Below are 55,095 nucleotides of genomic sequence, written 5' to 3' on the forward strand. Positions count from 1 at the left end.
GCGTTTTTCGCTTTGACGGGACCAATGTCACGCGTGAGTGGTTGCGCGGCGATTGATCAGACCATCCCTAACGGTTTAGCGTGATGGCTTAGATTGCTGGCGGCCAGTCAACCTAGCAGCGCCGTTCCCCTAAGTTCAATAACTTACGCGCCAAAGTGCCGGTTTTTGTATGAATCCCGGCCGACCCTCAATAACCAGCCTTCCCGCGGTCTGACCTGCCACGTGCTGCGTAGCGATTAGGGCCGGTTATCGGGGGTAGGCGCGTCCGCTCTCGACCCGAAGCGGACATCCTCGTCGCCCGACGTTGGTCGGCTGAGTCAGGCTGATGTCACTACCGTATAGCGTGACGCAGCAAGCTAGGTTCGAAGGAGCAACATATTGCGTCGCCCTTGGCGTTAGCAGTTCGCGAGTGTATAACCGGACCGCATGTGCCCGTACATTCAATAGCAAATTTGCAATCTCTCGCCACTCCATGAAGGAGCAATGCCGTGAGCAAAGCTAAAGACCGCACCGTTTACAAGCGCGACGACGGCACGTGGGTCAACAAGCGGAACGATTCTCATCGAGCATCATCGACCCACACCACCCAAAGAGCTGCGGAGGCTGCAGCGCGCGAGATGCTGAAAAACCAAGGTGGTGGTGAGCTCACTACCAAGGGTGTCAACGGGCAAATCCGTAGCAAGGACACGATTGCGCGGCCCGACCCAAATCCGCCCAAGGATAAAGAGCATTAAACCAGCAGATCGTCCTAGCCGGACGCCGCCCTGCGGCATGCCTTAACTTAGTTGTCAGCTGTCCAGATGGGGCTCCATGGATATCCGAATTCGCGCTGCAGATCCAAGTGATGTCCAAGAGGCCTCGAAGCTGCAGCGTGCTGTAATACCAGGGGACCACCCATACGAATATGCACGAAACATTCTTTGCTCGGGCACCGTGAATCTAGTCGCGATTCACAAAGGTACTACCATCGCGGGTTATATCTCCGTCTTGGTCGGTGGGCTAAACCCGAACGGGCAGCACCTGTGGGAGCGACTACGGCCTTACCTTGCCTTTGTTGGCGTGCTACCCGATCTGCAAGGGCAGCATGTAGGAGCCGAACTGATTCGGCGCGCACTACAAGCCAGCGATCCGCGCGGTGCTTCGGGCATGTGGCTCGAATGCCCCGAGAGCGCTGCAGGCTTTTACGAAAAGGTAGGTTTCGTTCGAGTAACGTCGGAAGCCATCGAACAATACACGGGCCTAACTCCAAGAGGCCCGGCCTACCGGCTCGCAAGCAAGCCCTTGCCAGGTTAGGCAGCTAATTTTTAGGTTCATGGCGACGGCTAGTCGCCGCTTAACTCCAGAACTGGAAATCGGAAGCGAAGCACTACCTCTCATGGACGAAGAGATCTTTCGGCGGATGCTCGCGATGCACAGCAGTCCTGAGATACAGGCTTGCTTGGCTGCTGTCGAGTCCATTGCTGGTTACAAGCTGTCGGCAGTGGACCGGCAGCCTTTTCTGTACTTCCACAACTATCTGACCAACCCTGAGCCGAAGTTCATTACCGAATGGCGGTCAAGCCCGACCACCGAAGCACGGTACACAGCCTTCGCTAACGGCATCTTGCACGACGTCCAGAACACCTTTGCGTGTGTTCTATACCATTACGGCCGACTCAAGAGCATAGAAACTTCAGTAGTCGAAGGCCTTGAACGCCACGACTATCGCAGAGCACTAGGAACTTCGACATTAGCGCTCGGAAATACCTTGATTCTCGACTTCGAATACCAGGCATTCATTCTTGCTTTGCGTAGATGCTTGGACTATTTGGCTCGCGCGGTATGCACCTACTTCAAGAACGACTTTCACTCTTTTCGCCGTCTCTCAAAGTTTCTTGAGAAGCTCACGCCGATCGAGGTGTCTGCGCCGCTGATCGAGGTCCATCAGCGGTATGTGCCGAACTTCGAATTCGTCTTGTCAGATGGAGAGAGGAAATCGTTAAGGGACCGAATTTCGCACTATGGCTACGTGCAAGCAGGAACCGTCAATTTGAGCAGGCGCGGATTTCTCTTGGCAGGAGGTGGGGAGAACTTAGGGTCCGGCGGTGCGCATGGGTCTGCCACCCTATCCGAAGTGCTAGATGCCCACGTTAAAAACCTTCGCGGCTGCCTGAGAGATATGATCCTTTGCTACGTCGACTCCATTGGCAGGCATGAGGCGCCAACTGCCTAAGCCTGCCCACATTGGCCGAGCGACTTACCGCCGGTATACATCACCCGCTAGCCGCCGCTCATAGCCAACATTGATGTCCGCTGGCCGGAAGCCGCCCTCGCCTTCCTCCATGGCACGAGTATAAAAAAACCCGCAGGAGCCTGCGGGGTCATATGGCGAAGGCGCTCGCGCTACTTCTTTGCTGGCTTTTTGGCGGGGGCCTTCTTGGTGGCCTTCGGAGCAACCTTCTTGGCATGCGAGGGCTTCGTTGCTGCACCGCCAATGAGCATGCTGTCTGCTGTTACTCCCTTCTTCTTCAGAGCCTCCGAGAACCATAGCGGGCGCTTGCCCCGTCCCGACCACGTTTGGGCGGGGCGACGTCCCCCCGCCTTTGAGTAGCACACCGGTTTGGAGTCCAATCCCCCATCCGAAGGAGATTGGACGTGAAGAAACGCTTTTCCGAAGAGCAGATCATCGGCTTCCTGCGTGAGGCGGAAGCCGGCATGGCGGTCAAGGACCTGTGCCGCAAGCACGGCTTTAGCGAGGCCTCCTACTACCTGTGGCGCAGCAAGTTCGGCGGCATGAGCGTGCCCGACGCCAAGCGCCTGAAGGAGCTGGAGACCGAGAACGGTCGGCTGAAGAAGCTCTTGGCCGAGCAGGTCCTCGAGAACGAGGTCATCAAGGACGCCCTGCGAAAAAAGTGGTGACCGCGCCAGCCCGGCGTGGGCTGGTGCGGCACATGATCGATTGGGGCTTAAGCGAGCGGCGCTCGCTGGCCGTCATGCGCATGAGCGCCAGCGCCTTGCGCTATGCACCGCGCCCGGACCGCAACGTCGCCCTGCGCGAGCGCATCCTGGCCCTGGCACACCGGCACAAGCGCTACGGCGTCGGAATGATCTACCTCAAGCTCAGGCAGGAAGGGATGCTCGTGAACTACAAGCGGGTGGAGCGGCTGTACCAGGAAGCGAAGCTGCAGGTGCGGCGGCGCAAGCGCAAGAAGGTGCCGGTGGGCGAACGTCAGCCGCTGTTGCGGCCCTTGGCGGCCAACGAGGTCTGGTCCATGGACTTCGTCTTCGACCGCACGGCCGAGGGGCGGGTGATCAAGTGCCTGACCATCGTCGATGACGCCACCCACGAAGCGGTCGCCATCGAGGTCGAGCGAGCGATCTCCGGCCACATGCTCACGCGGGTGCTCGATCGCCTAGCGCTCAGCCGTGGCCTGCCCAACGTCATCCGCACAGACAACGGCAAGGAGTTCTGTGGCCGGGCAATGGTCACATGGGCGCACGAGCGCGGCGTGCAGCTGCGCCTGATCCAACCAGGCAAGCCCAACCAGAACGCGTACGTGGAGTCCTTCAACGGCCGCCTACGCGATGAGTGCCTCAACGAGCACTGGTTCACCCACCTGCTGCACGCCCGGGCTGTCATCGAGACCTGGCGGCGGGAGTACAACGAAGAGAGACCTAAGGCGGCCCTCAGCGGGATGACGCCAGCGGCCTATGCCCAGCACCTGGCAAACACAGCTACGATCAACCCCGGACTCTAAACCCGACCGCTACTGAAAGCGGGGGGACGTCGGGGGTTCTCTAGGTTCCGGTACTTCGGTGCAACAGCAGCCTTCGGGCCTTTGCTGCTTGGCCCGCCGCGACGGGGGTTAACCTCGTCGATGGTCAGGCCTGCGCTCTTGAGTAGCCCCGGCGCCAATGCCTCGATGGCTACGCTCGATCGCGTCCACGCGCTTTTCGGCCGCACGGAAGTGGGCGTGGGTTACGCGGCGTCCGGGGGCCGGATGGGGCGCAGATGGCTTGCGCCACTTAAATGCCGCCTCTTCAAGAACGTCTACGTCATCAGACAGTGGCGGTAGCGCCTCCCGTCTCAGAAGGTACTGTGCACGTTGAGCAATGAGCCACTAAGCTTTGCGAAAGCGACACTATTTCTGGCCACAAGGCCGTAAACCCAATTGAGCGGGGCCGCATGAGCTGGAACGTTACGCTGCAGAAACTACTCACTCACGTGGTGCACTGGCTCACTCGGCCCCGCCACCGCAGTCGGATTCTGCTGGTTGCTGCTACCACAGTGATGGTTGCAATTGTGGGAGGCGGCTGGTCGTTCGGAGTGACTGGCTCGGCCGGTGCCCTGCACTTTCGCGGTTACTTTTCTACCGGCAACGAGCTACCTTTGTGGGTTGTGTACTTAGCATGTGCAATTGCGGTGATGCTTTTTTTCGCTGGTGCCGTAATGCTCATTCACGACTTTGTAGCCGACGTACGTCGGACCCGTAGATGCGCCGTTATCGCATTGGAACTCAGGGGCTTAGTTGATACCTCTGATCGACCACTGCTCCAATCGGTGCCTCGCCGCTTGTCAGGTCAGCCACTAGATGCGCAGATTGACATCCGCCCTGAGATGGGCGCCGGTGCCGTGGAACTGGCCTTCAACAAGCTTTCGGGAATACCCGACGTCGTAAGGAGGCTGCGTGGAACCCGGGAAAAGCGCGACGTGCAACTTCTTGTCGCAGGCGTCCTGCAGGTACCCTTTCTCTTCTATGCCGGTGTGCTGCTAGACGACGAGGGCGCAGTCACGGCGATGGATTGGGACAGAAAAGCAGGGCGCTGGAAGGAACTGGATAGCCCGGACGACGGAGAGCGCTTCTTGTCTGACGGGCTGGACCGATTGGCGCCGAACACCGGAAAAGTCGTGCTGGCCGTGTCAGCCTCGTATCGCACCGATACACAGGCGATCGCTGCGACATTTGGCACTACGCCCATCGTCTCGCTTGCGCTGCCCATGCCGCTTCCGGATTCACTATGGTCTGAAGCCAAGCAAGTCGCGCTTGCAGCTCAATTTCTCGAGGCGCTCGCGGAACTAGGAAACAGGGGCGTACGAGGCATAGCGCTGATTCTTGCGGCTCCGAGCAGCCTTGTATTAAGGCTAGGCCGCGCTTACGACCGACGCAATTTGCCGGAGATTGCCTGCTATCAGTACCAACGCGATGTCAATCCGCCATACCCATGGTCAGTGGTTATCGGTCCTACAGACGCTCGACTTGTCGAGGCGCCTAAGGGCAGCGTTCGGGTGGAGGTGAATGCGGTGCCCGGTATTTAGCCCTAGACTATCGTTCAGTCTGTCACGCGCGCCGTTCCTTTTCCGTGCGAGCATCGCTAGGCAGTACTTACTACCGCAAACACTTTTGGCTAGGCGATGGTTACTTCGTTGAGTTCACCAGCGGGCCGCGAACTTGGCGAGCGTCGTCCCGCTTGTCATTCCGCGGATGTACCCCGCCTCCCAGCCATGTGTCGGTTGACAACCATATCTCGAAGTGGAAAAGCCACTCGATCGACCAGGGTACGATCGTGGCGGCGAGCGCCATGTCAGCCATCCACTCCCCTGCGCCAGGTAGATACAAGCAGAGACGAGCCGGGTGCACGCTGCTGTAGACGTGTGGAAGCGTACGGTCCCCGGAAAGCTCGGCTAGGTCGGGCGAAAGCACGCGAACCTCTGGCGATTTACCAAGCCGATAATTGAGGCGCAGCCGATATTCCCGGCTGAGCGGGGTGGGGCGTGCGTTGTATAAAAAAGAAAGCTCTTGCCGGCCTAGCTTTAGTGACGCTCCAGCTAACTTCAAGGCGTCAAGCCGGAAGCATTGCCTAGCAATGCTTAGGCGGTGCAGCCGGCCATCACCGCACCTACTCACCGAAAAAGGTGTGCCGTGGAACGCTGACGCCAGGAGAAGCGTGCGCGGCGGCCACTATCAAGCCGCCCTCCGAGTACTTGAGCTGACCTCGGTCGCGAGCTTCCCGGAGAGCCGTGCCGTATTCCTCAACTACTTTGTCGGCAACGCCCTCGCCGAAGCCTTCGGCCAAAACGCGTTTCCCGCTGTCGAGCCCGTGCGCGCTAACCAGGGAGTGCAATGTCCGAAGTGCATCCCTGTGCCAAAGGTCAAATGCGCGGGCCCACCGCTGGTCCTGGTTCCAGCGATTGGCGAAATTTTCGTTGGCCACCGGGCTCTGAATCAGCCACTCTCCGCATTCAAGAGGCCCCTTGATTCCGTCCTTGAGTCCAGTCAGCACCTGGTTTACCACCGCGTAAGGGCTGCTGGTCGATGAAGCCAAGGAAGGGTTCTGCTCAACAACACGGGCGGCAAGGGTTGTCAGGATGATGGAAATGGGAGCGAACTCCTTCATTTCGGGGGAAGCCCTCATACGCCACTGGTCACGATGTCGCTTCAGTAGCTGAACCACGCGCCGAAGCCAGCCCTTGTCTGAGTTGGATTCTGGAAAGGGGTCAACTTGGGCTTCCAACGCAATATTGCTACGGCGTAGAGGTCGAACCCTATCGGCCAGCCCGTTGAACCAGGCTGCGTACTTCTCAGGAGAGGTCAGGATCCAACTAGCGAGCTCCTTATCGGGAACCGCGTCGGATGCGGGACCCCGAACCAGCGGGCAGATGTCTAAGTGAAAGGAGCCGGCATAGTTGATACGCCAGCATCGGCTCTTTTCTTCCAGCTTCTCGCGATAGTGGCCGTCTTTGCGCAGGCACTGCCCAAGAATTCTCTTAGCTTCGGTGGGCGACACTAACTCCGTGTTTGCATCGAGGCGGCATGCGAGGTCGACATCGAATTCGCCGTCTCTCCGATCGATCGGTTGGATAATTGTGCCTAGTGCAAAGGAGCCTTGTGGAAACACAGACGCACTGGCAAGCATCGGGTGAAGGTCGAGCTCCACTAATTCGCCAATGCTCTCGTATGCCTTTTTTGCCCGCTCATACTGTGTAGGACTGATGTCCAGATCATCCGCTAGTCGCCCTAAAAGGCTGGCAGCCTCAATCTGCCTCGCCTCCAAGGCTGGCGTCGGCGTTACCCCTTGGCCATCCATACGCATTCCCTCCCATGTGCGAATGCACGTCGTGGTCGCCCGTCTCTGGGCGGACGCATCCGTGGTCTGCGTCGCAATATTGGGGGTCGTCACGCGAACTTCAAGGGCAATGCGCGTTTTGTTCACAAAGCCGTCCGGGGCAGCCCGTTGCGCGCCTGGCCTTTTACGTTGGGTGTTAGGAGGACTCCCGGAGGGATACCGCTACCGCCGCCCGCCGAGCACCGGTCAGAAAGCGGAGGAACTCGGCTAAGGCTGCCTTTTTGTTTACAGTTTTGCCGAAAGTGTTTAGAAATGCTGCCTCTGAACGCGCCGTTTTTGGTGCTACACGGCGATCGTTGCCGTAGGCGCCTGGTAGTTGCTGACGAGGTAAGTGTGCACAACCGTTCTGAGGAACACCTGATCGGGAGAGTCGATAAAGATCCAGAAAAAGGCCCGCAGCAATGCGGGCCTTTTCTTTGCTGTTTGCTCAGTCAGTCAGTTGTGACAACAGTGCCTCGACATCCTCGTGCGTGTACGCGCGAAGCAGGCGTGGCGCCTGGCGACGCAGGGCGGCGTGGTCGAGGGTGGCCAGACGATCGCGTACGTGCAGGATCTGGCTCGGATGCATGCTGTATTCGCACAGGCCCAGCGCCAGCAGCAGGGCGGTAAAGCCGACGTCGCCACCGATCTCGCCGCACAGGCTGACCGGCTTGCGGGCACGGCGGCCGGCCGCGATGACGTAGGCGATCAGGCGCAGCAGCGCCGGCTGCAGCGGGTTGTAGATGTTTTCCAGGCCATCGTTGCCGCGGTCGGCGGCGAGCACGTACTGCGCCAGGTCGTTGGTGCCGATGGCGAGGAAGTCGGCGTGTTCGAGCAGCGCGCGCACGTTGAGTGCGGCGGCAGGAACTTCGACCATGGCGCCGAGCGGCAATTTTTCCGGCAGGTCGACGTTTTCGTGCTTGAGGTCCTGGCGCGCGAGCTTGAACAGCGTGCGCACGGCGATCAGTTCGTCCGGCTGGGTCACCATCGGCACCAGCACACGCACCGGGCCGTAGCAGGCGGCGCGCAGGATCGCGCGGATCTGCGTGGTGAACACGGCCGGGTAGCGCAGCGACAGGCGCACACCACGCACGCCCAGCGCCGGGTTGTCCTCGCCGCGCAGGGCCAGGCCGGCGGCGTCGGCCTTGTCGGCGCCCAGGTCCAGCGTGCGGATGGTGACCGGCAGGCCACCCATGCCCAGTACCAGATCGCGGTAGGCGTTGAACTGCTCGTCTTCCGACGGCAGGCCCTTATGCTTGAGGAACAGGAATTCGGTGCGGTACAGGCCCACGCCGTCGGCGCCGCGGGCGCGCGCCATGGCGATGTCGGTAGCGGTTTCGGCGTTGGCGAACAGCTGCACCGGCACGCCGTCGCGCGTGCGCGTGGGCGCGTTGGCGAGCTTGGCCAGGCGCCGTCCTTCGGCCGCGGCCTCGCGCTGCCAGGCCCGGTAGCGGGCCAGGTCCTGCGCGGTGGGATGGACGATGGTCTCGCCGCGCTCGGCGTCGAGCAGGATCAGGTCGTCGTCGTGAATGGTGGCCAGCGCGTCGCGCGTGCCGACCAGCATGGGCAGATCCAGGCTGCGGGCCAGGATTGCGCTGTGCGAATACGGGCTGCCCGAGCTCGCCACCACGCCCAGCAGCCCGTTGCCGACCAGATGCGCCATGTCGGCGGGCGCGATGGTGTCGGCGACCAGGATCTCGCCCACGCGCGCGGCAAGCTTGCGTTCCTCGCGACTGGTCTGGCGCTGCAGTGCGGAGATCACCCGGTTGATCACCTGGTCGACATCCTCGCGGCGGCTGCGCAGATAGGGGTCGTCCATGGCTTCGAACACCTTGGCCAGGCGGTCGCGCTGCTTCTTCAGGGCCACGCCGGCACGGTAGTGGCCGATACGGATCAGGTCGTCCAGGCCGCGCAGCAGTTCGTTGTCGTCGAGCAGGAGGCTGTGCGCATCGATGAACTCGTTCACTTCCCGCGCCAGCGCGCCGTGCAGGCGACCGCGCAGTTCATGCAGTTCCTGCCGCGCGGTGTCCAGCGCACGGTGCAGGTTTTCCAGCTCGCCCTCGACTTCGTCCTCGGCCAGCGGGCGGGTGTCGACCAGGTAGCGGCTAGGTTGCACCAGGCGCGCGCGGCCCAGGGCCATGCCCTTGGAGGCGGCGGTGCCTGGCAGCAGCTGTCTCATGGAGTGGCGTCCTTGGAGCCGGGATTGGGGATGGGGGATTGGAGACTTGCAAGAGCGCCCTGCGCGAGCTGGCGGCCCCGCGCTTTTTCGAATCCCCAAGCACCCATCCCCGATGCTGGCACCTCACGCCCCCTCGTCGAACTTGCGCTCGAACAGCGCCACGACGCCGGCGATCGCCTCGGCCTCGTCGGGCCCGTCCGCGCGCACGGTGAGCGGCGTGCCGATACCGGCCGAAAGCATCATCACGCCCATGATGCTCTGCGCGTTGACCTCGCGGCCCTTGCTGACCAGCCACACGGTGGATTTGAAGCCCTGCACCAGTTGCACCAGCTTGGCCGAGGCGCGGGCGTGCAGTCCGAGCTTGTTCGAGACGGTGATTTCCTGCTCAAGCATGGTCGATGAAAATTCCCCCGCGGCCACCATGGGCGGCCACCTGTGCCAGTTCGTCCAGCGGTTTCTCGGCGTAGTTGAGCACGCGCAGCAGCATCGGGAGGTTGAGCCCGGACACACAACGCAACCGTACCCCCAGCGCCGTGAGCGAAAGGCCGATGTTGCACGGTGTCGCGCCATACAGATCGGCCAGCACCAACACACCGTCGCCCTGGTCGAGTTCGCGGGCATGGTGGGCGGTGAGCGTGCGCATGACGTCCGGGTCGGCGTGTGCCGGAACCTCGACCGCGTCGACCCTGAGCGGCAGCTTGGGCATGACGTGGTGCGCGGCGGAGATCAGCGCCTTGCCGACCGCCTCGTGAGTCATCAGGAGAACGCCGACGCTCATGGGTGCGCTCCCGCGGGATAGCCGTTGCGCGTTGTGCCACAGCTGCCCGTCCGGCCATCCTTCAGGAGCGCACCGGGGCACGGCCGGGATGTGGCGGCGTGCCGGGACGCTGACGCGGGGCCAGCATGGCGGTCGCGTACCGGTGCGCTCGCGCAGGCGTGCGAGAAGGCGGACATGGTCATTCGAGCTCACGGTGGAAGGTCAGCACGCCTTCGCGCCTGGCGCGATAGTGCGCGGCCAGGCGCTCGACCAGGTAGACCGAGCGGTGCCGTCCGCCGGTGCAGCCGACGGAGATGGTGACGTAGCTGCGGTCGTCCTGCTCGAAGCGCGGCAGCCAGGCATCGAGCCAGCGGGCGGTGTCGGCAAAGTATTCGCTGACCACGGGATCGGCTTCCAGGAACTCGCGCACCGGCGCATCCTTGCCCGAGAGCGGGCGCAGCTTCGGCTGCCAGTGCGGGTTGGGCAGGCACCGTGCATCGAACACGAAGTCCGAGTCCAGCGGCAGGCCGCGACGGAAGGCGAAGGACTGGAACATCAACGTGAGACCTTCAGTCGCCGCCGCATAGCCGGTGGCGATCAGTCGGCGTAACTGGTGCACGTTGAGGTCGCTCGAATCGATGACCTTTTCGGCGATGCCGATCAGCGGGCGCAGCAGGCGGCGCTCTTCGGCGATCGCATCGGCCAGCGAAACACCGCGAATCGCCAGTGGGTGGCGACGGCGGGTTTCCGAATAGCGCTTGATCAATACCTCATCGCTGCAATCGATGAACACCAAGTGCACATGCACCCCCGCCGCGGCGAGCTCGGAGAGCACCAGCGGCATGTGCTCGAAATCCTCGCCGCGGTTGCGTACGTCCACGCCCACGGCGATGCGCCGACGGCGCCCGCCGCCATCGCGACGCACTGACTGCACCAGCTGCGGCAACAAGCCGCTGGGCAGGTTGTCGACACAGTAGAACTCCAGGTCTTCCAGCGCGCGCAGCGCGACCGTCTTGCCGCCGCCGGACATGCCGGTCAGTACCACCAGGTGCACGGCGTTGGGGTCGTTGAGGCCGGTCGTCGGCGCGGTTTCGTTCGAGGTCATGGCAGAGCTCACCAGGGCGGAAGCCGGCGCATCTGGTGCGCCTGGCGATCGATGAAGGTTTGCGCGGGATCGATGCCCTTGCTCTTGAGCATATGGTGGCGCACCGCCGCTTCCACCAGTACCGCCAGGTTGCGGCCGGGAGCGACAGGGATGGTGATCATCGGCACGGAGACTTCAAGAATCTCGCGGTGGCTGGTGTCGCCGGTCAGGCGGGTCAGTGCATCGATGTCCTCGCCTTCGCGCAGGGGTTTCAAGTGCACGACCAGACGCAGGTACTTGGAATGCTTGACCGCGGTGTGGCCGAACATCTCGCGCACGTTGAGCACGCCCAGGCCGCGCACTTCGAGCAGGTCCTGGAGCAGTTCGGGGCAGGTGCCATCGATCACGTCGGGCGCGATCAGGGTGAACTCGGTGGCGTCGTCGGCCACCAGGCGATGGCCGCGGCTGATCAGTTCGAGCGCCAGCTCGCTCTTGCCTGAACCGGACTCGCCGGTGATCAGCACACCGATTGAGAACACTTCGAGGAACACGCCGTGTAGCGTGATCCTGGGCGCCAGCAGGCGCGCCAGGTGGTATTGCATCCAGGTCAGCAGCTCGTGGCCGCGCTTGGCGCTGATCCAAAGCGGGGTGTGGGTCTCCTCGGCCACCTCGCGCAGGTCCGACGGGATCGTCTGGTCCTTGGTGACGATCAGCGCCACCGGCTGATAGGCGGCAATCTTGTGCATCGCCTCCCAGCGCTGGCGGGAGTCCAGGCTGTCGAGCCAGTTGAGCTCCTCCGTACCGATGATCTGCACCTTGTTGGGATAGATCACGTTGAGGTAGCCGATCAGCGACGGGCGACGCGTGGCAGTGGCGCCGGGTTCGAGCACGCGCCCCTCGCCACGCATGCCCGACACCCAGCGCAGGCCCATGCGCTCGTGGACACCGTCGAAGAGTTGTCGTGCAGTCAGACGTTCCAAGAGGTTTCCCTGCCGGGTGGCAACGGGCGCCATTGTGCCAGTTTGGGCCGCCGGCTTGCCTGGGTTTCGGACAGGCTCGCTTGTGGGCGATGCTCCGGGAAGGCGTGCGGAAGGGCATCGCCCGCAAGCGGGCTCCTGCGAGGGGCGGCGCGGCAAAAAAAACGACCCGCCTTGGGCGGGTCGTTTCGGGGAGCGCGGAAGGATCAGCCGATCTGACGCGCGTCCCGCGCCTCCTGCTGGTGCTTGTCGGTGACCTTGTCGCGATGGCGGCGCAGCTGCGCGGCGAGCTTGTCGAACACCATGTCGATGGAGGCGTACATGTCGGCGCCACACGCGGCCGCATGCAGCGCGGCCCCGGTGGTGCTGAGAGTGGCGTCGGCACAGTGCTGCAACTTGTCCAGCGACAGCACCATGGTCAGGCCCAGGCACTTCTCGTCGAGGCGGGTCAGGCGATCGAGCCGGGATTCGGCATGCGCACGCAGGGCAGGGGTGACTTCGATCTGCTGGCCGGTGAGTTGGAACTGCATGGGGCGCCTCCTCTGTTACGGCCGCCGGGGGGGCGGCGGGTTCGCATGCCGGCTAGGGTGCCGGCATGCCGGTCTATCACTCGTATGGGATCGTTCGGGCCGGTTCCAAGTGTCGGGTTTCAGCACAGGGTCAGCTGGCGCGCTGGCGCTCGCTGGAACTGGGAATGCGCAGGGCCTCGCGGTACTTGGCCACGGTGCGGCGTGCCACCTGGATGCCTTTGCGGTTGAGCTCCTCGGCCAGGGCCTGGTCGGACAGCGGCTTGCGCGTGTCCTCAGCGTCGATGAGCTTTTTGATCATGGCCTGGATGGCAGTGGCCGATGCACCGCCACCATCTTCGGTGGAGACGCCGCTGGAGAAGAAATACTTGAGCTCGAAGGTGCCGCGTGGCGTGTGGATGTACTTGCGCGTGGTAACCCGCGAAATGGTCGATTCGTGCATGCCGACCTCCTCGGCGACTTCGCGCAGCACCAGCGGGTGCATCGCCTCCGGACCGTAGTCGAGGAAAGCGCTCTGCCTGCGCACGATCGCATCGGCGACCTTTATCAACGTCTCGGCGCGCGATTCGAGGCTCTTGATCAACCAGCGCGCTTCCTGCAGCTGGCCGCGCATCCAGCTGGCATCCTCGCCACGCGCCTGTGCGATCAGGCTGCAGTAGTGCTGGTTGAGGCCCAGCCTTGGCTGGCAGTCGGGATTGAGGCTCACCTTCCAGCGGCTGCCTTCCTTGTAGGCGTAGACGTCCGGCGCCACGTACTCGACCGGCGTGGCGTCGAGCGCGGCGCCCGGGCGTGGATCGAGGCTGCGGATCAGCAGCGCCGCGGCGGCGACTTCTTCCTCGCTCGCGCGCAGCTTGCGCGCAAGCTTGGCGATGTCGTTGCGTGCGAGCAGTTCGAGTTCGCCGTCGACGATCTGTAGCGCGAGCCCGCGGTGTGGCGTGTCCGCATCGAACTGCTCCAGCTGCACGCGCAGGCAGTCGCGCAGATCGAGGCTGGCGATACCGGTCGGATCGAACCGTTGCAGCTGGCGGCGTACCGCCTCCACCTCGTCGGTGGCCGCGTCGAGGTCCGCCGGCAACGCCGCGAGCACGCTATCGATGCCTTCGGTGAGATAGCCGTCGGCATTGAGCGCGTCGATGATGACGGTGGCGATCAGGCGCTGCCGCGTCGTGAACGGCGACAGGTTCAACTGCCACAGCAGGTGTTCCTGCAGGGTCTCGGGCGCGGCGTTCTGCGGCTCGAAGTCCTCGTCACCGCGGCTGCCCGACGGCGCGCTGCTGCCGAGCGAAAAATCGATCGGCGCCTCGGCAGGGGCATCGGTTTCACCCCAGTCGGCGCCGTCGTCCACGTTGTGATCGACGGTGGGCGCCTCGGCCGGAGCGGCGCTGAAGCCTTCTTCCTCGGTCTCGCCGGACTCCGCGGATTCTTCCTCGAACTCCAGCAACGGATTGCCTTCGGCGATCTGGCGCAATTCCGCTTCCAGCTCCAGCTGCGACAGCTGCAACAGCCGGATCGCCTGCTGCAATTGCGGCGTCAGGGTGAGCTGTTGGTTGAGTCGGAACTGGAGCCCGGGTTTCATGCCAGCCGTAGCAAAGGGACTTGGGATCATCCTACCCCGGTGGGTGTGACGCGACCATAGCGATGGCAGGTGCTGGCGGGCCCTGCGTCACATCACCGCGTCAGAGCTTGAACTCGCGTCCGAGGTAGACCTCGCGCACCTTCTCGTCGGCGAGGATGTGCGCCGGCGTGCCGCGCGAGAGCACCTCGCCGTCGTTCAGGATGTAGGCGCGATCGCAGATGCCCAGCGTTTCGCGCACGTTGTGGTCGGTGATCAGCACGCCGATGCCGCGTTCCTTCAGGTGGCGCACGATGCGTTGGATCTCGCCCACCGAAATCGGATCGACGCCGGCGAACGGCTCATCCAGCAGCATGTAGCGCGGCTGGGCGGCCAGCGCGCGGGCGATCTCCACGCGCCGGCGCTCGCCGCCGGAAAGGCTGATGCCTTTCTGGCCGGCGATGTGGGCGATCTTCAACTCGTCCATCAGGCCTTCGAGCTGCTCGTTGCGCTGGCGGGCGGTGAGGCCTTCGCGCAGCTCCAGCACCGCCATGATGTTGTCCGCCACCGAGAGCCGGCGGAACACCGAGGCCTCCTGCGGCAGGTAGCCGATGCCCAGCCGCGCGCGGGCATGCATGGGCAGGCCCGTGATGTCCTGGCGGTCGAGCCGGATGCTGCCGCCGTCGGCTTCGACCAGGCCCACCACCATGTAGAAACAGGTGGTCTTGCCGGCGCCGTTGGGACCGAGCAGGCCGACGACTTCGCCCTGGCGGATCGAAAAACCGAAATCGCGCACGACCTGGCGCGAGCGGTAGCGTTTCTGCAGGCCTTCGGCAGCGAGCATCGGTCAGGGCTGCCCGCTGCTGGTGGCGGGGGCGGGCGCGCTGGCAGCGGGTGCCGGCTTGGCCGCCGGTGCAGCGGCGCCCGCCTTCGGCTGGGGCTTGAAGATCATGTGCACGCGACCGTCGCCACCGCTGTCGCCGGTCATCTCGCTGGTCTGCGTGTTGTAGGTGAGGCGGTCGCCGTGCGCCTCGCCGCGGCCCTGCTGGTTGATCGAGGCGTGGCCCTGCAGCACGGCGAAGTCCTTGGCCACCTGGTAGTCGATGGTGGCGGCCTCGCCCTGCATCAGGTTGCCGTTGTCGTCCAGCTGCTGGATGTGCGCCGGGCTGCCGGTAAGCACCACGCTGTCGATCTCGGCGTTGGCGTCGAAATGCACCCTGGCCAGGTCGCCGGTGGCCTTCAGCGAGCCCTGGGTGATCACGACGTTGCCTTTGAGCGTGGTGATGCTGTTGGGCTTGCGGAACCCATCGAAGTGCGAGGCTTGTACATCCATCGGCTGATCGCGGTCGCTGCGCTTGGCCTGGACCGGCGCCAGCACCAGCAGGCCCAGCAGTACCAGCGCCCAGCGGGCGCTAGTGCGCATGCTGGCGGGGCGGGAACGTGGCGTGGACGTCATCGAGCAGCTCCAGGTGTTTGTCGTTGAGGTCGGCACGCATGCCGACGCCGTGAATTCTAGTGCCGCCCTGCACCAACCGGGCGGGCGCGGCAGTCTGCAAGCGGTTCTGCTTGGGCCAGGCAGTGACGTCGGAGGTGTCGATGGTCGTCCGCGGCGTGTCGTCGAATGCGGCACGCTCCATGTGCACGGGGCCTTGCAGCTTGAGCAGGCTGCCGTCGTGGTTGACCCAGCCGTACAACGAGTGCCCGAGCCAGTCGGGCACCGCCGGCTGGTTGGAGGGCAGACGGAAATCGGGCGTGTTGATGTACAGCGACTCGTCGCCCTCGCGCCGCTCCAACTGCGGCGCCTGGATCAGGAAGCTGGGCAGGCCGTCCGTGCCGTACTGGGTCAGCTTGAAGTCGGTCAGCGTGTAGCCCGAGCGCGGCGGCCCGACGAATTCGTTGGTCTTGGGCGGCGGCCCGATCCACCACAGCAGCAGCTGCGCCGCACCGGCCAGCAGCGCGACCGCGACTATGGCCGCCGCGAGGCGGCGGTCGCGCAACCATTCGCTCACTGCCAGCGTTCCTTTTCATTGCCGGCCTTGCCCTGGGCATGCAGGATCAGGTCGCAAACCTCCCGCGCACCGCCCTGGCCGCCGGCGCGGCCGGTGGTCCAGTGCGCCTGTTCGACCACCCACGGGTGGGCGTTGGCCACGGCCACGGCGAGCCCGGCGATGCGCATCGCCGGGAGGTCCGGCAGGTCGTCGCCGACGAAGGCGACCTGTTCGGGCGCCAGCTTCAGTGCGTCGAGCAGTTCCAGCAGGCATACACGCTTGTCGCCCTGGCCCTGGTAAACGTGGGTGATGCCCAGTTCCTCGGCGCGCAGCGCCACCGGATGGCTGATCCGTGCGCTGATGATCGCCACCTGAACCCCATGCACCTGCAGCCGCTTCAGGCCCAGGCCGTCCTGCACGAAGAACACCTTGGTCTCGCGACCGTCCTCGCCGTAGTACAGGCGCCCGTCAGTCAGCGTGCCATCCACGTCGAACACGGCCAGGCGAATGCCGGCAGCGCGGGCGAGCAGGGCGGCGGGGAGGTTGGCGAGGTAGGGCATTGGGGGAGGTCGGGATTCGGGATTCGGGATTGGAGATTCGGGATTCGGGATTCGGGTGTCGCCGGGTGGGCCGAGGCGGGGTTGCGAATCCCGGAATCCGGCCCTCAGACGACCCTTGCGCGCAGCAGGTCGTGGATGTTCAGCGCGCCGACCACGCGTTGTTGCTCGTCCACCACCAACAACGCATGGATCTGGTGCTTTTCCATCAACTGCGCCGCTTCGATGGCGAGCTTGTCGGAGGTGATGGTTTTCGGGCCGCGGGTCATCAGTGCCTCGACGCTCGCGCCGCGCAGGTCCACGTCTTCGTCGTCCAGCGCGCGGCGCAGGTCGCCGTCGGTGAATACGCCCAGCAGGCAGCGTTCGGCATCGACCACGGCGGTCATGCCCAGGTGCTTGCGGGTCATTTCCATCAACGCTTCGGTGAGGCTGGCGTTCGGCGCGACCGTCGGCACGCCTTCGCCGGTATGCATGATGTCGCTGATGTGCAACAACAGTCGGCGTCCGAGGCTGCCGGCCGGGTGGGAGCGGGCGAAATCCTCGGCGGTGAAGCCGCGCGCTTCCAGTAGCGCGATCGCCAGCGCGTCGCCCATCACCAGCGCCGCGGTGGTGCTGGCGGTCGGGGCCAGGCCCAGCGGGCAGGCTTCGCTGGAGATGCTGGCGTCCAGGTGCGCGTCCGCCTGGTGCGCGAGCGACGACTTCGGGTTGCCGGTGATGGCGATCAGCGGAATGCCCTGGCGCTTGATCACCGGGAGGATGAACAGAAGTTCATCCGTCTCGCCGGAATTGGACAGGGCCAGCACCACGTCGTCCGGCTGGATCATCCCCAGGTCGCCATGGCTGGCCTCGCCCGGGTGTACGAAGAACGACGGCGTGCCGGTGGAGGCCAGGGTGGCGGCGATCTTGCGGCCGACGTGGCCGGACTTGCCCATGCCGGTGACGACCAGCCGCCCGCGACAGGCCAAGATCAACCCGCAGGCATGGACGAAGCTCGCGTCCACCCGGGCTTCAAGCGCGCGGATCGCGGCCGCCTCGGTGGCGATCACCGTGCGCCCGCTGCGGGCGATGGCGTCCGGGTCCAGGCTGGCGACGAGGGGGGCAATGCGTGCGTTCATGGGGTCTCGGCGGGGCGGCGGGGGCCTTTGGCATTTCTGTGCCACGGGAATTCCATTACCATGGCATATCCGCATTTTAACGTCATATGGCCGCGCACTGGATTCACAAGCGCTGAATCCTCGCCCCGCGCGCCGACGATGGACCCTCCGATGGACCCTGCCCGCATCCAGGCACTGATCGAAACCGGCCTGCCCGGCGCGAACGCGCAGGTCAGCGGTGACGACGGCGTGCATTTCGAAGCCACCGTGGTGGCCAGCCAGTTCGCCGGCAAGCTGCCGCTGGCGCGCCACCGCATGGTGTACGCCACGCTGGGCGATCTGATGGGCGGGGCGATCCATGCGCTGGCGCTCAAGACGCTGACGCCTCTGGAGGCAGGGAATCGGGAATCGCCAATCGGGAATGGTTAGAAGCCAGCCCCGCACCTTCCCGGTCGCCGCTTTTGCTTGACGATTCCCGATTCACTATTCCCGATTCCCGGTACACAAATGGCCAAAATCCTGATCAGCGGCGGCGAGCCGCTCCATGGCGAAGTCGCCATTTCCGGCGCCAAGAACGCCGTATTGCCGATTCTCGCCGCCTGCCTCCTGGCCGATGGACCGGTGACTATCTCCAACGTGCCGCACCTGCACGACGTGACCACCTTCATCGAGCTGCTCGGCCGCATGGGCGTGAACCTGGTGCTGGACGACCGCATGAAGATGCACGTCGACCCGCGCACCATCGAAAGCCACGTCGCGCCATATGACCTGGTCCGCACGATGCGCGCCTCGATCCTGGTGCTGGGCCCGCTGGTGGCGCGTTTCGGCGAGGCGGAAGTCTCGTTGCCCGGCGGTTGCGCGATCGGCTCGCGCCCGGTCGACCAGCACATCCGCGGCTTGCAGGCGCTGGGTGCCGAGGTCACGGTGGAAAACGGCTACATCCGCGCCCGCGCCAGGCGCCTGAAGGGCGCGCGCATCGCGATGGACATGGTGACCGTCACTGGTACCGAGAACATCCTGATGGCCGCCACTCTGGCCGAGGGCACCACGATCATCGAGAACGCCGCCCAGGAGCCCGAGGTGGTCGACCTGGCCAATTGCCTGGTGGCGATGGGCGCGCGCATCGAGGGCATCGGCACCGCGACCCTGGTGATCCACGGCGTCGAGCGCCTGGAAGGCGCCGAGTATGAGGTGTTGCCCGACCGCATCGAGACCGGCACGTTCCTGGTTGGCGCCGCGATGACCGGTGGCAAGGTGCGCGCCCGCGGTGCCCGCGCGGGCACGATGGACGCGGTGCTGGCCAAGCTGGAGGAGGCGGGTGCGCACATCTGCACCGGGCCGGACTGGATCGAGCTGGACATGGGCGGCCGCCGCCCCAAGGCAGTCAACATCGTTACCGCGCCGTATCCGGCGTTCCCGACCGACATGCAGGCGCAGTTCACCGCGCTCAACTGCGTGGCCGAAGGGGTGGGCGTGATCACCGAGACGGTGTTCGAGAACCGCTTCATGCACGCGCAGGAACTCAAGCGCCTGGGCGCGGACATCCGCCTGGAAGGCAACACCGCGATCATCCAGGGCGTGGATCACATGAGCGGTGCGCCGATCATGGCCACCGACCTGCGCGCCTCGGCCTGCCTGGTGCTGGCCGGACTGGTGGCGCATGGCGATACGACGGTCGATCGCGTGTATCACATCGATCGCGGCTACGAAAACATCGAGGAGAAGCTCGGCGTGCTCGGCGCGAAGATCCGCCGTTTGCCGAGCTGACATCGGACGCAGCCCGTTGCTGCTCTTGCGGCGTGCGGATGGGGCGCGCGCCGAACGCAGGCCACACCGGAACAGGTGAGCTTCAGCGCACCAGGGAGCCCGGTGTTGGGCTGAAGCCCACCCGCCAAAGGCAGGGATCCCCGCGAGCCCCGGCCCCTCACCCCGACCCTCTCCCCGGCGAGGAGAGGGAGCCAAGTGCGGCGCACGTACGCACACCCTTGTGCGCGCTTCCTGCCTCAGCGACAAGCAACGCAGCGCTCCTGCGGACATCCGAGCGAGCCCCCGGCTCCCTCACACCAGCCAGTCCGAAGAGGAGCAAGAGCAGAGCGGACCTACCGGAAGCTCACCAGCTCCATCGTCAGGTTGCCGCCGTCCTTCTGCGACAGCTTCACTGGCAACGGGTAACGATCCGGCGCATACCACGCACTGAAGCCGCGGTCGGCGTCGGTACGATCCACCCGCACGGTGTCGAAGTCCCCGGCAGGCACGGTCACCTTCTCCTTGCCGGTGACCTTGAACCGCTGTGTCTCGACCGCCTGCCTGACCGCCACCGGCAGTGCGATCTGCTTTTGCCCGTCGCGCAGCGCCATACCGATCGCCAGCGCGGTGGTATTGCGCTCGACCATGCCCGGCTGCGTCGCATACGTGATTGCGCCCTTGCCTTCGTCCACGGTGACCTGGTGCTTGCTCCAGTCGACCGCGACGTGGCGCTGCCTGGACTTTATCGCCGCGTCCAGCCGGTAGTCGTAGCTGAGGGCCTCAGGCACGTCGCCCTTCCAGCGGAAATGGGAAACCTCGTCCAGGTTCGCGCCCAGCAGCGCGGCGAGCCCGGCTGTGCCGCGCATGTGCTTGCTGTACTCCCATTGGCCGTTGCCCAATGCCTTGAGGCTGACGGTGGCCTCGCCCATCGGCGAACCATCGCGCAGCACGCGGTAGGTGGCGGTAAACGCCCTGGGCGGGGTGGCGAAGGCAAGCCCGCTGGCGCTGACCAGCAGCAGCGCGCCGGCGAAGCGCAAGAGGTGGCGGAGGGTCATGCATCCGAGTGTGCCGCCCGCTCGCTGAACATCGGGTTCAGGCCGGCGCGAGCCCGTGTCTGGCAAGCCGCATCGGCGCGGCGAGCGGCGCGCCGTCCAGCCAGGGCGTGCCATCGCGCCAGGCCAGTCGGCCTTCGGCGATCAGCGCGACCACTGCCGGCAGCAGGCGGTGTTCCAGCGGCAGCAGCCGTTGCGCCAGGCGCTGTTCGTCCTCGCCGGGTTCGATCGGCAGCACGGCTTGCGCCACCACCGGGCCGCCGTCCAGTTCCGCGGTGACGAAGTGCACGCTGGCGCCGTGTTCCAGATCGCCCGCTTCCAGCGCGCGCCGGTGCGTGTGCAGGCCACGGTACCTGGGCAGCAGCGACGGGTGGATGTTGAGCATGCGCCCGGCCCAGGGTGCGATCGCCTCGCCATCCAGGATGCGCATGAAACCGGCCAGCACGACCAGTTCCGCGCCGCTGGCGGCGAGCTTGCCGAACAGGTCCAGGTCGAACGCGCGACGGTCCGGGTACGCCTTCGGATCCAGCACCAGCGTGGGGATGCCCGCGTCCTGTGCCAGTCGCAATGCACCGGCGGTGGCCTTGTCGCTGGCGACCAGAACGAACTCGGCCGCCAGCTCGCCGCGCTCGCACGCAGCCAGCAGCGCGGCGAGGTTGCTGCCGCGTCCGGAGGCGAGGACGGCGATGCGAAGAGGGTGGGGCATATTTGTCTCTGCCATTCGTCCGGGGTGGCGCCTCGGACCGAAGTCGGACGGCCCTTCGACTTCAGCGCAGCGTGTCGCCTGCGCACTGGGTGAATGGATGTCCTGTGTCAACCGATATGGACGCGCTCGTCGCCCTGCGCCTTGACGACTTCGCCGATCACGCTACTGGCCAGGCCATGCCTTGCCAGTAGCGCGGCAGCCGCATCGACAGCGTCGCGCGGCACGATCACGGTGAAGCCGACGCCGCAGTTGAACGTGCGCCACATCTCCTCGCGCGCCACCTTGCCTTCGCGCATCAGCCAGTCGAACACCGGCGGCAGCACGATTGCGTCGGCGTGGAGCGCAAGGCCCAGGCCGTCCGGCACGACGCGGATGATGTTTTCCTTCAGGCCGCCGCCAGTGATGTGCGCCATGCCGTGCACGGGCTGGCTCTTGAGCAGTTCCAGCATCGGCTTGACGTAGATCGTGGTCGGCGCCATCAGCGCATCGGCGAGCTTCACGCCGCCCAGGTCGAGATCGAGCGGGCTGCCGGCGCGCTCGACGATCTTGCGGACCAGCGAGTAACCGTTCGAATGCGGACCGGAGGAGGCCACGCCGAGGATCACGTCACCGGCCACGATCGCTTCGCCCGAGAGCAGCTGCGATTTCTCCACCGCGCCAACCGTGAAGCCGGCCAAGTCGTATTCGCCCGGGGGATACATGTCCGGCATCTCGGCCGTCTCGCCGCCGATCAGCGCGCAGCCGGCCAGCTCGCAACCCTTCGCAATGCCGCCCACCACCGCCACGGTGGTCTCGACGTCGAGCTTGCCGGTAGCGAAATAGTCCAGGAAGAACAACGGCTCGGCGCCCTGCACCAGCACGTCGTTGACGCACATGCCGACCAGGTCGATGCCGATCGTGTCGTGGCGTCCCAACTGCTGCGCGAGCTTGAGCTTGGTGCCCACGCCGTCGGTGCCGGAGACAAGGACCGGCTCCCGGTAGCGGCCGGCCAGGTCGAACAGGCCGCCGAAGCCGCCCAGCCCGCCCATCACCTCCGAACGGAAGGTGCGCTTGACCAGCGGCTTGATGCGTTCGACCACGGCATTGCCCGCGTCGATATCGACGCCGGAGGCGCGGTAGGTGAGGGCGTCGGACATGGCGGAGAAGGCCTTGGGGAGAGCGCGCAATTCTACCAGCACGCTCCCGGCGGCGCGGCGCGGCCCGTACGCGGCCGCGCCTGCGCTACGGGAAATCCCCACCGCAACCTTGCGCCGGCCATCGCGGATGGACGCTGGGGGCGGGATTGGGCAGACTCCCCGGTTATCCGAGCTTCCACGGACGAATCTTGCCGATGCGCCTGTCACGCCTGCTTTTCGCCTTCCTCCTGCTGGGTTTTCTTGCGCCGGCGGCGTGGTCGCAGGTGCCTGCGGCCGTACCGGGTTCGCCCTACGCGGTGGTGGTGCCGGTCACCGACACCAGCGAGGCGCAGCGCGATGCGGCGTTCGCCACGGCGCTGGCGCAGGTGCTCGAGCGCGTCGCGGGCGGGCAGGACCTGCGCAGCAAGCCCGGTTACGACGATGCGCTGAAGGGCGCGCCGGGCCTGGTGCAGCAGTTTCAGTACCAGCGCGCGGGCACGGGCATCGTGTTGCAGGTGAACTTCGATCCGGGCGCCGTGCGCCGGCTGGTCGCGCAGATCGGCGTACCGGCCGCGGGGGTCAAGCCGCCGGTGCTGGTCCTCGTGCACGGCAGCGACGGCAGCCTGCTCGGCCAGGACGCGCTGGGCGCGCTGGCGCAGGCGGCCGCGGCGCGCGGCTACCAGCTGGCCTATCCGGACCCGTCCCACGTGCCCGAAGCATCGGCGGTGGCAAACGCCGATCCGACCGCGTTGGCGATGATCACCCAGCGTTACCACACCGGCCTGATCCTGGTCGGCGACCTCAAGGGCGGCAGCGCGAACTGGACCCTGGTCTCGGGGGGCAAACCGCAGCCGTGGAGCGACCAGGCGGTCAGCGCCGACGCCCTGCTGACCGACGCCGGCAACGGCCTGGCCGATCGCCTGGGCAAGCAACTCAACGTGATCGGCGCGGGTATCAGCAGCGGCAAGTTGTGGGTCAGCAGGGTCGAATCGGCGCAGGCCTACGCCAACCTGCTGGCGATGCTGCGCGCCGACCCGTCGGTGCGCGAGGTAAATACGCTCGCCGCCGACAACGATGGGTTCCTGCTCGGCATCAAGGCGAGCACACCGATGACTGCGCTCGCCGCCAGCCTGGCTGCGGGTGGGCGGGTGATCCAGGGCACGCCCCACGCAGGGGCGGACGCCAGCCTGCAATGGCTGCATTGAGAGGACGCCTGGTGTAGGAGCCCGCTTGCGGGCGATGCTATCCCGCGCATCGCGAGGAGCGTCGCCCGCAAGCGGGCATCTACCTCGAGGAAAAGGAAACGCCGTGCATCGCTTGAACGAGGCCCATCCGTGACCCACGACCTTTCCCGCCGCTGGCAACTGCTCGCCATCGTGCTGGTAATCGGCTTCCTGATCTGGTTGCTGGCGCCGGTGCTGATGCCTTTCGCGGTCGCCGGCATGCTCGCCTACCTGGGCGACCCCCTGGCCGACCGGCTGGAGCGGTTGGGGCTTAACCGCACCTGGGCGGTCAGCATCGTGTTCTTCGTGCTGACCCTGCTGTTGATCGGTGCGCTGCTGTTGCTGGTGCCACTGATCTCCGACCAGATCGAGAACCTGGTCCACAACCTGCCGCGCTATGTGGACTGGATCCAGAACACTGCGCTGCCCTGGCTGCAACGCAAGCTCAACCTCGATCCGGACGCGTTCGACACCAGCCGGCTGATGGCAGCGATCCGTGCGCATATCGGTTCGATCGGCGCAGTGGCGACGACGGTGCTCGGTACGGTTTCGCGCTCCAGCATTGGCGCGGTGATGTGGCTGACCAACGTGGTGCTGGTGCCGGTGGTGGCGTTCTACCTGCTGCGCGACTGGGACCGGCTGATCGCCTACATCGACAGCGTGTTGCCGCGGTCGGTGCAGCCGACCGTCGCCCACCTGGCGCGCGAGTCGGACGCGGTGCTGGGCGCGTTCGTGCGCGGCCAGCTGCTGGTGATGCTCGCGCTGGGCATCTTCTACGGCGTGGCACTGACCCTGGTCGGACTGTCGGTCGGCCCGTTGATCGGCATGGTCGCCGGCCTGCTCAGCTTCGTGCCGTACCTTGGCTTCATGGTTGGCTTCGGCGCGGCGATCATCGCCGCGCTGGTGCAGTACGGCGACTGGACCCATCCGCTGATGGTCTGTGGCGTGTTCATCGTCGGCCAGTTGCTGGAAGGCTACGCGCTGGTGCCCAAACTGGTCGGCGACAAGATCGGCCTGCACCCGGTGGCGGTCATCTTCGCCGTGCTCGCCGGCGGTTACCTGTTCGGCTTCCTCGGCGTGTTGCTGGCATTGCCGGCCGCTTCGGTGATCATGGTGCTGTTGCGCTACCTGGTGGAGCGCTATCGCATGAGCGAGCTCTACCAGGAAGCGGGAGCGGACGACCCGGTGATCGCCGAGGTCGACGTCACCGTGAATACCGCGGACGGCACCGCGCAGGGCAGTGCGGCGGTGCCCGCCCCGCCCGGCCCCGCCGGCGGCAGTTCGCCTTGATCCCGCAATTGCCGCTCGCGCTGCGTTGGCCGCGCCGGCAGCGTTTCGAGCACTTCCACGCCGGCGCCAATGCCGCCGCGCTGGCGGCCGTGCGAACGCTGGCCGACGTGCCCGGGGCGCCCTGGGTGTATCTGCATGGCCCGGCCGGCAGCGGACGCAGCCACCTGTTGGTCGCCGCCTGCCAGGCCGCCAGCGCGGCCGGACGGCGCGTGCAATACCTGCCGCTGTCGGCCATGCACGAACACATCGGCGCACTGCGCGGCGTGGGCAGCAGCGAGTTGCTGGCGATCGACGATCTGGGCGTGCTGGCCGGTGAACGCGCCGCCGAGCACGCCCTGTTCGACCTGTACAACCAGGTACGCGCGGAAGGCGGGGCGATGCTGTTTGCCGCCGATGCACCGCCGGCGCAACTGGGCATTGGCCTGCCGGACCTTCGCTCGCGCCTGGGCGCCTGCACGCAGTTCGCGCTCAAGGCCCTGGATGACGCCGAGCGGCGCGCCGTGCTGCGCGAGCAGGCCGCGGCGCGCGGCATCGGGCTGGATGAGGCCGTGCTGGACTGGCTGTTCAGCCATTACGCCCGCGACCTGGCGGCGCTGCTGGACCTGCTCGACCGGCTAGACCAGGCCTCGCTGGCCGCCAAGCGGCGCATTACCGTGCCGTTCCTGCGCGACTTCCTGCGCGAGGACAGCGGGCAGGCTTGAGTGGCATAGGGGTGGGCGCGCCCGCGATGGACGCGTCACGCGTTGCCGCTATTTCCTGTTGTCGCCTTCGGCCTGCTTGCCTTCTTCGATCAGTTCGCGCACGCGCTGGCCGCCTTTGTGGCCGAGCTCGGAGTAGCCCTCGGGCCCGAGCTGTTCCTTGCGGATCTCACCGCCCTTGTGGCCGCCCTTCTGGCCGGCCTCGCGGACGGTCATGTCGCCCTTGTCGTGCTGGTTGTCGCTCTGGTTTGCCATGTCGATGCTCCTCGGTAGGCGGCCCTGACGCCGCCGTGGATCACTTGCGGCTGTCGCCGCGGCCTTCGGCCTGCTTGCCTTCCTCGATCAGCTCGCGCGTGCGCTGGCCGCCCTTGTGACCGCCGATCTCGCCGCCCTTGTGACCGGCTTCGCGCACGGTCATGTCGCCCTTGTCGTGCTGGCTGCCGCCGGCGTGCTTGCCCTGATCGCTCTGGTTTTTCTGTGGTGCCATGGAATTCCTCCTGCTCTCGTGGTGCGCCTTCAGTTCGGGCGCTGTTCGCTCTGGCGTGCCTCGACCTGGCGGCCGCGGTTGATCAACTCACGCACGCGCAGGCCGCCTTTGCGGCCTGCCTCGCGCACGCTGAGCTTGCCGCGCGCCCCGTCGAGGGTGCCGTTGGCGGCGTGCGGGGTCTTGCTGTTGTTGGATTGACTGCCTGGGGACTGTTGCCGGCTCATGAGTTATCTCCGTTGGTACATCCGATCATTCTTTTGCAACGCTCGGCTGGCCGCCCTCCCGGCGTCCAGCGGAAAACAAGCGGGTCCGGCAGGGGTCGACGGCCCGCTTCCGCCCATCGGCACAGGTGTGCCCCGATGGCGACGGACGCTCCCTCGCCCGCAAGGTGTTGCGACGCATCGCGGGCCCTTCGGACGAGCAGGGGCGTTGCAATGCGGATGCCAGCGGGAGGGGCGGTGCGACGGCGAACGTTGCGTTCGCGCGACTGGAAAAAGCGCCCCGGGTGGAAAGTTCTACAGGGGCGCTCGCCTGCTGTCTGGGCAGGCAGTGGCCTGCTTGCGGGCATGATGTCCGGCCGCACGGAAGAGTGCGGTCCGGGCGGTCTCACGCAAAAAAAGAGCGCCACGCGGGCGCTCTTTTTTTCAGGCGAGGGCCTTGCTCAGGCCTTGAGCAGCGCTGGCGTCGCCTGGGCCCCGATGGCGTCGGTCATCGCCTTGGCCACGTTGAGGTTGGCGGCGATCAGGTTGCCGCTGGCGGGCAGGCCGTCGCGGCCGGCAAAGTCGCCATAGCGCCCACCCGCTTCGTGCACCAGCAGGACGCCGGCGGCCATGTCCCAGGGCTTGAGGCCGATCTCGAAATAGCCGTCGTAGCGCGCGGCGGCGGTGTAGGCCAGGTCCAGTGCGGCCGAGCCGGAGCGTCGGATGTCCTCGGCCTGGCCGAGCAGGGCACGGGTCATCGCCAGCTGGGCATCCAGGTGCTCGCGCTGGCGATAGGGGAAGCCGGTGGCGATCATCGCGCCGCCCAGGTTCTCGCGGCGCGACACGCGGATGCGTCGGTCGTTAAGGTAGGCGCCGTCGCCCTTGCTGGCGGTAAACAGCTCGTCGCGCAGCGGATCGAACACCACGCCATAGATCGGCACGCCCTTCTCGACCAACGCGATGGACACGGAGAAGTGCGGGATGCCGCGCAGGTAGTTGTGCGTGCCGTCGAGCGGATCGATCACCCAGGTGAGCGGGCTCTTGCCGGTCGCGCCGCCTTCCTCGGCCAGGATCGCGTGGTCCGGATAGGCGCGGCGCAGTTCCTTGACGATCTCGGCCTCGGCCAGGCGATCGACCTCGGAGGCGAAATCCATGCGGTGCTTCTCGACCACGTGCAGGCCGTCGATGCGGTTCATGTAGCGCAGGATCACGTTACCTGCGGCGCGCGCGGCACGTGCCGCGATGGTGACGGCGGGTCTAGGCATGGCTTCGGCTTTGGAAAAAGAGCACAAATGCGGCCGGCGATTCTAGCAGAGCCGGCGTGGGGGCGTCCGAAGGCGGCTATTCTTGGCGATCCCGCCTGTTGCCTCAGCTCCCATGACCGACCACGCCGATCTCGCCCGACTGTTCCGCTTCGTGCTCGTGCGCACTTCCCACCCGGGCAACATCGGCAGTGCGGCTCGCGCCATCCGCACGATGGGCTTCACGCGGCTGGAGCTGGTGGCGCCGGCCGAGTTTCCCAGTCGCGAGGCCGACGCGCTGGCGGCCAATGCGGTACAGGTGCTGGCCGAGGCGAACGTGCATGCGTCGCTGGTCGACGGCCTGGCGGGCGCGACCTTCGCGTTGGGCCTGTCCGCGCGCCGACGCGGCGTGAACCTGGCCGAACTCACGCCGCGCGAAGGTGCCGCGCAGGCGCTCGCGGCCGCGGCGCGCGGAGAGCAGGTGGCGCTGGTCTTCGGCAACGAACGCACGGGCCTGGAAAACGAGGAGCTGGCCCGCTGCCACGCGATGGTGCGCATCCCCAGCGTGGAGGACTACAGCTCGCTCAACCTGGCCCAGGCGGTGCAGGTGATGGCCTACGAGCAGCGCCTGGCGATGCTCGGCGACATGCCGGTGGCCCCGTCGCCGGAACACGACGAGCCACCGGCCGATGCGGCGCACATGGAGCGCTTCTTCGAGCACCTCGGTCAGACGCTCGACGACATCGAGTTCCACAAGGGCCGTGAACCGACCACGATCATGTTGCGCCTGCGCCGCCTGTTCCAGCGCGCGCAGCCGGACGAGCGCGAGCTGCGCATCCTGCACGGCGTGCTGGCCGACGCGCAGCGCATGGCCATGCTGGCCAGGCGGGAAAAGTAACCGCCACGGGATTGCCGCGAGGTGGGCTGAAGCCCACCCTACGGAGCGACCGGGGCCAGTTCTTCCACGTACACCAGCTCGCAGGCGCCGTTGCCGGTGTCGTCGCGGCGCAGCGAGGTGCGCCAGTGCCAGCCGTCCGGACGGCTGGCGTCGACCAGGAATCCTTCCAGATGCACCAGCTCGCCCGGGCGCACGTGCTTGATCGCGTAGCGCACGCCGTCGTCGGCCGGGATCAGGTGCATGTTGGTCGCCGACGTCTCGATCTCGTGGCGCGGGATCGGGTAGTCACGCACGTGCCAGTAGAAGAACCGGCTGGACTGGCGGATGTCGATGTCGGCCAGCACCGCAGTGTCGGACATGCGTCCCCAACCCAGCGCCAGATCGGTCGGTGCGAGCGAAGCGCCGGCATCCCAGCGGTAGTCCTCGCGCGAAAGTACGCGCGCGGTCAGCGCAATGTGGGCGCGCGTGCGCAGCACGGTGTCGCCGCGCTGGAGCACGGCGCCTTCGTCCAGGTCCACCTGTTCCGGCGCCTGCGCGGCGAGCACGCCCGGCGGCGGGTGCAGCGGGCGTTGTTGCCACCAGCCCAGCGCGCCCCAACCCAGCAGCACGACCAACCCAAGCCACAGCAATCGCTGCATCGGTATTCCCCCCCCCCCTGTGGACGCGCGTCAGGCGCGCTTGCGCCGCGTGGCATGGGCGGGCTCGCCAAGGTCCGGCTTGAGGAGCTCGGACGGCAGGCCACGCACGACGTCGGCGAATCGCTCGAGGAACGGGCCGAGCGATGAACTCTTGCGCCACACCAGCGCGATCCGCCGGCTCGGTGCGTGACCTGAGAATTCCAGCAGCTGCACGTTGTCGGTCCTGGCCACCGGCGGCTTGATCGCCAGCGTCGGCAGCAAGGTGATGCCCACGTTTGCCGCGACCATCTGGCGCAGCGTCTCCAGGCTGGTGGCGCGGAAGCCCACCTTCTCGCCCGCGCCGGCCAATTGGCACAGCTCCAGCGCCTGGTCGCGCAGGCAGTGGCCGTCTTCGAGCAGCAGCAGGCTCTCGTCCTCCAGGTCCGCCAGCTTCAGGCGTGCCTTGCGGTGGGCCAGCGGATGGTCGTTCGGCACCGCCAGCACGAACGGTTCCTCGAACAGGAACTCCGCATGCAGGCTTTCCTCGTGAATCGGCAGGGCGAGGATTCCGACATCGAGCGAACCCTCGCGCAGCATGCGGATCACCTGCTCGGTCTTCTCTTCGATCAGCAGCAGCTCCAGTCGCGGGAAGCGCTGGCGCACCGCGGGCACCAGGTGGGGCAGCAGGTAGGGGCCGAGCGTGGGGAATACGCCCAGGCGCAGCCTGCCGGCCTCGGGGTCGCGCGTGCGCTGGGCGATCGCGCGGATCTCGTCCACCTCGGCCAGTACGCCACGGGCGCGGCGGGCGATCTCGCGGCCGGTCTCGGTAAGCAGCACCTTGCGGGGCGTGCGCTCGACCAGCGCCACACCGAGCTCGTCCTCCAGCTTCCTGATCTGCGTGGAAAGGGTGGGCTGGCTGACGAAACTGGCCTCGGCGGCGCGCCCGAAATGGCGGTGCTCGGCCAGCGATACCAGATAGGCGAGATCGCGCAGGTTCATGGCTCGCTCCGATAGATCATGTCTATGAGTGTGATGGCAACAATCAATTTGAACAATGCCCGGGCGGTGCGTAACCTTGCCCTCATGACGCGCCATCCACGGCGCCCATGATGCTCTCACCGACCGCCTTACCACCCGCACCTTAAGGAGAAGCCCATGCTCACCATCGGCGACAAGTTCCCCCAGTTCAGCGTCCCGGCCACCGTCTCGATCGAGAACCTGGACAAGGCCTTCAGCACGATCGACAACAACACCTACAAGGGCAAGTGGCTGTGCGTGTTCTTCTACCCGAAGGACTTCACCTTCGTCTGCCCGACCGAGATCAAGGGCTTCTCGGACGTCAACGAGCAGTTCGCTGACCGTGACTGCCAGGTCCTGGCCGCCAGCACCGACTCGGAGTTCGTGCACCTGGCCTGGCGCAAGGACCACAAGGACCTGCGCGACCTCAAGTTCCCGATGCTGGCCGACATCAAGAAGGACCTCAGCAATGCGCTGGGCATCCTGACCGCCGACGGCGTAGCGCAGCGCGCGACCTTCCTGGTCGATCCGGAAGGCATCATCCGCTTCGTCTACGTGACCGACGGCTCGGTCGGCCGCAATCCACAGGAAGTGCTGCGCGTGCTCGACGCCCTGCAGACCGACGAGCTGTGCCCGTGCAACTGGCACCAGGGCGAAGAGACCCTCCAGGTCGCCTGATCGCCTCTCGCTTGCAGTAACCGCGCGTCCGGATCCCTCCCCCTCCCCCGCGGACGCGCGGACTCCCCAGCCGGCGGCGAAGCCCGCTTCGCCGCCGGCTTTTTTTGACTTCAAGAAGGTGTCCCCCATGAGTCTTGCCGACCTCAAGAGCCAGCTCCCCGACTACGCCAAGGACCTGCGCCTGAACCTCGATTCGGTTCTGAGCGAGGGCGGTGCGCCCGGGTTGACCCAGAAACAGATCATGGTGGTCGCGCTCGCCGCGGCGATCGCCTCGCGCTACAAGCCGCTGACCAAGGCGGTGGCCGAGGAGGCCGCGCAGCACGCCAGCGCCGAGGAGCTCAACGGCGCCCGCGTGGCCGCGTCCATCATGGGCATGAACACGATCTACTACCGCTTCGTGCACCTGGTCAGCGAGCCGGAGTACGGCACGTTGCGCGCGGGACTTCGCATGAACGCGATGATGAATCCGGGCGGCACCAAGATCGACTTCGAGCTCGCCTCGCTCGCGGTGGCGGCGGTCAACGGTTGCGGCATGTGCGTGGATTCGCATGAGAAGACGCTGCGCAAGCACGGTCTTTCGGCACAACCGATCCAGAGCGCGATCCGCATCGCGGCGGTGGTCCATGCGGTTGCCGTGGCGCTGGAGCAGGCCGACGTGGCCGGCTGAGCCGCCAGATCGAAGGAAAATACGAAGCCCGTCCAGCGATGGTCGGGCTTTTTTCTTGCGCGCGTCGGTAGCCAGGGTCGCGCCTTTCACGTGGCGTCGAGCCCGGCCATGCCTTTTGGCACTGTGTCACAAGTCATGCCCGGCCTAGGTTCGGGAAGTTGCCTTCACAGTCCCTGGGGAAAAACAACCATGCGTCGACTCGTCAAACCGCTCGTACTCACCGCGCTTGCCGCCTGCTGCGGTGCCGCCTTTGCCGCCACCACCGACCCGGTGCCGCACGGCAAGCTGCCGCGCTGGGCGGTGCCCGAATCCTACGCGCTGTCCTTCAAGGTCGACCCGCGCCAGCAGGATTTCTCCGGCACCACCCGGATCAAGGTCGACCTCAAGCAGGCCTCCGACCACATCTGGCTGCACGGTCACGACATCAAGGTCTCGAAGGTCAGCGTGACCGACGCGGCCGGCAAGACGCACGCCGCCAAATACGTCGAGGCGGCGCCGAAGGAAGGTGTAGTGCGGGTCGATTTCGCCGACACGCTCAAGCCGCAGGAACTGACCCTGAGCTTCGACTACACCGCGCCGCTCAACCAGCAGCTGCAGGGCCTGTACAAGGTCAGCCACGAGGGCCAGCCCTACGCGATGACGCAGATGGAGCCGATCAGCGCGCGCTACGCTTTCCCCGGTTTCGACGAGCCGGACTTCAAGACGCCGTTCGACATCAGCCTGACCATCCCCAAGGACGAGAAGGCGGTCGCCAACACCAAGCAGGTCAGGGAAGTGGCCGCGGGTGAGGGCTGGAAGACGCTGACCTTCTCCACCACCAAGCCGCTGCCGACCTATCTGGTCGCCTTCGGCGTCGGTCCGTGGGATATCGTCGCCGGTCCGGACATCTCGCCCAACGCCTACCGCGCTACCCCGCTGCAGCTGCGCGGCATCGCCGCCGAGGGCGAAGGGCACCGCATGAAGCACGTGCTTTCCGAAACGCCGAGCATCATCCACACGCTGGAGGACTACTACGCGTTCGGCTACCCGTGGGACAAGCTCGACCTGCTCGCCGCACCGGACTTCTCGGCCGGCGCGATGGAAAACGCCGGCCTGGTGACCTTCCGCGACTGGTTGCTGCTGCTCGATCCGGACTCCCCGGCGCAGTACGTGCGCGGCTCGTTCAACGTCAACGCGCACGAGCTGGCCCACCAGTGGACCGGCGACACCGTCACCACCGCCTGGTGGAACGACATCTGGCTCAACGAAGCCTTCGCCACCTGGATGCAGCAGAAGGTGACGATGAAGGTGCATCCGGAATACCGCGCGGACCTCGACCGCGTGCGCGGCGCGCAGTACGCGATGGACAACGACAGCCTGGTCACCGCGCGCAAGATCCGCCAGCCGATCACCGGCAATGGTGACATCGAGACCGCGTTCGACTCGATCACCTACCAGAAGGGCGCCAGCGTGCTCGGCATGTTCGAGGGCTACGTTGGCGAGAAGACCTTCCAGCAGGGCATGCGCCAGTACATCCAGGACCACAAGTTCTCCACCGCCACCGCCGACGACCTGGTCGACTCGATCGCCAAGGCCGCCGACAAGGGCGAGGACTTCAAGCAGGCCTTCAAGAGCTTCCTGAACCAGCCCGGCGTGCCGTACGTGCAGACCCAGCTGATGCAGAAGGACGGCCAGACCGTGCTCAAGCTCAGCCAGAGCCGTTACCTGCCGGTCGGCAGCAAGGGCGACGCGAAGCACGTGTGGGGCGTGCCGGTGTGCGTGCGCTACGGCACCGCCGACGGCAGCAAGGTCAACTGCGAACTGCTGGAGAAGGCCACCGGCACGATCGCGCTGCCGGGCGCCAGTGCCAGCACCTGGGTCATGCCCAACGCCAACGCCAGCGGCTACTACCGCTTCGGCATGGACAAGGGCGACCTGGCACGCCTGGGCGACCAGATCAGCCACCTGACCGACGCCGAGCAACTGGCCTATGCCGACGCCGCCGACGCCAGCTTCCACCACGGCGACATCAACGCGGGCGACCTGCTGGCGGCGCTCAAGCCGCTGACGGCCTCGCGCGTGCGAGCGGTGGCGACCGCGCCGATGGCCAGCTTCGAGTGGATCAACCGCTACCTGGCCGGCAACGACGCGCAGCGCAACGCCCTCGATGCCTGGGCCAAGTCCGCCTACCTGCCGCGCATGGAGCTGCTCGGTTACCACCGCAAGGCGAACGAGCCGGACGATGATTCCCTGCTGCGCAGCACGCTGGCCGGCTTCCTCGCGCTGGACGTGAAGCTGCCGCAGGTGCGCGCCGAACTGCTCAAGCAGGGCGATGCGGCGCTCAAGCGCAAGGCGGACGGCCACCTCAACCTCGGCGCGGCCGATCCGGACCTGCTCGACACCGCGCTCGCGGTGGCGGTGCAGGAGCACGGCAAGAGCGCGGTCGACGCACTGATCGCGGAGCTGCCCAAGACTTCCGATCCGGCCCAGCGCAACGCCATGCTGGCCGGCCTGAGCGCGGTCGAGGACCCGGCCCTGGCCGAGCAGGTGCGCAACTTCGCGCTGGACAAGCAGGTCAAGGTCGGCGAAATGGCGGCCCTGCTGCGCGGCAGCCGCGAGACCCGCGCCCAGCGCGACGCGATGTGGAAGTGGGCGGTGGCCAACTACGACCGCATCGTCGAGCGTACCGGCAGCTTCGCCGGCGGTCGCCTGCCCGGCCTGATGGGCGGTGGCGGCTGCTCGCAGGAAGAGGCCGATCGCCTGCAGGCGTTCTTCAAGACCCGCGCCAAGGATGTCACCGGCGCCGAACGCGGCCTGGCGCAGACCACCGAGAACACCCTGCTGTGTACGGCGCTGAAGGCCAAACAGGACCCGCAGGCAATCCTGCACTGAGGCCACGGGCCTCTGGCTTGAACCAGGACGCCGGGCGGCAACGCCCGGCGTCCTGCTTTTGAGCCCTCTTCCCTGTCCCTGGTGAAAGATGGGGAGAGGATGGGTGAGGGGCAGGGGCTCGCGGGAAAGTGGTTGGCGGCTGTGCGCATGAAGCCATGCCCTGATGGGTCATCCACGCCCGCGTGCCCCTCACCCCAACCCTCTCCCAGCAGGAGAGAGGGCGCACTCCCGCCGCGCCTTTGACATTCCCTAAACTGTCCCGCGCCCATCGGGCGACAGGGAGAACCAGGCATGCGTGCTCGATCAGGATGGTTGTTGTTGCTCATGAGTCTGTTACTGGCCGCGCCGGCCGGCGCACAGCAGCTGCCGCCTCCCCTGCGCGACTGGCAGGACTGGGTGCTGCACCAGGTGCCGGCGCATGCCTGCCCACGGCTGGCACACGCACCAGGCCAGGGCGATGCCTGGCAGTGCGCCTGGCCTGGCCGGCTGGCGCTGGCGGCCGATGCGACTGGCGGCCGGTTTACCCTCGACGCCCGTGCCGACGCGCCGGCGTGGATCGCGCTGCCGGGCGACGCACGCCACTGGCCGGAACAGGTTCGGCTGGACGGCCAGCCGGCCGTGGTGCTGACGCGCGACGACCAGCCGATGGTGCACGTATCGCCCGGCGACCATCGCCTGGAGGGCCTGTTGCCCTGGTCGTCGCGACCGGCGCGCCTGCACGTGCCCGAGGCGATCGGCCTGATCGCACTGACGCTGGACGGCAAGCCGGTCGCGCGCCTGCAGCGCGATGGCGACGAACTGACCCTTGGCGAGGCGGCCGCCGCCCAACGTGTGGCCGATGCGTTGTCGCTGCGTGTCGACCGCCGCCTGACCGATGGCCTCCCGGCAACACTGGAAACGCGCTTGAGCTTCGACGTCACCGGCAGCGCGCGCGAGCTGGTAATCGGACCGGCACTTCCCGACGGCTTCGTCGCCACTGCGCTGGACGGCGAACTACCCTCGCGCCTGGAGAGCGACGGCCGCCTGCGCGTGCAAGTGAAACCCGGTCGCTGGACCGTCACCCTCGATGCCCGCGCCAGCGCGCCGCTCGCGCGTGTGGCGATCACCCTGCCGCCCGCACCATGGCCGCGGCGGGAGATCTGGAGCTACGCCGACGCCCCCGACCTGCGTGGCAGCCACGCCGAAGGCCAGGCCACCGACGCGGCGCAGGCCGGTGTGCCGGACGACTGGCGCGAACTCCCCGCCTTCATCATGGATGACCAGGCCACGCTCACCGTGCAGCCGGGCGAACGTGGGGCAGGGCGGCATGATCGCCTGCGGCTGTCGCGTCGCCTGTGGCTGGACTTCGACGGCAAGGGCCTGGCGGTCGACGACCGCCTGCAAGGCGAGCTGCATCGTCAGCGTCTGGAGGTTGGCGCGCCCTGGCAACTGCAGCGCGCCGAACAAAATGGCGAGCCGTTGCTGGTCAGCCGTGGCAAGGACGGCCGCAGCGGCGTGGAGGTGCGCAGCGAACAGCTGGATCTGGGCGCCGGGCTGCGGTTGCCCGCGAGCGGTGCCCAGCCGGTCACCGGCTGGAATGTGCCGCTTGAGCGCATCGACGCCACGCTGCAACTGCCGCCGGGCTTTCGCCTGCTTGGCGCGCCCGGCGCAGACAGTTCGCCCGATTCGTGGGTGGCCCGATGGAGCCTGCTGGACGTGTTCGGCGTGGCGCTGATCGCGCTGTTGGCCGGGCGCCTGCTGGGCTGGCCGTGGGCATTGCTCGCCGCCGGCTTTCTTGCCTTGGCGCAGCACGAACCGGGCGCGCCGCGTTGGACCCTGGCCCTGCTACTCGCGCTGGCGTTGCTATTGCGCGCGCTGCCGGAAGGCCGCCTGCGGCGCGCCGCCAACACAGCCGCGCTGGCGTCGTTCGTGCTCGCGGCGCTCTGGACGCTCCCGTTCGTGGCGGCACAGCTGCAATACGCGCTGCATCCGCAGCTCGAGCCGCAGGCCGTTCGCATCGGGTTCGAGGCGCCGGGGTTGGACCGGAGCGACACCATTGCGCCGCCAGAGCGTGCTCCTCTGCCGGCGCCCCCTGCGGCGGCGCCCTCGGTTTCGGAGCAGGCGCAAACGCTCGGAGCCGTGATGGTGGGCGCGTCGAAGCTGTCCACGCTGGACGTGTCACCAGGCAACCGAAGCCTGGTCCAGGCGGGTCCGGGCACGCCGACCTGGCGCCTGGGCAGCAACTATCGGCTGGCCTGGTCCGGGCCGGTCACGCCGCAGCAGACCCTGCGGCTGGTGGTCGCGCCCGCCTGGCTGGTCAGCTTGCTGCGCGTGTTGATGGTGGCGCTGCTGGCCGCGCTGCTGGCGCGCGTGCTGACGTCCATGCTGGCGCCCTGGCGCGGGCGCTGGCAAAGCGGGCGGGGCGCGGCATCGGCGGCCCTGCTGGCGATGGCACTGCTGCCGTGGCATGCCCACGCGCAGGCGCTGCCAAGTCAGGCACTGCTCGACCAGCTGCGCCAGCGCCTGGTCGAGGCGCCGGCCTGTTCGCCCTCCTGCGCGAACCTGCCACAAGCGCATGTTGCGCTGGCCGGCGATACGCTGGGCCTGACCATGCAGGCGCACGCCGGCGCCACGGTGGCGCTCCCGTTACCGGCCACGACGCTGCCTTTGATCATGGTCGCAGTCGACGGGCGCCCCGCCTCGCTGGCGCGTCGCGACGACGACCAACTCTGGCTGCGGCTCGAACCGGGCGTGCACGAACTGGCTCTGCGCTATCGCCTCGACGGCATCGACAGCGCGCGCCTGCGCTTTGCCCTGGCCCCGCAGCGCGTCACGCTGCAGATGGACGGCTGGACGGCCGACGGACTGGATGCCGATCACTTGCTCGGCGACAGTCTGAGCTTCGATCGCCAGCGGGTTGCCACGGATGGACGGATCGGCGCACCCGCGCAGGACTTCCCGCCCTACGTACGGCTGACCCGCCGTCTCGTGCTCGGCAACGAGTGGACGGTGCGGAACGAGGTCGAACGCGTTGCGCCGCAAGCCGGCGGCTTCACCATCGCCCTGCCGCTGCTTCCGGGCGAACACCCGCTGGGTGCCGACGCCCCGGTGCGTGGCGGGCGCATCCAGCTCGCCTTCAACGCCGGCACGGACAGCGTCGAATGGACCAGTCGCCTGGATCGTACGACGCGACTTCAACTGACCGCGCCGGCGTTGGCCGAACGGGCCGAAGTGTGGGAGATCGACGCTGCCTCCATGTGGCACGTCGACGCCAGCGGCGTGCCGGCGAGCGATGGCGACGTGTTGCGCTTCCAGCCGCTGCCCGGTGAGCAGCTCACCCTGACGCTCGCCCAGCCGGCGGCCGTCGCGGGAGGCACCCTGGCGTTCGACCAGGTGGACTCGCACACCACGATCGGCGAGCGGGCCACCGAAACCACGCTGCAACTGCAGGCGCGCAGCACCCGCGGCGGCGAACACGCGCTGGGCCTGCCGGCCCAGGCCGAGCTGCTGCAGGCCAGCCGCGACGGCCAGCGCCTGCCGCTGGCCGTGCGCAACGGCACGCTGTCGCTGCCCTTGCTGCCGGGCACGCATCGCTACGAGGTGCGCCTGCGCGAATCCGCTGGCTCGGCCCTGCGTACGCGCTCGCCGGCCATCGCCCTGCACGCACCGGCGGCGAACCTCGATACCTTCGTGCAACTGCCACAAGACCGCTGGGTGCTGTGGACCTGGGGCTCGGGCGCCGGCCCGGCGGTGCTCTACTGGGCGCAACTGATCGTGCTGCTGGCCGTGGCCTGGCTGCTCTCGCGCTACGCACCCACGCCGCTGCGTTTCCGCCACTGGCTGCTGCTCGGGCTGGGCTTCTCCGCCTTCGCCTGGAGCGCGTATGCCGTGGTGGTGGCCTGGCTGATCCTGCTGGGCCTGCGCGCGCGTGCCGCGGTCGCCTCGTGGCGAGCCGGCCTGTTCGACCTGACGCAGGTGGCGCTGGCGCTGCTCACCGCGATCGCGCTGGCCGTACTGGTCGCCGCGGTGCCGGGCGGCTTGCTTGGGCAGCCGGACATGCACATCGCCGGCATGGGCTCCAGCGCGCTGCAACTGCATTGGTTTGCCGACCGCAGCACCAACACACTGCCGCAGGTGGGTGTGTTCAGCCTGCCTTTGTGGACCTACAAACTGGCCATGCTGGCCTGGGCGCTGTGGTTGGCCAACGCGCTGATCGGCTGGCTGCGCTGGGGCTTCGACGCCTGGTCGCGTGGCGGCTACTGGCGTCGCGACAAACCACAGCCGGCTATGCCGCCGCTGCCCGCCGCGGAGACGTCGCCCGATGCCTGACGTGCGCCAGCTGCTGGCCGATGCCGCCGCGCGACTGGGCGACCGCGCCGAGGCGTCCATCCTGCTCGCGCACGCGCTGGGCAGGTCGCGCACCTGGCTGGTAGCGCACGCGGACGATCCGGCCGCCGCGAACGACGTGGCGGCCTTCGCTGCGCTGGTGGAACGGCGGGCCGCCGGCGAACCGGTGGCCTACCTTACCGGCCGCCGTGGCTTCTGGACGCTCGAGCTGGAAGTAACGCCCGCCACGCTGATCCCGCGGCCGGAAACCGAACTGCTGGTTGAGCTGGCGCTGGCGAAACTGCCGCGCGCAGGCGCGCCGAGTGTGGCGGACCTGGGTACCGGCAGCGGCGCGATCGCGCTGGCGATCGCACGCGAGTGCCCACACGCACGCGTGCTTGCCACCGACGCGAGCGCCGCAGCGCTGGCGGTGGCGCAGCGCAATGCCGCCGCCAACCGGATCGACAACGTGGCCTTCGTCCAGAGCGACTGGTTCGCGGCGCTGGAGGGCGAGCGCCTCGACCTGGTCGTATCCAATCCGCCCTACATCGCGGCGGACGACCCCCATCTGACGCAGGCTGACCTGCGCTTCGAGCCAGCCAGTGCGCTGGCCGCCGGGCGTGACGGCCTGGATGACATCCGGCGCATCGTCGATGGCGCGCAGGCGCACCTGGTCCCGGGCGGGTGGCTGCTGTTCGAGCACGGTTGGGACCAGGGCAATGCGGCGCGCGATCTGCTCGAAGCGGCAGGTTTCCGCGAAGTGTTCACCGCCCGGGATTTGGAGCAACGCGACCGGGTCAGTGGCGGTCGACGTACGTCGCAGGCCTGACCGCGCGGCGCAGCGTCGCGTATCCGAGCCTTTCCCCGCGGACGGGAAGGTGCCGACAGGCGGAAGGGGGCGTTTTTTGGGCGGGCTTGCCGCAAGGCTTCCCCCATCCGCCCTTCGGGCACCTTCCCCCGTGGACGGGGGAAGGATCGAGGCGCGATGCCCGGGGGCGGTGTTTACCCCGCGTTGGCCGCGACGCTCGCCAGCTGCGGGAAGCGTGCCCGGATCGCGTTGCGGATGCCGGGCAGGTCGAGCCCGGCCATGGACAGGACCTCTTCGCGGCTGCCGTGTTCCAGATAGACGTCCGGAAGGCCAAGGTGAAGGATCGGCTTGACCATGCCGTGCGCGGTCAGGCACTCGGCCACGCCCGAGCCGGCTCCGCCAGCGACCGCGTTGTCCTCCAGTGTGACGAACGCATCGTGCGTCTTCGCCAGCTCCAGGATCATCGCCTCGTCCAGGGGTTTGACGAACCGCATGTTGACCAGCGTGGCATCCAGCTCCGCCGCCACCACCGCGGCCGGCGCCAGCATCGCGCCGAAGGAAAGGATCGCCAGGCCGTGGCCGCGCCGGCGCAGTTCCGCCTTGCCGATCGGCAGGGTGTCGAGCTCCTTGCGCACGGCGGCGCCCGGGCCGGTGCCGCGCGGATAACGGATGGCGGCCGGGCCGGCGTACCCGAAGCCGGTGCTCAGCATCATGCGGCATTCGTTCTCGTCGGCCGGTGCCATGATGACCATGTTCGGCAGGCAGCGCAGGAACGACAGGTCGAAGCTGCCTGCGTGGGTGGCCCCGTCCGGCCCGACTACGCCGGCGCGGTCGATCGCGAAGGTGACGTCCAGGTTCTGCAGCGCCACGTCGTGGATCGCCTGGTCGTAGGCGCGTTGCAGGAAGGTCGAATAGATCGCCACCACCGGCTTGGCGCCTTCGCAGGCCATGCCGGCCGCCAGCGTCACCGCGTGCTGCTCGGCGATCGCCACGTCGAAGTAGCGCTTGGGGTACTCCTTCGAAAAACGCACCAGGCCGGAACCCTCGCGCATCGCCGGCGTGATGCCAAGCAGTCGCTCGTCGGCGGCCGCCATGTCGCAGAGCCAGTCACCGAAGATGTCGGTGTAGGTCGGATTGGCTGGGGCGCTCTTCTTCACCACGCCGGCGACGGGGTCGAACGGACCGACCGCGTGATACTCGATCTGCGCCTGCTCGGCCGGGGCGTAGCCCTTGCCCTTGGTGGTGATCACATGCAGCAGCTGCGGCCCGGGCAGGTTCTTCACCGTGCGCAACGCGCGCAGCAGCGCCGGGATGTCGTGGCCGTCGATCGGACCGGTGTAGTGGAAGCCCAGCTCCTCGAACAGCGTCGAGGGCAGGAACATGCCCTTGGCGTGCTCCTCCCAGTTCTTGAAGAAGCGGCCGAAGAACGACTGCCGCGGGATCGCCTTCTTGGCCCGCTCGCGCACCGCGTTGAGCCGGCGGCTGGCCATCGCGCGCGCCATCATCTTGGTCATCGCGCCGACGTTCTCGCTGATCGACATGCCGTTGTCGTTGAGTACGACCAGCATGTTCGGCTCGACGTCGCCGCCGTGGTTGAGCGCCTCGAAGGCCATGCCGGCGGTCATTGCGCCATCGCCGATCACCGCGACCACCTTGCGGTCGTCGCCCTTGCGCTGGGCGGCGATCGCCATGCCCAGCGCGGCGGAGATCGAGGTGGAGGAGTGACCCACGCCGAAGGTGTCGTACGCGCTCTCTTCGCGGCGCGGGAACGGCGCCAGGCCGTCCTTCTTCTTGATCGTGGTGATGCGGTCGCGCCGCCCGGTGAGGATCTTGTGCGGATAGCACTGGTGGCCCACGTCCCACACCAGGCGGTCGCGCGGCGTGTCGAACACGTGGTGCAGCGCCACGGTCAGCTCGACCACGCCAAGGCCCGCGCCGAAATGGCCACCGGAGCTGGCCACCGATTCGATCAGGTACTGGCGCAGCTCGTCGGCGACGGCTGGCAGCTCGGCATCGGATACGCGGCGCAGGTCGTCCGGGGCCTCGATGCGGGCCAGGTGGGGATAGCGGGATGGGTCGATCATCCGCCTATTGTTGGCCCAGCCGCAGGGCGGGGCAAGGGTGGCGACGTGAACGGAAGCGGGCGCCGTGCACACCGGGCACACAAAACCGCTCGCAAGCTGGACGGGACCCAAGGCCAGAGACGCCCGTCATGTCCAAGCTAGCTACGGCCTTCCGAAGTTTCGCCGAAGCCACCGCACGCTATTCAGGAAAGCCAGCCGCTTTCCTCATCGCCGCCCTGATCGTCGTCATATGGGCCGCCACCGGCCCCTTGTTCGGCTTTGGCGATACCTGGCAGCTGGTGATCAACACCGGCACCACGATCATCACCTTCCTGATGGTGTTCCTGATCCAGAACAGCCAGAACCGCGACAGCGCCGCGGTGCAGATCAAGCTGGATGAACTCATCCGGAGCACGCGGGCGCGTAACAGCCTGCTGGACGTCGACAACCTCGACGAGGATGCGCTCGAACGCATCCGCGAGAACTACCGCAAGCTGGCCCACAACAAGGAGGAAGCGGCCCGGCAGAGCCGTCGTGCCGGCGCGCGTGCGCGGCGCCAAGACGAATCGGAAGAGGCCTGCGAGGAGGTCAAGGAGATCGACCGCGAACTGGCCAAGGCGAGCGCCGACCACGCCGACGCGGGCGATGACGGCGAGGACAAACCGCCGAAGTAGCGTTCAGCTCATCGCCCGCCGCCGGTCGCGCGGCAGGTGGTTGACCAGGAACTCCATCTGGTCGGCCAGGATGTTGCGGTTGGACAGGATCAGGTGTTCCACCCAACTGGGCCGGTAGGGCACGGCCAGCAGCGGCATGTGCGCCTGCTGCGGGGTGCGGTTGGCCTTCTTCAGGTTGCAGGCGAGGCAGGCGCTGACCACGTTCTCCCATTCGTCCTTGCCGCCGTGCGACACCGGTTCGACGTGGTCGCGGGTCAACTCCCCGCGCGAGTACTGGTTGCCGCAATACAGGCACAGGTGGCGATCGCGGGCGAACAGCGCGGTGTTGGTCAGCGCCGGCGCGGGGTCGATCGCGTGGTCGCGGCAGTGGCCGGTACTGGCGATGATCGGGTGAAGGTCCAGCTTGCTGCGTTCGCCGCGGGCGCGGTTGTGCCCGCCGTGGACGGTCAGGCAGGGGTCGCCCAGGGTCCAGGCCACCGCCTCGCGCACGTAGAGGCACACGGCGTCCTGCCAGCTGATCCAGTCGAGGATCCGGCCGGCGGCGTCCAGCGAAAGCACCCGGGTCGCGTTGAGGTCCCGGCGTGGCAGATCCATCAGCATGCGGTTTCCTTCAGCCAGTTCATGAGATGCGGCAGAGGTGGTGCAGCGATGCGCTCGTGTTTCGAGCATAGCCCAATTTTGTCGCCCCGCGCGCGGTAAGCATTTGACGCGCTTGGCAGATCGCCGCCGCGAGGGGCCATTCGCCCGGGCGCGTGGCCGCTGATATAGTCACGGATTCGCGACCCGAGCCGGGTTTGGGAGGGGGAGCCATCGGTGGCGACCCCGGCACGGCGGGGCAGAGGTAAGAAGACGTGGCTGAAGTACTTTTCTACGAGCGCCCGGTGCCGCTCAACCGCACCCAGCACAAGGATCTGCGCCTTAAGAGCATCCCCGGCGTGAAGTTCGCCGCCGCGGCGCATTCGGTGCCGCTGACGGCCGCGGAATTCCCGATGGCCGCGCGCGACGTGCCGATCCTGTTTGCCGGCCAGAGCATGGACGACGCCGGCCCGATGGCGCTGCTGGGCCTGCGCCAGAACGAGAACCTGCTGGTGGACGAGAACGGCCACTGGGCGCAGGGCATCTACGTGCCGGCCTTCGTGCGCCGCTATCCGTTCATCCTGGCCGAGAAGCCGGAAGGCGCCGAGGGCGACGATTTCACCGTGTTCCTGGATGAGTCCTACGAGGGCTTCGGCAGCGAGGAAGGCGAGCGCCTGTTCAAGGAAGACGGCAGCGACAGCGAGATGCTGGCCAACGCCGTCGGCTTCCTGGGCGAGTTCCAGCAGCACGTGGCGCGTACGCATGCGTTCATGGCCCTGCTGCGCAAGCACGACCTGCTCGAGCCGCGCAACATCCGCCTGGAGAAGGACGGCAACGCGATCAACCTCAACGGCCTGTTCGTGGTCAACGAGGAAAAGCTGCGCCAGCTCGACGAGAAGACCTCGCACGAGTTCCTGAAGGAAGGCGTGATGGGCTGGATCTACGCGCACCTGCTGTCGCTGCCCAACATCGACCGCCTGGCCCAGCGCCTGGATCAGCGCGAGCGCGCCAAGGCCTGAAACCGAAAGGCGCCAGGGCAGCCCTCGGGCGGCCTTAGAGAGCGCTAAGCACGTTCTGCAAGGATGGCGCCCATGCGCCATCCTTTTTTTTGCCTGGCCGCCAGCGCCGCGATGGCGATTCAGCTGGTGGGCTGCGCCACCTACCGTGCCGTCCCGGTCGATCCGACCGCCACGCGTGCGCAATGGCAGGCGCGTCGGCTGGACGATCCCGCGCTGGCGGCACGCTTGCGACCGTGGCTGCCCTCGCGTGATCGCGGCCAATGGCCGCCCGAACGCTATGGCCGGGCCGAACTGGTGCTCGCCGCGCTTGCGCTCAACCCGGACGTGGCCGAGGCGCGCGCGCACCTGGCCGAGGCCAGCGCCGCAGTGCAGACGGCGAAGGCGCGCCCCAACCCGACGCTGGGCCTGGCGCTGGAGCGCTATACCCAGGCGCAGGCCGACGGCGCGCCGTGGCTGTGGGGCCTGAGCACCGATTTCCTGCTCGATGGCGGCCTGCGCCGGCGCCTGCGCGTGCAACTGGCCGACCAGGGCGTGCGCGCGGCGCGGCTGGACTACGCCGGCCAGCTTTGGAGCGTGCGCAGTGCCGTGCGCGATGCGTTGGAACAGCGACTGATCGCCCACCGGCAGGCGACCCTGGCCGCCCGCACGATAGCCGCCGCGAGCGCGCTCGAACAGGCCGCCCGCCAGCGCGTGGCGCTGGGCGAGGATGCCCCGCAGATCGCCCTGCAGGCCGTGCAGGCGCTGGCACGGGCGCGCAGCGACCAGGCCGCGGCCGGCCAGCGTGTCGCGGGGGCGCAGGCGCAACTGGCACGTGCGATCGGCCTGCCGGTGGCTGCGCTCCAGGGGGTGGACCTGCGCTGGAACGACTTCGACCGGCCCACCGCGCCGCCGCCCGCGCGACTGGATACGCTGGCCGACCACGCCCTGCTGGCGCGCAGCGACGTGGAACGCGCGCTGGTCGACTACGCCAGCCGCGAGACCGAACTGCACCAGCAGGTGCATGCGCAGTACCCGCAGCTCTCGCTGGGGCCGGGTTACACCTATGACCACGGCATCCGCAAACTGACCTTCAACGCCAGCCTCAGCCTGCCGGTGTTCGACCAGAACCAGGGACCGATCGCCGAGGCGCGCGCGCGGCGCGAGGCGGCCGCGGCGCACGTGCGCACAGTGCAGGCAGACATCGCCAGCGCCATCGACGCGGCGCGCGCTCGGTTGGCTGCGGCGCTGCCGGCGCTGGACGCCGCGCGGGCGGGGGAGCAGGCGGCCGCCCGCGCGCGCGATCAGGCCGAGCATGCGTTCACGCTCGGCGCCATCGACCGCACCGCCTTGCTGGAACAACGCCTTGCCGCACTCGCCGCAGGCCAGTCGACGCTGACCGCGCTCGATGCCGCGTGGCAGGCCGAGGCCGCGCTCGAAGATGCGCTGCGCGCCCCGCTGGATCCGGTCGAGGCCGCGCTCCGGCCCGCCGAGGGAGACCGCCCATGAACCGCCTTGCACCGATCGCCCTGCTGTTGACCCTGTTGGCCGCGAGCGCCACCGCGACCGAACTGGACGCTGCATCCCAGGCCCGGCTCGGCCTGCGCCTGGCGACCCTTGCCCAGGGCGAGATGCCCCCCACGACACGCGCGGTGGCCGATGTGCTCGACCCGGCGCCGCTGGCCAAGGCCATCGACGAACTCGAGGCGGCGCAGGCGGCGGCGCGTGCCTCCCGCGCGGAGCTGGCACGCACGCAGGCCCTGCTCGCCGCGGAGGGCAACGCGTCGCGCAAGGCGCTGGAGGCGGCGCAGGCGCAGGCGGCGGCAGACCAGGCGCGACTGCGCGAGGCGCGCGTGGCGCTGCGCAGCGCCTGGGGCGACGACCTTGCGGACATGGCCCCAGCGCGCCGCGACCGGCTGCTCGACGCGCTGGTGCGCGGCGACCAGGTGCTGCTCCGGGCCGAGCCGCTGGGCCGCCCGGATGCGACCTTGAAGGTGCGTGCCGCCACGCTGCAGATGCCACATGGGGCCGACGCGCCCGCGCAGGTGCTCGGCCGCCTGCCGCGCAGCACCTCCGGCCTGGCCGTCGGCTGGCTGCTGCAGGCCGATGCGGGCCCGCTGGTGCCGGGCATGGTGCTGACCGCGCAACTGCACGGCGAGGGCAGGCCGGTGCGCGGCGTGTTGCTGCCGCGCTCGGCGATCGTGCGCTGGAACGGGCTGGACTGGGCCTACGTCGCCACCGGGGCCACGCGGTTCGAGCGCCGCGCGGTGCACCCGAGCGCGATGACGCCGGCCGGCTGGCTGGTCGGCACGCCGTTCCAGCCAGGCGAGCGCGTGGTGGTACAGGGCGCCGAGGCACTGGTCGCGGTCGATGCCGCGCCCGTGCCCGGCAGCGCCGCCGACGCCTCGGACGACTGACGCCGTGCTCGTCGCGATCGTCCGCAGCGCGTTGCGCGCCGCCGGCTGGGTGGTGCTGCTGGCCGTGCTGCTGCTGGCACTGGGCGTGCAGCGACTGTTCGTCGCGCGCTACGACGTATTTCCCGATTTCGTGCCGGCGCAGGCCACCGTGCAGGTGGAGGCGCCGGGTTTCACCGCGTTGCAGGTCGAGCAGCGCGTCACCCAGCCGATCGAGAATGCGGTCAACGGCACCACCGCGGTGGACACCGTGCGTTCGCAGTCGATCCAGGGCCTGGCGGTGATCGACGTGGTGTTCAAGGACGGCAGCGATCCGTTCCGCGACCGCCAGCTGCTGGCCGAGCGCGTCAGCGAGGCGGCGGCCAACCTGCCCGCCGGCGTGGACGCGCCGTCGCTCAGTCCGATGACTTCCTCGACCATGGACCTGCTCAAGATCGGCTTGGTCAGCGACAAGCTCGATCCGCTGGCCTTGCGCGACCTTGCCGACTGGACCGTCAAGCCGCGCCTGCTGGCCGTGCCCGGCGTGGCCGACGCGATCGTGTTCGGCGGCGGCGTGCGCGAATGGGATGTGCGCGTACACCCCGACCGCCTGGCGGCCTACGGCCTCACGCTGGAGGACGTGCGTGCCGCGGGCGCCGCGGCCAGCGGCGTGCGTGGCGCCGGCTACATCGACACGCCCAGCCAGCGCGTGGTGCTGGAGGCCGACGGGGCCTTGAGCGACCCGGCCCAACTGGGCCGCACCGTGCTGACCCGCCACGCCGGGCGCAACGTCACGCTGGCGGACGTGGCCAGCGTCGGCGTGGCCGCCGCGCCGGCGTTCGGCGACGCGCGCATCGACGCCCGCCCCGGCATCCTGGTCGCGATGACCAGCCAGTACGGCAGCAACACGCTGGAAGTCACCCGTGCGGTGGAAAAGGCGCTCGACGATCTGAAGCCCATGCTCGCCGCCCAGGGCGTGACGCTGGTGCCGGCGCTGCACCGCCCGGCGACTTTCGTCGAGGTCGCGCTGGCCAACATGCGCGACGCGTTGGCCTTCGGCGCCGCGCTGGTGTTGCTGGTGCTGGTGCTGTTCCTGAAGGACTGGCGCACCGCGCTGATCTCCTTCGTCAGCATCCCGCTGTCGCTGGCGTTGGCCGTGCTCGCGCTGCGCTGGTTCGACTGGACCATCAACACGATGACGCTGGGTGGCCTGGCGGTGGCGCTGGGCGTGGTGGTGGACGACGCGATCATCGACGTGGAGAACATCGACCGGCGCCTGCGCACGGCCGTCGAGGGCATGCCGCGCATCGACACCATCCTGGCCGCCTCGCTCGAGGTGCGCCGACCGGTGGTGCTGGCCACCGTGGTGGTCGGGCTGGTGTTCGTGCCGATCCTGCTGCTGCCGGGCCTGCAGGGCAGCTTCTTCGCGCCGCTGGCGGGCGCCTTCCTGCTGGCGACCTTCGCCTCGCTGCTGGTGGCGCTGACGGTGACGCCGGCGTTGTGCCTGTGGCTGCTGCACCCCGGCCGCCGCCATCGCGAACCGCGCTGGCTCAAGCGCATGAAGCTCGCTCAGCACCGCCTGCTCGAGCGCGCGCTGCCGCACGGCCGCGCGCTGCTGGTCGCCGCGCTGGTGGTCGGCGCGCTGGCGGTGGCGGCGCTGCCGTTCTTCGGCGCGGAGCTGCTGCCCGAATTCCGCGAAGGCCACTTCGTACTGCAGATCAGCGGCCCGTCGGGCGCCTCGCTGGCGGAAATGGACCGCATCGGCGAGCGGATCAGCCGCAGCGTGCTGGCGATTCCCGGCGTGGCCAGCGTCTCGCTGCAGATGGGCCGCGCCGAGGCCGTGCAGGACACCTGGCCGCCCAATCGCGGCGAACTGCATGTGGAATTGAAGCCCGGCCTGGCGGCGGATGCCCAGGTGCGCATCGAGAACGCGCTGCGCAGGCTGCTGGACGGCTATCCGGGGCTGGGCTCGGACGTAGTGACCTTCCTGGGCGACCGCATCAGCGAATCGCTCTCGGGCGAAACCGCGCCGGTCACGCTGAGCCTCTACGGAGCCGACCTCGACCGGCTCGATGCGCTGGCCGGCCGGGCGCAGGCGATCGTGCAGGCGCTGCCCGGGGCCGGCAGCGTGCGGCTGGCCGAATCGCCCAGCGTGCCGACCATGCGTATCGCGCCGGATCCGGACCGGCTGTCTGCGCGCGGCCTGCGCATGACCGACGTGCTCGACGCGATTGCCGCCGCGCACCAGGGCGTGATCGTGGGCGAGGTTTACCGGGGCGTGCAGCCGGTGGCGATCCGGCTCACGCTGGACAACGCGACCGCGCGCGATCCGGAGGCGGTGGGCGCGCTGCTGCTGCCGGCGGCCGACGGCCAGAGCGTGCCGCTGTCGGAGGTCGCCGCCGTGGACCTGGTGAAGGGCAGGGCGAGCGTGCAGCACGAGGGCGGCCGGCGCCGGCTGGTGCTGGCGGTGACGCCGTCCCGTCCGGACGTGGTCGGCTTCGTGGCGCAGGCGCGCGCGGCGCTGCACCGGCAACTGCCGCTGCCGGCCGGCTACTACATCGAATTTGGCGGTGCCGCCGGGGGCGCGGTGGCCGCGCAGCACGCGCTGTTGCTGCACAGTGCGCTGGCCGGCGCGGCAATCATCGTGCTGCTGTTGCTGTCCTTCCCCGACCGGCGCAGCGTGGCGCTGATCCTGGCCAACGTGCCCTTTGCGCTGGTCGGCGGCGTGATCGCGGCAGCACTGGCCGGCGGCGTGCTGTCGATCGGCGCGCTGGTCGGGTTCGTCACCCTGTTCGGCATCGCCGCGCGCAACACGATCCTGCTGATCGCCCACTACGAGCACCTGGTCGCCTCCGAAGGCGCGCACTGGAACCGCTACACCGCGCTGCGCGGCGCGCGCGAGCGGCTGACGCCGATCCTGATGACCGCGCTGGTCACCGCGCTGGGCCTGTTGCCGCTGGCGCTCGGCAGCGGTGAACCCGGGCGCGAGGTGGAGGGGCCAATGGCGATCGTGATCCTCGGCGGCCTGCTCAGCTCCACCGTGCTCAACCTGCTTGTGATGCCGGCGCTCGCCGCGCGCTTTCTACGGCCTGTCAGCCGGTCCGATCCTGCGTAGGATGGGGCTGGAGCCCACCCTCGGACATCCATGGTGACCCTACGCCAGCCGGGCATCCGCAAGGCAGGCTGGCGTGCTCCAATAGCACCTCCGCCCATGCCACGGGATCGACCATGCGCTATCACGGCAGCTGCCATTGCGGCCGCATCGCCTTCGACGTCGAAGGCGAGCTCGACCAGCTGATTGACTGCAACTGCTCGCACTGCAGCCGCAAGGGCTACCTGCTGTGGTTCGTGCCGCGCGAGCGGCTGCAACTGGCCACGCCGGACGCCGACATGGCGACCTATACCTTCAACAAGCACGCCATCAAGCACCGCTTCTGCCCCGACTGCGGCTGCGCGCCGCTTGCGCTGGGCACCGCGCCAGACGGCCAGCCGATGGCCGCGATCAACGCACGCTGCCTGGAGGACCTGGACCTGGCCGGGGTCAAGCGCGTGCCGGTGGACGGCCGCAGCTTCTGACGGAAACTCCCCCATGACTCTCGCACTGGCCACCGAGCTGACCATGCTGGCCGCCTCGCTCGGCTTCGGGGCCTACGCCATCGCCCACTGGCGCCGCAGCGGTCGGGCGGTGCTCGATGGCCTCGGTCTGCGCTTCGGTCGCAGTGACGCAGCCGACCTGCTCGCCGGCCTGGTCATCGCGGGTGTCGCGATGGCCGGCATCTTCGTCACTGAGCGTGCAATGGGCGGCATCACGACCGCCACGACATCGGTTCAACCCGGGCTGTTGCCGCGTGCCGCGGTCATGGCGCTACATGCGTTCAAGGAAGAGCTGCTGATGCGCAGCCTTCTGCTGTCGGGTCTGCTGCTGGCGCTGGGCAACCGCCGTGTGCCTGCCGTCGGCCTGAGCGCGCTGGCCTTCGGGCTGATCCACCTGAGCAATCCCGGTGCCTCCGCATTGTCGGTGCTGGGCAATGCGCTCGGTGGGGTGATCTACGGCACGGCGTTCGTGCTGACCGGGCGAATCTGGCTTTCGCTCGGTTTGCACTTCGCCTGGAACTTCGTCCAGGGGCCGCTGCTGGGCCTGCCCGTGAGCGGACTGGCCTCCGGCGGCATGTTCGCGGTGACGCACCAGGGGCCGGACGTGATGACCGGCGGCAGCTACGGGCCGGAAGGCGGCCTCGTCGGGATCGGCTTCCGCTTTGTGGTGATCGGCGGGTTGCTTGGCTGGGTCGCCTTTGGCCGTGCGCGACGGTCAGCGGCTGGCGGGGCGCCGGTTGCCGCCGAGGCAGGCTGATCCCGCGCCGTTGGCCTCGTCAGCGGACCGGCTTGACCATCCGCAGCAGGTCCACGCCGTAGCCGGCCGCCTCGTAGACCGCGCGGGCGCGTTCGTTGCCCGGGAACACCGCCAGCGTGATCAGCGCGCAGCGATGCTCGCGTGCCCAGTTCTCGGCGTGGGTCATCAGCGCCTTGCCCACGCCGCGGCCTTCGTGGGCGGGGGCCACCGCCACGTTGTTGATGTGGCAGTTGGTGCGGCCGGTGAAGAAATCCTGCGTCTTCTGCAGCTCGATGAAGCCGACCACCGTGCCATCGCCGTCCTCGGCGACGAACAGGAAGTCATTGGCGGTGCCGTCTTCCAGGTGCCGCAGCAGATCGCTGCGGATGCCCTCGATGCATTCGTGACGCTTGCGCCAGGGTGGCAGCGGGAAGTCCACGAAACGCGGGACCAGTCCCAGGATGAAATCGTCGTCGTCTTCGGCCAGGCGGATCAGCAAGCTCGTGTCGCTCATGCGGCAGTCGTTCGGTTGGCAACGATGGATGCGGTTCTACCACCGAGCAGGTGTGGCGGGGAAGTCCCACCGCGTGCCCGGTCGGGCTTTGCTAGGGTGGGAAGCCCCTCCGCCCCGAATGGAACATCGATGAACGGACGTCCATCCGCTCCACGCGCCTTCCTGGCCTGCGCAGGGCTGGCCCTTGCGACCGCCGCACCAGCCCAGGAAGCGCCGCAGGCGATCAGTTCCCCCGCGCTGCCGCCCGCACACGGCTATTCACACGTCATCGTCGCGCCCCCGGGGCGAATGGTGTCGATCTCCGGCCAGGTCGCGATGGACCGCGACGGCAAGCTGGTCGGCGAGGGCGACTTCCGCGCCTAGTGCGTGCAGGTGTTCGAGAACCTGCGTTTGCGCTGGAGAGTGCGGGCCCGGATTTCCGGGACGTAATGCGCACCGACATGTACGTTTTCATCTCGACCTGCTGCGCGAGGTGCGGGCGCATTACCTGCCTGCCGACGCAGCGGCCACCAGGACGCTGGTGAAGGTCGATGCACTGTTCCGACCCAAACTGATGATCGAGGTGACCGCCGAGCCGTTCCTGCCGCAAGGACGAAAGCCGCAACGCTGATCCCGGTCGTCGGGGGAGGCAGCGCCGCTGCTAGAATGCGCCGACGCAAACAAGGGACGGATGCGTGGCGAATCTGGCGCTGTTCGACTTCGATGGAACGATCACTACCCGGGAAACCATGGCGGCCTTCATGTACCGCGCCGTGCCTGCACGCCGGCAGGCGTGGGGGAGGCTGCTGCTCGCACCCTGGGTCGCCGGCTACAAGTGCGGTGTGGTCCCGGGTGTGTCGGTGCGCGCCGCCGTGGTGCGCGTCGGCTTTGCGGGCGTCGCGCTCGCCAGCGTGCAGGCCCATGGCGTGGCGTTTGCCGACGAGGCGCTGCCGCCGCTGTTGCGCCCGGAGGTGATGGCACGTATCCGCTGGCACCAGCAGCAGGGCGATACCGTCGCCGTGGTCTCCGGCGGGCTCGATGTCTATCTCGCACCGTGGTGCCGCCTGCATGGCCTGGCGCTGGTCTGTTCCGCGCTGGAACACCGCGACGGTCGCCTGACGGGGCGCTACCAGGGTGCGCAGTGCGTTGGCGGGGAAAAGGCGCGGCGCGTGCGCGCAACGTACGACCTGGCCCACTACGGGCGTATCTACGCCTACGGCGACACGCACGAGGATCTTGCCCTGCTCGATCTCGCGCACCACCGCTTCTACCGCGGCCAGGAACAGTTGGCGCACGCCTGATCGACTGGCCTGCACCTTCGGATCAGCGGCCCATGACCGGCAGGCGGTGAAGCGGGATCAGCGGCTGACGACCGGCAGGGCGATGAAGCTCGCCTTGCCCGGCGCGTGATACACCCGCTGTGTCGCCCTGACGTAGTCCGCCGGCTGCGCCTTGAAGATGTTCGGCACGTAGGTCTGCGGGTTGCGGTCGTACAGCGGGAACCAGCTCGACTGCACCTGCACCATCAGCCGGTGGCCGGGCAGGAACACGTGGTTGGCGTTGGGAAGGCTGAATCGGTAGTCCAGCGGCTGGTTCGCGGCCAGCGGCGCCGGCTTGTCGAAGCCGGTGCGGTAACGGCCGCGGAAGATGTCCATCGCCACCGCCAACTGGTAGCCGCCCATCGCCGGCTGCTCGGCCACCTGGTCGGGGTAGACGTCGATCAGCTTGACCACCCAGTCGCTGTCGGTGCCGCTGGTCGAGGCGACCAGGTGCACTTGCGGCGCACCGGCGATGGTCAGCGCTGCGGTGAGCGGTTCGGAGACGTAGGTCAGCACGTCGGTGCGGCCGGAGGCCTCGCGCTGGTCGTCGACCAGCCACTCCTGCCAGGTCAGGCCGTTGTCGTAGCCGACCGGCTGGATCGGGCGGGCGCGGAACGGCACCGGACGCGCCGGATCGGAGATGTATTCGTCGTAGGCGGCACCCTGGGCCGGGGCGGCAAAGCCGAGCTTGTTGCCCGGCTCCAGGTACAGCGCGCGGCTGGCCGTGGCGCAGCTGCGTTCGCAGGCGAGCGGCCAGTGGTCCAGCTGCTGCCAGCGGTTGGTGCCGGTCTGGAACGCGGTGACCGGGGCGATGTCGGCCTTCGGTGCGCCATCCTTGAGGTACTGCGCCAGGTACGGGCGCAGGATGTGCTCGCGGAAATACTTCGCCGTGTCGCTGCCGAAGCGGATCGCGCCCAGCGCGCTGCCTTCCTCGATCTGTTGTCCGTGGTACCACGGTCCGATCACCAGCCTGACCATGTTGCCGGTGGTGTCCTTCGGTTCGATCGCGCGGTACACGGCCGGGGCCCCGTAGATGTCTTCCTGGTCCCACAGGCCGTGCACCAGCATCACCGGTACCTTCAGCGGCTGCTCCGCGAGCAGCTTGTCGACCGCCTGTTGCGACCAGAACGCGTCGTAGGCCGGGTGCGCCACGATCTTGTTCCAGAAGCCCAGCTGGCCCATGCCATACGCCTCGCCCATCGCGCCGGCCGAGCCGTAGTGCATGAACAGGTCGTACTCGTCGTGGAAGCTGCTCCACCAGCGGATGGAGTTGTCGCGGCTGGCTTCCTGTTCGTAGATGTAGCTCAGGTTCTGCTGGCGGAAGGCGCCGTTGTGGAACCAGTCGTCACCCATCCAACCGTCGACCATCGGGTTCATCGGCACCGACACCTTGAGCGCCGGGTGCGGGTTGATGAGCGCCATCAGCGGCTCGAAGCCGTCGTAGGAAATGCCCAGCGTGCCGACCTTGCCGTTGGACTCGGGAATGTTCTTCACCAGCCAGTCGATGGTGTCGTAAGTATCGGTGGCGTCATCGACCGGGGTGGGATTGAGTGGGCCGTGCACGGGGCGGTTCATGACGAAGTCGCCCTCGGAGCCGTACTTGCCGCGCACGTCCTGCACCACGCGGATGTAGCCGTCCTCGACGATCACGTCGGTGGCGTTGTCGTAGCCCTGCAGCATGGGCCCCAGGTGGCCGCTCATGGTGTGGCTGGTCAGCGCGTTGGCATCGTAGGGCGTGCGCGTGAGCAGGATGCCGGCGTGGTTCGCGCCCTTGGGCACCAGGATCACGGTGTGCAGCTTCACGCCATCGCGCATCGGGATCATCACCTCGCGCCGCTCGTAATCGAAGCTGGCGGTGACGGGGGTGAAGTGCGCCGGTGTTTCGCTCGGGTAGTTGGGGTACTTCGCCTGCGGCGCGTCGGCGGCGGGCAGGGCGGTGCTGGCGGCCAGCAGCAGGGCCAGCAGGGTGGGGCGAATGGCGAGACGTGGCTTCATGGTGACTCCCCGGAGTGACCGGCCTAGCGTAGTCCGATAACAAGCGGCTGCGCGACTGGCCTGCGGCGCCCAGACGCGCTCCCTCTCCCCGGCTGCGCCGGGGCGAGAGGGGGACAGAGCCAAGACGAGCGGCGGCGCTAACCCGTCAACGCATGCAGGAACGCATTGCGCCAGGCGGTCAGGTCATGCCGCTGCAGCACGTCCATCATCGACCGCCAGCGCGCGATGCGCTCGCGCTGGGGCATCGCCAACGCCCGCTCCAGCGCATCGGCCACTTCGACCGTGTCCGCCGGATTGACCAGCAGCGCCTCGGTCAGCTCCTGCGCCGCACCGGCGAAACGCGAGAGCACCAGTACGCCGGGATTTTTCGGATCCTGGCTGGCCACGTACTCCTTGGCGACCAGGTTCATGCCGTCGCGCAAGGGCGTGACCAGACCGACCCGCGCCACGCGGTAGTAGCCCGCCAGCAAGCTGTGCGGGAAGGACTGGTTGACGTAGCGGATCGGCACCCATTCCGGCGTGGCGAACTTGCCGTTGATGTGCCCGGCCATGCGCTCGAGCTCGCGGCGGATCAGGCGGTACTCGGGCACCGCGCCGCGCGAGGGCGGCGCGATCTGCAGCAGGGTGACGTGGCTGTGCAGCGCGGGCGAGCGTTCGAGCACGTGGGCAAAGGCCTCGAAGCGTTGTGCCAGACCCTTGGAGTAATCCAGCCGGTCGACGCCGATGATCAGGTCGCGGCCGTCCAGGCTCTGCTTGAACTCACGCACGGCATCTTCGGACATCGCCTTGCGCGCGACGTCGGCCACCTCCGCGGTATCGATGCTGATCGGGAACACGCCG

Annotated in this window: 55 protein-coding genes (1 of these 55 only partly in view); 26 read left to right on the top strand and 29 right to left on the bottom strand. The window is 67.7% G+C overall.

Features of this window, described 5'->3' with window-relative positions:
- Nucleotides 1-488: 488 nt before the first annotated feature.
- The 3 genes from J7I44_RS04300 to J7I44_RS04310 all read left to right on the top strand — a co-directional run bounded on the left by J7I44_RS04300 (nt 489) and on the right by J7I44_RS04310 (nt 2,212).
- The gene (locus J7I44_RS04300) at nt 489-734 is read left to right on the top strand and encodes a DUF2188 domain-containing protein (protein WP_209616359.1); all 246 of its coding nucleotides are present in this window, start codon (nt 489-491) and stop codon (nt 732-734) included.
- A 76-nt stretch (nt 735-810) separates the two neighbouring features.
- Nucleotides 811-1,293, top strand: a complete 483-nt coding sequence (locus J7I44_RS17005) for a GNAT family N-acetyltransferase (protein WP_209616361.1) — start codon at nt 811-813, stop codon at nt 1,291-1,293.
- Between the two features lie 82 nt (nt 1,294-1,375).
- Entirely contained in the window at nt 1,376-2,212 is an 837-nt protein-coding gene (locus J7I44_RS04310; protein WP_209616363.1) for a hypothetical protein, read from the top strand.
- A 170-nt stretch (nt 2,213-2,382) separates the two neighbouring features.
- Here the strand turns inward: J7I44_RS04310 and J7I44_RS17010 are convergent, their stop codons facing one another.
- Nucleotides 2,383-2,724: an H-NS family nucleoid-associated regulatory protein gene (locus J7I44_RS17010; protein ID WP_425599740.1), complete on the bottom strand. Its 342-nt coding sequence runs from the start codon at nt 2,722-2,724 to the stop codon at nt 2,383-2,385.
- Between J7I44_RS17010 and J7I44_RS04320 the strand changes: the two genes are divergently transcribed.
- Together J7I44_RS04320 and J7I44_RS04325 are read left to right on the top strand one after the other, a co-directional pair.
- A protein-coding gene (locus tag J7I44_RS04320) for an IS3 family transposase (protein WP_425599741.1) occupies nt 2,695-3,737 on the top strand; the annotation gives its coding sequence in 2 pieces (ribosomal slippage) (nt 2,695-2,881 and nt 2,881-3,737; 1,044 coding nt in all). The genes J7I44_RS17010 and J7I44_RS04320 overlap by 30 nt on opposite strands.
- Before the next feature lie 428 nt (nt 3,738-4,165).
- Entirely contained in the window at nt 4,166-5,296 is a 1,131-nt protein-coding gene (locus J7I44_RS04325; RefSeq protein WP_209616371.1) for an SAVED domain-containing protein, read from the top strand.
- 100 nt (nt 5,297-5,396) lie between these two features.
- On the opposite strand, the gene J7I44_RS17060 is transcribed toward J7I44_RS04325, so the two are convergent.
- From J7I44_RS17060 to J7I44_RS04390, 14 genes are all read right to left on the bottom strand, one after another.
- Nucleotides 5,397-5,885, bottom strand: a complete 489-nt coding sequence (locus J7I44_RS17060) for a type II CBASS E2 protein (protein WP_478293605.1) — start codon at nt 5,883-5,885, stop codon at nt 5,397-5,399.
- Nucleotides 5,878-7,191, bottom strand: coding sequence for a nucleotidyltransferase domain-containing protein (locus J7I44_RS04330; RefSeq protein WP_209616373.1), 1,314 nt, complete (start codon nt 7,189-7,191; stop codon nt 5,878-5,880). Before J7I44_RS04330 ends, J7I44_RS17060 begins: the two co-directional genes overlap by 8 nt.
- A 340-nt stretch (nt 7,192-7,531) precedes the next feature.
- Complete coding sequence (gene ptsP, locus J7I44_RS04335) at nt 7,532-9,262, bottom strand: phosphoenolpyruvate--protein phosphotransferase (protein WP_209616377.1); 1,731 nt, start codon at nt 9,260-9,262, stop codon at nt 7,532-7,534.
- Nucleotides 9,263-9,385: 123 nt separating this feature from the next.
- Nucleotides 9,386-9,655, bottom strand: a complete 270-nt coding sequence (locus tag J7I44_RS04340; RefSeq protein ID WP_209616381.1) for an HPr family phosphocarrier protein — start codon at nt 9,653-9,655, stop codon at nt 9,386-9,388.
- Nucleotides 9,648-10,040, bottom strand: coding sequence for a PTS sugar transporter subunit IIA (locus J7I44_RS04345; protein ID WP_209616384.1), 393 nt, complete (start codon nt 10,038-10,040; stop codon nt 9,648-9,650). The genes J7I44_RS04340 and J7I44_RS04345 overlap by 8 nt, the downstream gene beginning before the upstream one ends.
- Before the next feature lie 178 nt (nt 10,041-10,218).
- Nucleotides 10,219-11,124 (bottom strand): RNase adapter RapZ, encoded by a 906-nt coding sequence (rapZ, locus tag J7I44_RS04350; protein WP_209616387.1) that lies wholly within the window; start codon nt 11,122-11,124, stop codon nt 10,219-10,221.
- Between the two features lie 8 nt (nt 11,125-11,132).
- A complete protein-coding gene (gene hprK, locus J7I44_RS04355; RefSeq protein WP_425599744.1) occupies nt 11,133-12,035 on the bottom strand; it encodes an HPr(Ser) kinase/phosphatase in 903 nt (300 codons plus the stop codon).
- A 251-nt stretch (nt 12,036-12,286) separates the two neighbouring features.
- Nucleotides 12,287-12,610: a ribosome hibernation-promoting factor, HPF/YfiA family gene (gene hpf, locus J7I44_RS04360; protein WP_209616393.1), complete on the bottom strand. Its 324-nt coding sequence runs from the start codon at nt 12,608-12,610 to the stop codon at nt 12,287-12,289.
- A 130-nt stretch (nt 12,611-12,740) separates the two neighbouring features.
- Nucleotides 12,741-14,183, bottom strand: coding sequence for an RNA polymerase factor sigma-54 (locus J7I44_RS04365; protein ID WP_209616396.1), 1,443 nt, complete (start codon nt 14,181-14,183; stop codon nt 12,741-12,743).
- 100 nt (nt 14,184-14,283) lie between these two features.
- Nucleotides 14,284-15,003, bottom strand: coding sequence for an LPS export ABC transporter ATP-binding protein (gene lptB, locus J7I44_RS04370; RefSeq protein WP_209616399.1), 720 nt, complete (start codon nt 15,001-15,003; stop codon nt 14,284-14,286).
- 3 nt (nt 15,004-15,006) lie between these two features.
- Complete coding sequence (gene lptA, locus J7I44_RS04375) at nt 15,007-15,582, bottom strand: lipopolysaccharide transport periplasmic protein LptA (RefSeq protein WP_209616401.1); 576 nt, start codon at nt 15,580-15,582, stop codon at nt 15,007-15,009.
- Nucleotides 15,572-16,174 (bottom strand): LPS export ABC transporter periplasmic protein LptC, encoded by a 603-nt coding sequence (lptC, locus tag J7I44_RS04380; protein ID WP_245187933.1) that lies wholly within the window; start codon nt 16,172-16,174, stop codon nt 15,572-15,574. The genes lptA and lptC overlap by 11 nt, the downstream gene beginning before the upstream one ends.
- Nucleotides 16,165-16,707: a KdsC family phosphatase gene (locus J7I44_RS04385; RefSeq protein WP_209616407.1), complete on the bottom strand. Its 543-nt coding sequence runs from the start codon at nt 16,705-16,707 to the stop codon at nt 16,165-16,167. The genes lptC and J7I44_RS04385 overlap by 10 nt, the downstream gene beginning before the upstream one ends.
- A 104-nt stretch (nt 16,708-16,811) precedes the next feature.
- On the bottom strand, nt 16,812-17,819 hold the full coding sequence (locus J7I44_RS04390) for a KpsF/GutQ family sugar-phosphate isomerase (RefSeq protein ID WP_209616410.1): 1,008 nt from the start codon (nt 17,817-17,819) through the stop codon (nt 16,812-16,814).
- Nucleotides 17,820-17,969: 150 nt separating this feature from the next.
- On the opposite strand from J7I44_RS04390, the gene J7I44_RS04395 reads away from it, so the two are divergent.
- Together J7I44_RS04395 and murA are read left to right on the top strand one after the other, a co-directional pair.
- A complete protein-coding gene (locus J7I44_RS04395) occupies nt 17,970-18,227 on the top strand; it encodes a BolA family protein (RefSeq protein WP_209616414.1) in 258 nt (85 codons plus the stop codon).
- A gap of 78 nt (nt 18,228-18,305) precedes the next feature.
- Complete coding sequence (murA, locus tag J7I44_RS04400) at nt 18,306-19,565, top strand: UDP-N-acetylglucosamine 1-carboxyvinyltransferase (RefSeq protein ID WP_209616416.1); 1,260 nt, start codon at nt 18,306-18,308, stop codon at nt 19,563-19,565.
- Between the two features lie 332 nt (nt 19,566-19,897).
- Here the strand turns inward: murA and J7I44_RS04405 are convergent, their stop codons facing one another.
- From J7I44_RS04405 to purM, 3 genes are all read right to left on the bottom strand, one after another.
- Entirely contained in the window at nt 19,898-20,599 is a 702-nt protein-coding gene (locus J7I44_RS04405) for a DUF3108 domain-containing protein (protein WP_209616418.1), read from the bottom strand.
- Nucleotides 20,600-20,636: 37 nt separating this feature from the next.
- A complete protein-coding gene (purN, locus tag J7I44_RS04410; RefSeq protein ID WP_209616419.1) occupies nt 20,637-21,302 on the bottom strand; it encodes a phosphoribosylglycinamide formyltransferase in 666 nt (221 codons plus the stop codon).
- A gap of 107 nt (nt 21,303-21,409) precedes the next feature.
- Nucleotides 21,410-22,438 carry a phosphoribosylformylglycinamidine cyclo-ligase gene (gene purM / locus J7I44_RS04415; protein ID WP_209616421.1) on the bottom strand — a complete coding sequence of 343 codons (1,029 nt, stop codon included), beginning with the start codon at nt 22,436-22,438 and terminating at the stop codon, nt 21,410-21,412.
- Between the two features lie 194 nt (nt 22,439-22,632).
- On the opposite strand from purM, the gene J7I44_RS04420 reads away from it, so the two are divergent.
- The 3 genes from J7I44_RS04420 to hda all read left to right on the top strand — a co-directional run bounded on the left by J7I44_RS04420 (nt 22,633) and on the right by hda (nt 25,631).
- Nucleotides 22,633-23,622, top strand: coding sequence for a DUF2066 domain-containing protein (locus J7I44_RS04420; protein ID WP_209616423.1), 990 nt, complete (start codon nt 22,633-22,635; stop codon nt 23,620-23,622).
- A gap of 129 nt (nt 23,623-23,751) precedes the next feature.
- Nucleotides 23,752-24,930: an AI-2E family transporter gene (locus J7I44_RS04425; RefSeq protein WP_209616425.1), complete on the top strand. Its 1,179-nt coding sequence runs from the start codon at nt 23,752-23,754 to the stop codon at nt 24,928-24,930.
- Nucleotides 24,927-25,631: a DnaA regulatory inactivator Hda gene (gene hda, locus J7I44_RS04430; RefSeq protein WP_209616427.1), complete on the top strand. Its 705-nt coding sequence runs from the start codon at nt 24,927-24,929 to the stop codon at nt 25,629-25,631. The genes J7I44_RS04425 and hda overlap by 4 nt, the downstream gene beginning before the upstream one ends.
- A gap of 48 nt (nt 25,632-25,679) precedes the next feature.
- On the opposite strand, the gene J7I44_RS04435 is transcribed toward hda, so the two are convergent.
- From J7I44_RS04435 to J7I44_RS04450, 4 genes are all read right to left on the bottom strand, one after another.
- Nucleotides 25,680-25,883 carry a hypothetical protein gene (locus J7I44_RS04435; RefSeq protein WP_209616430.1) on the bottom strand — a complete coding sequence of 68 codons (204 nt, stop codon included), beginning with the start codon at nt 25,881-25,883 and terminating at the stop codon, nt 25,680-25,682.
- Between the two features lie 40 nt (nt 25,884-25,923).
- Complete coding sequence (locus tag J7I44_RS04440) at nt 25,924-26,115, bottom strand: hypothetical protein (protein ID WP_209616433.1); 192 nt, start codon at nt 26,113-26,115, stop codon at nt 25,924-25,926.
- A gap of 29 nt (nt 26,116-26,144) precedes the next feature.
- Nucleotides 26,145-26,339, bottom strand: a complete 195-nt coding sequence (locus J7I44_RS04445) for a hypothetical protein (protein WP_209616436.1) — start codon at nt 26,337-26,339, stop codon at nt 26,145-26,147.
- 437 nt (nt 26,340-26,776) lie between these two features.
- The gene (locus tag J7I44_RS04450) at nt 26,777-27,580 is read right to left on the bottom strand and encodes an inositol monophosphatase family protein (protein WP_209616440.1); all 804 of its coding nucleotides are present in this window, start codon (nt 27,578-27,580) and stop codon (nt 26,777-26,779) included.
- A 112-nt stretch (nt 27,581-27,692) separates the two neighbouring features.
- Here J7I44_RS04450 and J7I44_RS04455 point away from each other — a divergent pair, with 112 nt between their 5' ends.
- Nucleotides 27,693-28,454, top strand: coding sequence for an RNA methyltransferase (locus J7I44_RS04455; RefSeq protein WP_209616443.1), 762 nt, complete (start codon nt 27,693-27,695; stop codon nt 28,452-28,454).
- Between the two features lie 38 nt (nt 28,455-28,492).
- Here J7I44_RS04455 and J7I44_RS04460 read toward each other — a convergent pair whose 3' ends face one another.
- Both J7I44_RS04460 and oxyR read right to left on the bottom strand, forming a co-directional pair.
- A complete protein-coding gene (locus J7I44_RS04460; protein ID WP_209616446.1) occupies nt 28,493-29,092 on the bottom strand; it encodes a CIA30 family protein in 600 nt (199 codons plus the stop codon).
- A gap of 30 nt (nt 29,093-29,122) precedes the next feature.
- The gene (gene oxyR, locus J7I44_RS04465) at nt 29,123-30,070 is read right to left on the bottom strand and encodes a DNA-binding transcriptional regulator OxyR (protein ID WP_209616448.1); all 948 of its coding nucleotides are present in this window, start codon (nt 30,068-30,070) and stop codon (nt 29,123-29,125) included.
- Between the two features lie 156 nt (nt 30,071-30,226).
- Here oxyR and J7I44_RS04470 point away from each other — a divergent pair, with 156 nt between their 5' ends.
- The 5 genes from J7I44_RS04470 (at nt 30,227) to prmC (ending at nt 39,438) form a co-directional block, all read left to right on the top strand.
- Nucleotides 30,227-30,766 (top strand): peroxiredoxin, encoded by a 540-nt coding sequence (locus tag J7I44_RS04470; RefSeq protein ID WP_209616451.1) that lies wholly within the window; start codon nt 30,227-30,229, stop codon nt 30,764-30,766.
- A 127-nt stretch (nt 30,767-30,893) separates the two neighbouring features.
- Complete coding sequence (locus J7I44_RS04475; RefSeq protein ID WP_209616454.1) at nt 30,894-31,433, top strand: carboxymuconolactone decarboxylase family protein; 540 nt, start codon at nt 30,894-30,896, stop codon at nt 31,431-31,433.
- A gap of 189 nt (nt 31,434-31,622) precedes the next feature.
- Nucleotides 31,623-34,304, top strand: coding sequence for a M1 family metallopeptidase (locus J7I44_RS04480; protein WP_209616457.1), 2,682 nt, complete (start codon nt 31,623-31,625; stop codon nt 34,302-34,304).
- 324 nt (nt 34,305-34,628) lie between these two features.
- The gene (locus J7I44_RS04485; protein ID WP_209616460.1) at nt 34,629-38,612 is read left to right on the top strand and encodes a hypothetical protein; all 3,984 of its coding nucleotides are present in this window, start codon (nt 34,629-34,631) and stop codon (nt 38,610-38,612) included.
- Nucleotides 38,605-39,438: a peptide chain release factor N(5)-glutamine methyltransferase gene (prmC, locus tag J7I44_RS04490; RefSeq protein WP_209616462.1), complete on the top strand. Its 834-nt coding sequence runs from the start codon at nt 38,605-38,607 to the stop codon at nt 39,436-39,438. The genes J7I44_RS04485 and prmC overlap by 8 nt, the downstream gene beginning before the upstream one ends.
- Before the next feature lie 173 nt (nt 39,439-39,611).
- Here prmC and dxs read toward each other — a convergent pair whose 3' ends face one another.
- The gene (dxs, locus tag J7I44_RS04495; protein ID WP_209616466.1) at nt 39,612-41,501 is read right to left on the bottom strand and encodes a 1-deoxy-D-xylulose-5-phosphate synthase; all 1,890 of its coding nucleotides are present in this window, start codon (nt 41,499-41,501) and stop codon (nt 39,612-39,614) included.
- Between the two features lie 128 nt (nt 41,502-41,629).
- On the opposite strand from dxs, the gene J7I44_RS04500 reads away from it, so the two are divergent.
- A complete protein-coding gene (locus J7I44_RS04500) occupies nt 41,630-42,154 on the top strand; it encodes a low affinity iron permease family protein (RefSeq protein WP_209616468.1) in 525 nt (174 codons plus the stop codon).
- Between the two features lie 3 nt (nt 42,155-42,157).
- Here J7I44_RS04500 and J7I44_RS04505 read toward each other — a convergent pair whose 3' ends face one another.
- Nucleotides 42,158-42,754 (bottom strand): HNH endonuclease, encoded by a 597-nt coding sequence (locus tag J7I44_RS04505; protein ID WP_245187925.1) that lies wholly within the window; start codon nt 42,752-42,754, stop codon nt 42,158-42,160.
- A gap of 251 nt (nt 42,755-43,005) precedes the next feature.
- On the opposite strand from J7I44_RS04505, the gene J7I44_RS04510 reads away from it, so the two are divergent.
- From J7I44_RS04510 to J7I44_RS04535, 6 genes are all read left to right on the top strand, one after another.
- Nucleotides 43,006-43,749 carry a SapC family protein gene (locus J7I44_RS04510; protein WP_209616475.1) on the top strand — a complete coding sequence of 248 codons (744 nt, stop codon included), beginning with the start codon at nt 43,006-43,008 and terminating at the stop codon, nt 43,747-43,749.
- Nucleotides 43,750-43,821: 72 nt separating this feature from the next.
- Complete coding sequence (locus tag J7I44_RS04515) at nt 43,822-45,234, top strand: TolC family protein (RefSeq protein WP_209616479.1); 1,413 nt, start codon at nt 43,822-43,824, stop codon at nt 45,232-45,234.
- Nucleotides 45,231-46,142, top strand: coding sequence for an RND family efflux transporter (locus J7I44_RS04520; protein WP_209616482.1), 912 nt, complete (start codon nt 45,231-45,233; stop codon nt 46,140-46,142). The genes J7I44_RS04515 and J7I44_RS04520 overlap by 4 nt, the downstream gene beginning before the upstream one ends.
- 4 nt (nt 46,143-46,146) lie before the next feature.
- A complete protein-coding gene (locus tag J7I44_RS04525; RefSeq protein ID WP_209616485.1) occupies nt 46,147-49,233 on the top strand; it encodes an efflux RND transporter permease subunit in 3,087 nt (1,028 codons plus the stop codon).
- A 113-nt stretch (nt 49,234-49,346) separates the two neighbouring features.
- Entirely contained in the window at nt 49,347-49,694 is a 348-nt protein-coding gene (locus tag J7I44_RS04530; protein ID WP_209616488.1) for a GFA family protein, read from the top strand.
- Between the two features lie 13 nt (nt 49,695-49,707).
- Nucleotides 49,708-50,469 carry a CPBP family intramembrane glutamic endopeptidase gene (locus J7I44_RS04535; RefSeq protein ID WP_209616492.1) on the top strand — a complete coding sequence of 254 codons (762 nt, stop codon included), beginning with the start codon at nt 49,708-49,710 and terminating at the stop codon, nt 50,467-50,469.
- A 19-nt stretch (nt 50,470-50,488) separates the two neighbouring features.
- On the opposite strand, the gene J7I44_RS04540 is transcribed toward J7I44_RS04535, so the two are convergent.
- Nucleotides 50,489-50,962, bottom strand: a complete 474-nt coding sequence (locus tag J7I44_RS04540) for a GNAT family N-acetyltransferase (protein WP_209616495.1) — start codon at nt 50,960-50,962, stop codon at nt 50,489-50,491.
- Between the two features lie 129 nt (nt 50,963-51,091).
- Here J7I44_RS04540 and J7I44_RS04545 point away from each other — a divergent pair, with 129 nt between their 5' ends.
- From J7I44_RS04545 to J7I44_RS04555, 3 genes are all read left to right on the top strand, one after another.
- Entirely contained in the window at nt 51,092-51,325 is a 234-nt protein-coding gene (locus J7I44_RS04545) for a hypothetical protein (protein ID WP_209616498.1), read from the top strand.
- A 109-nt stretch (nt 51,326-51,434) separates the two neighbouring features.
- Nucleotides 51,435-51,572 (top strand): hypothetical protein, encoded by a 138-nt coding sequence (locus tag J7I44_RS04550; protein WP_209616501.1) that lies wholly within the window; start codon nt 51,435-51,437, stop codon nt 51,570-51,572.
- 64 nt (nt 51,573-51,636) lie between these two features.
- Nucleotides 51,637-52,242 (top strand): HAD family hydrolase, encoded by a 606-nt coding sequence (locus J7I44_RS04555; protein ID WP_209616504.1) that lies wholly within the window; start codon nt 51,637-51,639, stop codon nt 52,240-52,242.
- Between the two features lie 57 nt (nt 52,243-52,299).
- Here J7I44_RS04555 and J7I44_RS04560 read toward each other — a convergent pair whose 3' ends face one another.
- Nucleotides 52,300-54,255, bottom strand: coding sequence for a CocE/NonD family hydrolase (locus J7I44_RS04560; RefSeq protein WP_209616507.1), 1,956 nt, complete (start codon nt 54,253-54,255; stop codon nt 52,300-52,302).
- A gap of 137 nt (nt 54,256-54,392) precedes the next feature.
- Nucleotides 54,393-55,095 carry the 3' portion of an alpha,alpha-trehalose-phosphate synthase (UDP-forming) gene (otsA, locus tag J7I44_RS04565; protein ID WP_209616510.1) on the bottom strand. It continues 683 nt past the right edge of the window, so 703 of the gene's 1,386 nt are visible here — the last part of the coding sequence; the start codon falls outside the window, past its right edge — the gene reads right to left on this strand; the stop codon is at nt 54,393-54,395.

It is taken from the genome of Frateuria flava (genome assembly GCF_017837635.1).
Taxonomy (GTDB): Bacteria; Pseudomonadota; Gammaproteobacteria; order Xanthomonadales; family Rhodanobacteraceae; genus Frateuria_A; species Frateuria_A flava.

Excerpts from the sequence above, each read along its gene's own strand:
- J7I44_RS17005 (WP_209616361.1), top strand. The coding sequence starts at position 811 with ATGGATATCCGAATTCGCGCTGCAGATCCAAGTGATGTCCAAGAGGCC.
- J7I44_RS04310 (WP_209616363.1), top strand. The coding sequence starts at position 1,376 with ATGGACGAAGAGATCTTTCGGCGGATGCTCGCGATGCACAGCAGTCCT.
- J7I44_RS04325 (WP_209616371.1), top strand. The coding sequence starts at position 4,166 with ATGAGCTGGAACGTTACGCTGCAGAAACTACTCACTCACGTGGTGCAC.
- ptsP (WP_209616377.1), bottom strand. The coding sequence starts at position 9,262 with ATGAGACAGCTGCTGCCAGGCACCGCCGCCTCCAAGGGCATGGCCCTG.
- J7I44_RS04340 (WP_209616381.1), bottom strand. The coding sequence starts at position 9,655 with ATGCTTGAGCAGGAAATCACCGTCTCGAACAAGCTCGGACTGCACGCC.
- J7I44_RS04345 (WP_209616384.1), bottom strand. The coding sequence starts at position 10,040 with ATGAGCGTCGGCGTTCTCCTGATGACTCACGAGGCGGTCGGCAAGGCG.
- rapZ (WP_209616387.1), bottom strand. The coding sequence starts at position 11,124 with ATGACCTCGAACGAAACCGCGCCGACGACCGGCCTCAACGACCCCAAC.
- hprK (WP_425599744.1), bottom strand. The coding sequence starts at position 12,035 with ATGGGCCTGCGCTGGGTGTCGGGCATGCGTGGCGAGGGGCGCGTGCTC.
- hpf (WP_209616393.1), bottom strand. The coding sequence starts at position 12,610 with ATGCAGTTCCAACTCACCGGCCAGCAGATCGAAGTCACCCCTGCCCTG.
- J7I44_RS04365 (WP_209616396.1), bottom strand. The coding sequence starts at position 14,183 with ATGAAACCCGGGCTCCAGTTCCGACTCAACCAACAGCTCACCCTGACG.
- lptB (WP_209616399.1), bottom strand. The coding sequence starts at position 15,003 with ATGCTCGCTGCCGAAGGCCTGCAGAAACGCTACCGCTCGCGCCAGGTC.
- lptA (WP_209616401.1), bottom strand. The coding sequence starts at position 15,582 with ATGCGCACTAGCGCCCGCTGGGCGCTGGTACTGCTGGGCCTGCTGGTG.
- J7I44_RS04385 (WP_209616407.1), bottom strand. The coding sequence starts at position 16,707 with ATGCCCTACCTCGCCAACCTCCCCGCCGCCCTGCTCGCCCGCGCTGCC.
- J7I44_RS04390 (WP_209616410.1), bottom strand. The coding sequence starts at position 17,819 with ATGAACGCACGCATTGCCCCCCTCGTCGCCAGCCTGGACCCGGACGCC.
- J7I44_RS04395 (WP_209616414.1), top strand. The coding sequence starts at position 17,970 with ATGGACCCTGCCCGCATCCAGGCACTGATCGAAACCGGCCTGCCCGGC.
- murA (WP_209616416.1), top strand. The coding sequence starts at position 18,306 with ATGGCCAAAATCCTGATCAGCGGCGGCGAGCCGCTCCATGGCGAAGTC.
- J7I44_RS04405 (WP_209616418.1), bottom strand. The coding sequence starts at position 20,599 with ATGACCCTCCGCCACCTCTTGCGCTTCGCCGGCGCGCTGCTGCTGGTC.
- purN (WP_209616419.1), bottom strand. The coding sequence starts at position 21,302 with ATGCCCCACCCTCTTCGCATCGCCGTCCTCGCCTCCGGACGCGGCAGC.
- purM (WP_209616421.1), bottom strand. The coding sequence starts at position 22,438 with ATGTCCGACGCCCTCACCTACCGCGCCTCCGGCGTCGATATCGACGCG.
- J7I44_RS04420 (WP_209616423.1), top strand. The coding sequence starts at position 22,633 with ATGCGCCTGTCACGCCTGCTTTTCGCCTTCCTCCTGCTGGGTTTTCTT.
- J7I44_RS04435 (WP_209616430.1), bottom strand. The coding sequence starts at position 25,883 with ATGGCAAACCAGAGCGACAACCAGCACGACAAGGGCGACATGACCGTC.
- J7I44_RS04440 (WP_209616433.1), bottom strand. The coding sequence starts at position 26,115 with ATGGCACCACAGAAAAACCAGAGCGATCAGGGCAAGCACGCCGGCGGC.
- J7I44_RS04445 (WP_209616436.1), bottom strand. The coding sequence starts at position 26,339 with ATGAGCCGGCAACAGTCCCCAGGCAGTCAATCCAACAACAGCAAGACC.
- J7I44_RS04450 (WP_209616440.1), bottom strand. The coding sequence starts at position 27,580 with ATGCCTAGACCCGCCGTCACCATCGCGGCACGTGCCGCGCGCGCCGCA.
- J7I44_RS04455 (WP_209616443.1), top strand. The coding sequence starts at position 27,693 with ATGACCGACCACGCCGATCTCGCCCGACTGTTCCGCTTCGTGCTCGTG.
- J7I44_RS04460 (WP_209616446.1), bottom strand. The coding sequence starts at position 29,092 with ATGCAGCGATTGCTGTGGCTTGGGTTGGTCGTGCTGCTGGGTTGGGGC.
- oxyR (WP_209616448.1), bottom strand. The coding sequence starts at position 30,070 with ATGAACCTGCGCGATCTCGCCTATCTGGTATCGCTGGCCGAGCACCGC.
- J7I44_RS04470 (WP_209616451.1), top strand. The coding sequence starts at position 30,227 with ATGCTCACCATCGGCGACAAGTTCCCCCAGTTCAGCGTCCCGGCCACC.
- J7I44_RS04475 (WP_209616454.1), top strand. The coding sequence starts at position 30,894 with ATGAGTCTTGCCGACCTCAAGAGCCAGCTCCCCGACTACGCCAAGGAC.
- J7I44_RS04480 (WP_209616457.1), top strand. The coding sequence starts at position 31,623 with ATGCGTCGACTCGTCAAACCGCTCGTACTCACCGCGCTTGCCGCCTGC.
- J7I44_RS04485 (WP_209616460.1), top strand. The coding sequence starts at position 34,629 with ATGAGTCTGTTACTGGCCGCGCCGGCCGGCGCACAGCAGCTGCCGCCT.
- prmC (WP_209616462.1), top strand. The coding sequence starts at position 38,605 with ATGCCTGACGTGCGCCAGCTGCTGGCCGATGCCGCCGCGCGACTGGGC.
- dxs (WP_209616466.1), bottom strand. The coding sequence starts at position 41,501 with ATGATCGACCCATCCCGCTATCCCCACCTGGCCCGCATCGAGGCCCCG.
- J7I44_RS04500 (WP_209616468.1), top strand. The coding sequence starts at position 41,630 with ATGTCCAAGCTAGCTACGGCCTTCCGAAGTTTCGCCGAAGCCACCGCA.
- J7I44_RS04505 (WP_245187925.1), bottom strand. The coding sequence starts at position 42,754 with ATGCTGATGGATCTGCCACGCCGGGACCTCAACGCGACCCGGGTGCTT.
- J7I44_RS04515 (WP_209616479.1), top strand. The coding sequence starts at position 43,822 with ATGCGCCATCCTTTTTTTTGCCTGGCCGCCAGCGCCGCGATGGCGATT.
- J7I44_RS04520 (WP_209616482.1), top strand. The coding sequence starts at position 45,231 with ATGAACCGCCTTGCACCGATCGCCCTGCTGTTGACCCTGTTGGCCGCG.
- J7I44_RS04530 (WP_209616488.1), top strand. The coding sequence starts at position 49,347 with ATGCGCTATCACGGCAGCTGCCATTGCGGCCGCATCGCCTTCGACGTC.
- J7I44_RS04535 (WP_209616492.1), top strand. The coding sequence starts at position 49,708 with ATGACTCTCGCACTGGCCACCGAGCTGACCATGCTGGCCGCCTCGCTC.
- J7I44_RS04540 (WP_209616495.1), bottom strand. The coding sequence starts at position 50,962 with ATGAGCGACACGAGCTTGCTGATCCGCCTGGCCGAAGACGACGACGAT.
- J7I44_RS04545 (WP_209616498.1), top strand. The coding sequence starts at position 51,092 with ATGAACGGACGTCCATCCGCTCCACGCGCCTTCCTGGCCTGCGCAGGG.
- J7I44_RS04560 (WP_209616507.1), bottom strand. The coding sequence starts at position 54,255 with ATGAAGCCACGTCTCGCCATTCGCCCCACCCTGCTGGCCCTGCTGCTG.